At 62.7% G+C, this 49514-nt stretch carries 47 protein-coding genes (1 of these 47 running past the window's edge); 22 read left to right on the top strand and 25 right to left on the bottom strand.

Features of this window, described 5'->3' with window-relative positions:
• The 6 genes from NEZ08_RS01555 to NEZ08_RS01530 all read right to left on the bottom strand — a co-directional run.
• Positions 1–503: glycine--tRNA ligase subunit beta (locus tag NEZ08_RS01555; RefSeq protein WP_298102432.1), on the bottom strand; the 503-nt coding region annotated here is incomplete at its 3' end.
• A complete protein-coding gene (locus NEZ08_RS01550; RefSeq protein ID WP_298102429.1) occupies positions 503–1438 on the bottom strand; it encodes a glycine--tRNA ligase subunit alpha in 936 nt (311 codons plus the stop codon). The genes NEZ08_RS01555 and NEZ08_RS01550, both read right to left, overlap by 1 nt.
• A gap of 82 nt (positions 1439–1520) precedes the next feature.
• Positions 1521–1712 (bottom strand): hypothetical protein, encoded by a 192-nt coding sequence (locus NEZ08_RS01545; protein WP_298102427.1) that lies wholly within the window; start codon positions 1710–1712, stop codon positions 1521–1523.
• A 107-nt stretch (positions 1713–1819) separates the two neighbouring features.
• A complete protein-coding gene (locus tag NEZ08_RS01540; RefSeq protein ID WP_298102424.1) occupies positions 1820–2725 on the bottom strand; it encodes a S49 family peptidase in 906 nt (301 codons plus the stop codon).
• A 247-nt stretch (positions 2726–2972) separates the two neighbouring features.
• Positions 2973–3740, bottom strand: a complete 768-nt coding sequence (locus NEZ08_RS01535) for a methyltransferase (RefSeq protein WP_298102421.1) — start codon at positions 3738–3740, stop codon at positions 2973–2975.
• The gene (locus NEZ08_RS01530) at positions 3733–3960 is read right to left on the bottom strand and encodes a DUF2007 domain-containing protein (RefSeq protein WP_298102418.1); all 228 of its coding nucleotides are present in this window, start codon (positions 3958–3960) and stop codon (positions 3733–3735) included. The genes NEZ08_RS01535 and NEZ08_RS01530 overlap by 8 nt, the downstream gene beginning before the upstream one ends.
• A gap of 194 nt (positions 3961–4154) precedes the next feature.
• Here NEZ08_RS01530 and NEZ08_RS01525 point away from each other — a divergent pair, with 194 nt between their 5' ends.
• Positions 4155–5165: a polyprenyl synthetase family protein gene (locus NEZ08_RS01525; protein WP_298102415.1), complete on the top strand. Its 1011-nt coding sequence runs from the start codon at positions 4155–4157 to the stop codon at positions 5163–5165.
• Between the two features lie 30 nt (positions 5166–5195).
• Here NEZ08_RS01525 and NEZ08_RS01520 read toward each other — a convergent pair whose 3' ends face one another.
• The 3 genes from NEZ08_RS01520 to NEZ08_RS01510 form a co-directional block, all read right to left on the bottom strand.
• On the bottom strand, positions 5196–6122 hold the full coding sequence (locus tag NEZ08_RS01520) for a 4-(cytidine 5'-diphospho)-2-C-methyl-D-erythritol kinase (protein WP_298102411.1): 927 nt from the start codon (positions 6120–6122) through the stop codon (positions 5196–5198).
• A gap of 111 nt (positions 6123–6233) precedes the next feature.
• Positions 6234–8012 (bottom strand): tetratricopeptide repeat protein, encoded by a 1779-nt coding sequence (locus NEZ08_RS01515; RefSeq protein WP_298102409.1) that lies wholly within the window; start codon positions 8010–8012, stop codon positions 6234–6236.
• Positions 8013–8235: 223 nt separating this feature from the next.
• On the bottom strand, positions 8236–9897 hold the full coding sequence (locus NEZ08_RS01510) for an electron transfer flavoprotein-ubiquinone oxidoreductase (protein ID WP_298102405.1): 1662 nt from the start codon (positions 9895–9897) through the stop codon (positions 8236–8238).
• Positions 9898–10082: 185 nt separating this feature from the next.
• Between NEZ08_RS01510 and NEZ08_RS01505 the strand changes: the two genes are divergently transcribed.
• Positions 10083–10913 (top strand): uracil-DNA glycosylase, encoded by an 831-nt coding sequence (locus NEZ08_RS01505; protein ID WP_298102402.1) that lies wholly within the window; start codon positions 10083–10085, stop codon positions 10911–10913.
• Between the two features lie 6 nt (positions 10914–10919).
• Here NEZ08_RS01505 and NEZ08_RS01500 read toward each other — a convergent pair whose 3' ends face one another.
• The 3 genes from NEZ08_RS01500 to NEZ08_RS01490 all read right to left on the bottom strand — a co-directional run bounded on the left by NEZ08_RS01500 (position 10920) and on the right by NEZ08_RS01490 (position 14523).
• Positions 10920–12428 (bottom strand): glycosyltransferase family 39 protein, encoded by a 1509-nt coding sequence (locus tag NEZ08_RS01500; RefSeq protein ID WP_298102399.1) that lies wholly within the window; start codon positions 12426–12428, stop codon positions 10920–10922.
• A 74-nt stretch (positions 12429–12502) separates the two neighbouring features.
• Positions 12503–13249 (bottom strand): ribonuclease HII, encoded by a 747-nt coding sequence (locus tag NEZ08_RS01495; protein ID WP_298102397.1) that lies wholly within the window; start codon positions 13247–13249, stop codon positions 12503–12505.
• Between the two features lie 110 nt (positions 13250–13359).
• Positions 13360–14523 (bottom strand): PA0069 family radical SAM protein, encoded by a 1164-nt coding sequence (locus NEZ08_RS01490; protein WP_298102395.1) that lies wholly within the window; start codon positions 14521–14523, stop codon positions 13360–13362.
• Between the two features lie 127 nt (positions 14524–14650).
• Between NEZ08_RS01490 and NEZ08_RS01485 the strand changes: the two genes are divergently transcribed.
• Both NEZ08_RS01485 and NEZ08_RS01480 read left to right on the top strand, forming a co-directional pair.
• Entirely contained in the window at positions 14651–15220 is a 570-nt protein-coding gene (locus NEZ08_RS01485; RefSeq protein WP_298102393.1) for a glycosyl transferase, read from the top strand.
• A gap of 59 nt (positions 15221–15279) precedes the next feature.
• Entirely contained in the window at positions 15280–16203 is a 924-nt protein-coding gene (locus tag NEZ08_RS01480) for a helix-turn-helix domain-containing GNAT family N-acetyltransferase (protein ID WP_298102390.1), read from the top strand.
• A 24-nt stretch (positions 16204–16227) separates the two neighbouring features.
• Here the strand turns inward: NEZ08_RS01480 and NEZ08_RS01475 are convergent, their stop codons facing one another.
• The 3 genes from NEZ08_RS01475 to NEZ08_RS01465 all read right to left on the bottom strand — a co-directional run bounded on the left by NEZ08_RS01475 (position 16228) and on the right by NEZ08_RS01465 (position 18308).
• Positions 16228–16551 carry a PilZ domain-containing protein gene (locus NEZ08_RS01475; protein ID WP_298102388.1) on the bottom strand — a complete coding sequence of 108 codons (324 nt, stop codon included), beginning with the start codon at positions 16549–16551 and terminating at the stop codon, positions 16228–16230.
• A 138-nt stretch (positions 16552–16689) separates the two neighbouring features.
• Positions 16690–17253 carry a molybdenum cofactor biosynthesis protein B gene (gene moaB, locus NEZ08_RS01470; RefSeq protein WP_298102385.1) on the bottom strand — a complete coding sequence of 188 codons (564 nt, stop codon included), beginning with the start codon at positions 17251–17253 and terminating at the stop codon, positions 16690–16692.
• 110 nt (positions 17254–17363) lie between these two features.
• Positions 17364–18308 carry a neutral zinc metallopeptidase gene (locus tag NEZ08_RS01465; RefSeq protein WP_298102382.1) on the bottom strand — a complete coding sequence of 315 codons (945 nt, stop codon included), beginning with the start codon at positions 18306–18308 and terminating at the stop codon, positions 17364–17366.
• 393 nt (positions 18309–18701) lie between these two features.
• Between NEZ08_RS01465 and NEZ08_RS01460 the strand changes: the two genes are divergently transcribed.
• On the top strand, positions 18702–19835 hold the full coding sequence (locus tag NEZ08_RS01460) for a site-specific DNA-methyltransferase (protein ID WP_298102379.1): 1134 nt from the start codon (positions 18702–18704) through the stop codon (positions 19833–19835).
• Positions 19836–20757: 922 nt separating this feature from the next.
• On the opposite strand, the gene NEZ08_RS01455 is transcribed toward NEZ08_RS01460, so the two are convergent.
• Positions 20758–21234 carry a hypothetical protein gene (locus NEZ08_RS01455; protein WP_298102376.1) on the bottom strand — a complete coding sequence of 159 codons (477 nt, stop codon included), beginning with the start codon at positions 21232–21234 and terminating at the stop codon, positions 20758–20760.
• A gap of 346 nt (positions 21235–21580) precedes the next feature.
• Between NEZ08_RS01455 and NEZ08_RS01450 the strand changes: the two genes are divergently transcribed.
• On the top strand, positions 21581–21799 hold the full coding sequence (locus NEZ08_RS01450; protein WP_298102371.1) for a hypothetical protein: 219 nt from the start codon (positions 21581–21583) through the stop codon (positions 21797–21799).
• Positions 21800–22156: 357 nt separating this feature from the next.
• Positions 22157–22843, top strand: coding sequence for a glutathione S-transferase N-terminal domain-containing protein (locus tag NEZ08_RS01445; protein ID WP_298102369.1), 687 nt, complete (start codon positions 22157–22159; stop codon positions 22841–22843).
• Between the two features lie 119 nt (positions 22844–22962).
• Here the strand turns inward: NEZ08_RS01445 and NEZ08_RS01440 are convergent, their stop codons facing one another.
• A complete protein-coding gene (locus tag NEZ08_RS01440) occupies positions 22963–23397 on the bottom strand; it encodes a nuclear transport factor 2 family protein (protein WP_298102459.1) in 435 nt (144 codons plus the stop codon).
• Between the two features lie 98 nt (positions 23398–23495).
• On the opposite strand from NEZ08_RS01440, the gene NEZ08_RS01435 reads away from it, so the two are divergent.
• Together NEZ08_RS01435 and NEZ08_RS01430 are read left to right on the top strand one after the other, a co-directional pair.
• A complete protein-coding gene (locus NEZ08_RS01435) occupies positions 23496–24422 on the top strand; it encodes a LysR family transcriptional regulator (protein ID WP_298102365.1) in 927 nt (308 codons plus the stop codon).
• 72 nt (positions 24423–24494) lie between these two features.
• A complete protein-coding gene (locus tag NEZ08_RS01430) occupies positions 24495–25793 on the top strand; it encodes a flavin-dependent oxidoreductase (RefSeq protein ID WP_298102362.1) in 1299 nt (432 codons plus the stop codon).
• Here the strand turns inward: NEZ08_RS01430 and NEZ08_RS01425 are convergent.
• Positions 25723–26184, bottom strand: a complete 462-nt coding sequence (locus NEZ08_RS01425; protein WP_298102359.1) for a PaaI family thioesterase — start codon at positions 26182–26184, stop codon at positions 25723–25725. The genes NEZ08_RS01430 and NEZ08_RS01425 overlap by 71 nt on opposite strands.
• Positions 26185–26273: 89 nt before the next feature.
• The gene (mutY, locus tag NEZ08_RS01420; protein WP_298102357.1) at positions 26274–27377 is read right to left on the bottom strand and encodes an A/G-specific adenine glycosylase; all 1104 of its coding nucleotides are present in this window, start codon (positions 27375–27377) and stop codon (positions 26274–26276) included.
• Positions 27378–27520: 143 nt separating this feature from the next.
• On the opposite strand from mutY, the gene NEZ08_RS01415 reads away from it, so the two are divergent.
• The 8 genes from NEZ08_RS01415 to NEZ08_RS01380 all read left to right on the top strand — a co-directional run bounded on the left by NEZ08_RS01415 (position 27521) and on the right by NEZ08_RS01380 (position 37467).
• Positions 27521–28000 carry a DUF721 domain-containing protein gene (locus tag NEZ08_RS01415; protein WP_298102354.1) on the top strand — a complete coding sequence of 160 codons (480 nt, stop codon included), beginning with the start codon at positions 27521–27523 and terminating at the stop codon, positions 27998–28000.
• Positions 28001–28114: 114 nt separating this feature from the next.
• Positions 28115–28771, top strand: coding sequence for a DsbA family protein (locus tag NEZ08_RS01410; protein ID WP_298102352.1), 657 nt, complete (start codon positions 28115–28117; stop codon positions 28769–28771).
• A 242-nt stretch (positions 28772–29013) separates the two neighbouring features.
• A complete protein-coding gene (gene smc, locus NEZ08_RS01405) occupies positions 29014–32478 on the top strand; it encodes a chromosome segregation protein SMC (RefSeq protein ID WP_298102349.1) in 3465 nt (1154 codons plus the stop codon).
• 94 nt (positions 32479–32572) lie between these two features.
• Positions 32573–33544, top strand: coding sequence for a small ribosomal subunit Rsm22 family protein (locus tag NEZ08_RS01400; RefSeq protein ID WP_298102346.1), 972 nt, complete (start codon positions 32573–32575; stop codon positions 33542–33544).
• 160 nt (positions 33545–33704) lie between these two features.
• On the top strand, positions 33705–34262 hold the full coding sequence (locus tag NEZ08_RS01395; RefSeq protein WP_298102343.1) for a LemA family protein: 558 nt from the start codon (positions 33705–33707) through the stop codon (positions 34260–34262).
• Positions 34263–34459: 197 nt separating this feature from the next.
• Positions 34460–35677 carry a M48 family metallopeptidase gene (locus NEZ08_RS01390; RefSeq protein ID WP_298102340.1) on the top strand — a complete coding sequence of 406 codons (1218 nt, stop codon included), beginning with the start codon at positions 34460–34462 and terminating at the stop codon, positions 35675–35677.
• Positions 35678–35983: 306 nt separating this feature from the next.
• Entirely contained in the window at positions 35984–36739 is a 756-nt protein-coding gene (locus NEZ08_RS01385) for a hypothetical protein (RefSeq protein WP_298102337.1), read from the top strand.
• Between the two features lie 59 nt (positions 36740–36798).
• Positions 36799–37467 (top strand): hypothetical protein, encoded by a 669-nt coding sequence (locus tag NEZ08_RS01380; RefSeq protein WP_298102335.1) that lies wholly within the window; start codon positions 36799–36801, stop codon positions 37465–37467.
• Between the two features lie 142 nt (positions 37468–37609).
• Here the strand turns inward: NEZ08_RS01380 and NEZ08_RS01375 are convergent, their stop codons facing one another.
• Positions 37610–38149: an adenine phosphoribosyltransferase gene (locus NEZ08_RS01375; RefSeq protein ID WP_298102333.1), complete on the bottom strand. Its 540-nt coding sequence runs from the start codon at positions 38147–38149 to the stop codon at positions 37610–37612.
• Positions 38150–38300: 151 nt separating this feature from the next.
• Positions 38301–40457, bottom strand: coding sequence for an anthranilate synthase component I (locus NEZ08_RS01370; protein WP_298102329.1), 2157 nt, complete (start codon positions 40455–40457; stop codon positions 38301–38303).
• A gap of 313 nt (positions 40458–40770) precedes the next feature.
• Here NEZ08_RS01370 and NEZ08_RS01365 point away from each other — a divergent pair, with 313 nt between their 5' ends.
• Positions 40771–41766, top strand: a complete 996-nt coding sequence (locus tag NEZ08_RS01365; protein ID WP_298102325.1) for a VOC family protein — start codon at positions 40771–40773, stop codon at positions 41764–41766.
• A 37-nt stretch (positions 41767–41803) separates the two neighbouring features.
• Here NEZ08_RS01365 and NEZ08_RS01360 read toward each other — a convergent pair whose 3' ends face one another.
• From NEZ08_RS01360 to petA, 3 genes are all read right to left on the bottom strand, one after another.
• Entirely contained in the window at positions 41804–42478 is a 675-nt protein-coding gene (locus NEZ08_RS01360) for a dienelactone hydrolase family protein (protein ID WP_298102322.1), read from the bottom strand.
• 355 nt (positions 42479–42833) lie between these two features.
• Complete coding sequence (locus NEZ08_RS01355; RefSeq protein ID WP_298102319.1) at positions 42834–44903, bottom strand: cytochrome c1; 2070 nt, start codon at positions 44901–44903, stop codon at positions 42834–42836.
• 65 nt (positions 44904–44968) lie between these two features.
• Positions 44969–45499, bottom strand: coding sequence for a ubiquinol-cytochrome c reductase iron-sulfur subunit (petA, locus tag NEZ08_RS01350; protein WP_298102456.1), 531 nt, complete (start codon positions 45497–45499; stop codon positions 44969–44971).
• A 320-nt stretch (positions 45500–45819) separates the two neighbouring features.
• On the opposite strand from petA, the gene NEZ08_RS01345 reads away from it, so the two are divergent.
• From NEZ08_RS01345 to hemF, 4 genes are read left to right on the top strand one after another with little or no spacing between them, the layout of a single operon-like run.
• Entirely contained in the window at positions 45820–46275 is a 456-nt protein-coding gene (locus NEZ08_RS01345; RefSeq protein ID WP_298102316.1) for a tRNA (cytidine(34)-2'-O)-methyltransferase, read from the top strand.
• Between the two features lie 10 nt (positions 46276–46285).
• Complete coding sequence (gene queE / locus NEZ08_RS01340; RefSeq protein WP_298102314.1) at positions 46286–46918, top strand: 7-carboxy-7-deazaguanine synthase; 633 nt, start codon at positions 46286–46288, stop codon at positions 46916–46918.
• Between the two features lie 20 nt (positions 46919–46938).
• Positions 46939–47340, top strand: coding sequence for a 6-carboxytetrahydropterin synthase (locus NEZ08_RS01335; protein ID WP_298102311.1), 402 nt, complete (start codon positions 46939–46941; stop codon positions 47338–47340).
• On the top strand, positions 47337–48224 hold the full coding sequence (hemF, locus tag NEZ08_RS01330) for an oxygen-dependent coproporphyrinogen oxidase (RefSeq protein WP_298102308.1): 888 nt from the start codon (positions 47337–47339) through the stop codon (positions 48222–48224). Before NEZ08_RS01335 ends, hemF begins: the two co-directional genes overlap by 4 nt.
• A 90-nt stretch (positions 48225–48314) precedes the next feature.
• On the opposite strand, the gene NEZ08_RS01325 is transcribed toward hemF, so the two are convergent.
• A protein-coding gene (locus tag NEZ08_RS01325; RefSeq protein ID WP_298102306.1) for a CCA tRNA nucleotidyltransferase crosses the window boundary here: on the bottom strand, positions 48315–49514 show its 3' portion. It continues 57 nt past the right edge of the window; only the last 1200 of its 1257 coding nucleotides appear in the window; its start codon lies off the right edge, out of view; its stop codon occupies positions 48315–48317.

The following is a 49514-nucleotide window of genomic DNA, read 5'->3' as shown; positions in this document are numbered from 1 at the left end:
AGGCCGAAGGTCGCAGTGATCGCGTGCAGCGGCCGCACCCAGGACAGCGAGCCCGATCTGGCCGAACGCGCGCCCCAGCGCATCGATTTCGGCCAGGGGAAAGTGCGGATAATCACGGGCAGGATTTCGGCGAGCACCTCGATGGTAGCACGCCCAGGCTTCTCGATCAGCGCGACGTAAAAATCGCCCTTCTTCGGATCGCTCTGAATCTTCGCCTCATCCAGCGATGACAGTCCGGTGGCTTTCAAAAAGCCAGCGATCGCAGCTTCCGGCCCGCCGACGCGCGGCCCTTTGCGCTCTTCCTTCAGGTCGGCCTGCCGCGCGGGAATACCGTGCACGGTCAGAGCCAGGCGACGCGGGGTCGCAAAAGCCTTCGCGCCTTCATAGACGAGACCCTCGGCCACCAGCTTGTCGGTAACCATCCGGCGCAGATCGTCCGCCGCTTTCGCCTGCATGCGCGCGGGGATTTCTTCGGAAAACAGTTCGAGCAGGAGATCGGGCATCAGTTCGCCCTTCCCGTCTCGGTATGCACCCAGGCCTCGCCGCAGGCCTTTGCCAGTTCGCGCACCCGCAGGATATAGCTCTGCCGCTCGGTCACCGAAATCACGCCCCGCGCGTCGAGCAGATTGAAGGCGTGGCTTGCCTTGATGCACTGGTCGTAGGCCGGCAGCGCCATCAAATGCTCTTTCCGGTTGCTGTCGTTCTTCCAGCCGGCTTCGAGGTATTTCCGGCAAGCCTGTTCAGCCATCTTGAACTGCTCAAACAACATCGCCGTGTCGGCAAACTCGAAATTGTGCCGTGAATATTCCTGCTCGGCCTGAAAGAACACGTCGCGATAGCTGACCTTCGCGGCACCCTCGCGGCCGTTGAAATTGAGGTCCATGATGCTGTCGACGCCCTGCAAATAACAGGCGAGACGTTCAAGACCGTAGGTGAGCTCGCCGGACACCGGAGCGCATTCGACGCCTGCGACCTGCTGGAAGTACGTGAACTGGCTGACCTCCATGCCGTCGCACCAGCATTCCCAGCCGAGCCCCCATGCCCCGAGCGTCGGGCTCTCCCAGTCGTCCTCAACGAATCGAATATCGTGCAGATGAGAATCGATGCCGATCGCGGCCAATGATTTCAGATAAAGCTCCTGAATGTCCGGCGGCGACGGTTTGAGGATCACCTGGAACTGGTAGTAGTGCTGCAAGCGGTTGGGGTTTTCGCCGTAGCGGCCGTCCTTCGGACGCCGCGAGGGCTGCACATAGGCGGCGTTCCACGGCCTGGGACCGAGCGCGCGCAAGGTGGTTGCGGGATGAAAGGTGCCGGCGCCGACTTCCATGTCGTAAGGCTGGAGGATCACGCAACCGTAATCCGCCCAATAGCGCTGCAGCGTCAGGATCAATCCCTGGAACGAGCGTTCCGGGCGCATATGCGCAGGCAAGGCATCCATCGTCGATCAGGTCTTTCCGCGGGAAATCAAATTGCGCGGGACCGTATCGGCGGGGAGTTTGGGAATCAAGGCGATGGACGGGCTAACCCGGCCGATAGGCGCCCGTATTCGGGTCGCGCCGCAACGTCGGAATGTCCCGCGAACGGGCGACCTCTGCGGCCCGGGCCAGGCGGGCTTCCTCAAGTTCCTGATTGATCCGGATGGCGGTCCGGTACGCCCAGCGAACCACGGCCAGCCCTCCAAGAGCGCCGGCGAATGCGACAAGCGGCGGCATCGATCGATCCTCGTCCATTGGTCACGCGCCCCTTTTTGAGCATTGTCTACCAAGGCGGGCCATCCCGCAATCGGCTACGTCGGGACCAAATGGCACAGCAACCCTGTTTAAAACCCGAATTTCGCCCAAATCGCCCGGGTCTCGAGCGCTGAAATCGCTTCCTCGGGAAGGCTGGAGATGCCCTCCCATGCCGTCACCGCGCCCGGCGAGCGGCGCCCGAGCAGGCCGGACAGCATGCCGCTTGCCGGCGCGATCACGGGCATTTGCACCTTGTCGCCGTAGCGGGCACGAAGCGTCGAGCGCAGGTCGCCGATCGAATCCGCCAGCCCCAGCGACACAGACGTTTCGCCTGCCCAGTATTCGCCGGTGAACAGCACGTCGTCCGCTCCCTTCAGCCGCGCGCCCCGGCTTTGTTTCACGAGCGCGATGAAGATCTCGTGGATTTCGCGCTGAAGTGTCTTCAGCCGCGACACATCCTCGGGATTTTCGGGCAGGAACGGGTCGAGCATCGCCTTGTGGGCGCCCGCCGTGTAGAGCCGCCGCTCTATTCCGACCTTCTTGATCAACTCCTGAAAACCGAAGGAACCGCCGACGACCCCGATCGAGCCGAGAATCGACGAGGGATCGCAAAAAATCTCATCGCCCGCACAGGCGATCATGTAACCGCCGGACGCCGCGACATCCTCCACGAATACCAGAACCGGAAGCTTCTTCTCGGCGGCGAGCTGGCGGATGCGCAAGTAGATCTGCCGCGACTGCACCGGAGAACCGCCGGGCGAATTGATCACCAGCGCCACCGCCTTTGCATTCTTGACGGAGAAGGCCCGCTCCAGCGTCCGCGCCAGGCCCGCGAGCGACAGTCCCGGCCGCAACGGCGTCACCGCTCCGATCACGCCGGAGAGACGGACCACAGGCACCACGGCGCGGCCTCGACGCAGCCATGCCGGAACCCAGCCCATCAACCTTTCGATCCCGGCCGGCCACTGCCTCGCCTCGCTGAAATGTTCCGACATGCACTTACCTCAAATTAACCGTTTCTTATCACGACGCTGTCATCGAGCCGAGAGAACGATCGGCGGTTGGATCGTATCGCTGAGAAAGTCCCTCGAGCTGGCAGGATAAAGTGGAGCACGTCATGAAGATCTATTTGTTGATGACGCTGTTCGGTATCCTGTTTGCCGCGATTCATCTCACGTCGGCGCCGAAATCGGATTCGAAGCCGGTTTCGCAGTAAATTCCCGACTAACGCCTCTTCCCGATTCAGGTTATTGCCAGCGGCAGCAAGCCTTCGCCAGTCAGAATCCGCGATGCCTGCGGTGTCGGACGGCCAGCTTGGTCGTTCAGGACAAGCCCGGCGAGCAGGCGGGTTGGCGCCCGGCCGCCTTTGGTGGCACGGACAAGCACGCGGATTGCCGGCGAGGCCGCGTTGGCGTGAACCGGCAAGATCATCAGACTGCCGAAGCCACGGCCGAGCGCCGCCAGCGCTTGCGCAATTCCGTCCGCGCGCCAGATCATCACAAGATTTCCGCCCGACTTGAGAATCCGCCGGCTCGCATGAATCCACCGCTCAAGCGTCTCGGCGGCTGCGACATGCGCCATCTCACGCGCCTTGTCCGGCGAGGTGCGATGCCGGCAGGCATCGTTGAAGGGGGGATTCATCAGCACGACGTCGGCGCTGTCTGGACCAAGGCCTGCAGATGCGAAGCGCTCGGCGCTTGCGGTGACGTCAAGCACAAGCGCTTCAGCGGCAATCGCGTTGGCTGTGGCGTTGCTTCGGGCCATCTCCACGAGCGCCTCGTCGATCTCGGCGAGCACCAGTTTTATTCCAATGACACGGCTGGCGACGGCAAGGCCTGCCGCACCCACCCCTGCGCCGAAATCGACCACGCAATCACCCGGATCAGCGGGCGTGGCTGCGGCCAGCAGCATCGCATCATGCCCGGCACGATGGCCCGATTTCGGCTGGCGCAGGCGCAGCTTGCCACCGAGAAAGGCATCCTCGGTGACCTGGCATGCCGGCTCACTCATCGGCCCGCAGCTCGTGGGCAAGGCCGGCGTCGCGGAGAATTTCGCGCGCCAGGCGATTGTCGTCCTCGTGAACCAGAATCCGGCTCGGCAGGACGCCGAGCGACCCTTCGATGATGCTCATATTCTGGTCAAGCACGAGATGATGGATATTGGCGCCGTCGAGCAGCGCCCCAATTGCCGAAACCAGCACGAGGTCGTTGGTCCGAACCAATTCCCGCACCTGACTTTCTCCTTTCAATCCGCCAGCGGGACGACACGTTGTTGGCCTCGCGGCCTTGCCGCCCCCGTAGTCCGATTCTACATTCGGTTCCGGCTTGGGGCTGCGGATCGCGAACGTCAGATCCGCTCCACCCGCCGGCTTATTCTATGGTTATATCCAAGGATATGGCCGGTTGGGCAAATCTGGAGATACACGTGGCGGTTATTGTTCCTTTTGAGAGCCCCTCCGAAGCTTCGATCGAGGGGCTCGTTCAGCTGGTATCCGCCGATATGGAGCGGGTGAACGCGACCATCCTGTCGCGAACCGGCTCGGAAGTCACCATGATCCCGGAGGTAGCCAACCACCTGATCTCATCGGGCGGCAAGCGGCTTCGCCCGATGCTGACGCTGGCGATGGCGAACCTGACCGGCTATTCCGGCGACGGCCATATCAAGCTCGCGGCGTCCGTGGAGTTCATGCATACCGCAACGCTGCTGCATGACGACGTGGTCGACGAAAGCGAGATGCGGCGCGGCAAGCTGTCAGCCCGCATGCTCTGGGGCAACGAAGCAAGCGTCCTGGTCGGCGATTTTCTGCTCGGCCAGGCCTTTCGGATGATGGTCGAGGTCGGCTCGCTGCGCGCGCTTGATATTCTGTCGGCTGCGGCGGCGACCATTGCCGAGGGCGAGGTGATGCAGCTCGCCGCGGCGAAAAATACCGCCACCACGGAGGACGAATATCTTGCCGTGATCCGCGGCAAGACTGCTGAATTGTTCGCTGCGGCCTGCGAAGTCGGTCCTGTGATCGCCAACCGTCCGAAGGAAGAGCAGACCGCCTGCCGCTCGGTCGGCATGAACCTCGGCATCGCTTTCCAGCTCGTCGATGACGTGCTCGACTACGGCGGCAAATCGGCCAAGCTCGGCAAGAACGTCGGCGACGATTTCCGCGAAGGCAAGATCACGCTGCCGGTGGTGCTGGCGTTCCGCCGCGGCAACGACGTAGAGCGCGAGTTCTGGCGCAGGGCGCTCGAGCGCGGCGAGATCGGCGACGGCGATCTCGATCACGCTGTCGGACTGATGACCAAGCACCGCGCGCTCGAGGACACCATCAACCGCGCGCAACATTACGGCGCGATGGCCGTCGATGCACTGGCCCTCTTTCCATCCTCGCCGATGAAAACCGCGCTCGAGCAGGTGGTCGCATTCTGCCTGGCGCGAACGCACTGAGCCGCAGGATTCCGGGGTTCGACGGCAGCGTCAGCTCAAGCTGCCCGCGTGCACCCACCACTCCGGATGGGCGAGCCGGACCTTCTCCGCGGCAGTCTGCGCCGCAGCCGCATCGTCGAAAATGGCAAAGCACGTCGCGCCCGATCCTGACATCCGCACCAGCTTTGCCCCCCGGCATTCCCCGAGCGCCGACAACACCCCGCCGATCACCGGCTGAATGCGTTTTGCTGGTTCTTCCAGATCGTTGGTGCCGGAGCCGAATGCTTCGATCCAGTCGCCCGTCGAAGCACCGTCTTCCGGCCAGACGATGGCCTGGATCACGTCGGTGACGCCCACGAGCAATTCGCCATTGCGCAAACCGAGCGCAGCGAACACATCCTTGGTCGCCACCGCGACGCGCGGATTGACGAGCACGCTGGCAAGTTTCGGCAACTTCAGGGCAACCAGCTTCTCTCCCACACCGGTCATGACGCAGGCCCGCGAGGGGACGCAGACCGGCACGTCGGCGCCGGTCAATCCGGCGACTTCAATCAGGCGGGCATCATCGGTCGCAAGGCCGTTGGCGCGGGCGAGCAGCCGCAACGCCGCGGCTGCATCCGCCGAACCGCCGCCGATACCGGCTGCGACGGGCAATACCTTGTAGAGGGTGAAGGTGCCGCTTTTCAGGCCTTCTACGCGTTCAGCCAGGAGCCTCGCCGCCTTGAGCACGAGATTGTCGTCGACCTCGCCGCAGGCGTCCGCCAGCGGGCCCGAGGTCCTGAGCCGGAGCGGGCCTCCCGGAAGGAGCGTCAGCCGATCGGCACAATCGGCAAACGCCACTACGCTTTCCAGATCGTGATAGCCGTCGACACGGCGCCCGACCACACGAAGGGTCAGATTGACCTTGGCGCGCGCCTCTTCGACGAATTCTCCGGCGATTGAATTGGCCGCCGCATCGGTCGTTGCTCCCGAGGTCATCGCGAATGCAAATCCAATAGGCCGTAGGCAAAACGACAGAGCAAACGATGCATCAAATTTTAGCGTGGAGATGAAAGGGAATTTCGGGGCCGTCGATTCCGGCCCCGATCCTCAGCCGCCCTTGCCTTCATCTTTCTTCTTGTCGGCAGCAGCGGCCGCCGGGGACGGGTCATCAGTCAAGCCGTGCTCGATTTTGGCCTCGATCTTCGGCAATTCCTCCGGCTCCGGCTTGAGGTCGCGGGCATGGGCCCACTGGAACTTGGCCTCCAGCTTGCGGCCGACGCGCCAATAAGCATCGCCAAGGTGATCGTTGATGGTGGGATCTTCGGGCTTGAGATCGACCGCCCGCTCCAGATTCTTCACCGCCTCATCGTAGTTGCCGGTGCGGTAGTAGGCCCAGCCCAGCGAGTCCACGATATATCCGTCATCCGGACGCTGCTCGACGGCACGCTTGATCATCTTCATGGCCTCGTCGAGATTGACGCCCTGATCGATCCAGGAATAGCCGAGATAGTTGAGCACGTGCGGCTGTTCAGGCTGCAAATCGAGCGCCTTGCGCATATCGGCTTCGGCCTTGTTCCACTGCTTGTCGCGCTCCTCGCAGATGCCGCGGTAATAATAGTACACCCAGGCGTTCTTGTCGGTCTCCTTCGGAAGAAGGTCGATACCATGCGAATAGGTGCCGGCACATTCGGCAAACTTCTTGCGGCCGCGCTCGATATTGCCGAGCGCCATTACGGCCTCGATATCCTTGGGATCGTCCGCGATGACGCCCTTGAGGATCTTGATCGCTTCGTCGGTGCGGTCGGCTGCATCGAGATCGATGGCAAGCTGGATCTGGGCGTTGCGCTTGAGCGGTGAGCTTGACGGCATGCGCTCATAAACCTTGATCGCCATCTGCGGCTTCTTCACCGATTCATAGAGGTCGGCGAGCGACAGCAAGGCCATCGGATGGTTCGGGACCAGATAGAGCGCGAGTTGCAAATAAACCAGCGCGAGGTCCTCGCCGCCGCGGCGGGTCAATGTCGCACCGATCCCGTAGAGCGCCTCGGCTGCACCGGCCTGCGGCGAATCCACGATCGGCGGCAGCTTCTTGCCGGCTTCAACTTCGCGCATCTCTTGCTGGATCAAAGGATGGCGCGGCAGCTTCTTGTCGAAGGCTTCATAGACCGCCTTTGCCGCGGCCGCATCCTTGTTGCGCGATAACCAGCGGGCGTAGTCCTCGGAGACGCGCAGCATCGAATCCTCGAGCTTGTAGGCTCGCTCGAGACGGACGCCGGCGTCCTTTTCCTTGCCAGCAAGTTCGAGGATCATGCCAGAATGCAGGTCCTTGAAGATCGGGTACCACTCCGGACCGTTCAGCTTGTCGATCGCGGCGACCGCACCCTTGGTATCGCCGGCGCCGTAGGCGGCCCAGCCGGACAGCAGAGTGGCGACGAGATCGGTGATCGGCCCGCGGATCGACTGATTGATGTTGGCTTGCGCGCTGGCGTATTTCTTCAGCTTGAGATCGCGCACGCCGATGACGAGGCGCGCGACGCGGTTGGTTTTGTCGGAGGCAAGGATTCGGTCGGCCAGCTTGACGGCTTCATCGATGTCGCCGTCCGCAAGCGAGGAAATGAACGCCCGATCGAGCAGTTCATTATTTTTCGGATCGCTGCGGAGCGCCGATCGGTAGAAGGCGGCAGCCGAGGCGGCATCCCGCTCGACACTGGCGTGGCGGGCGGCAAGATAGCTGCCGGCGGTCGTCAGTGTCTTCAGGTCGTGAGCGGTAGGAAATTGAGCGGAGTTGTCGGCGGGATGCTCTGGCGTCTGCGCGGCGGCGACGCCCGGCAGTGCCAGGAAGACGAGTGCGGCAATCATCGAGCGATTGAATCGGAAAGAAAGCATCACGGTTCGCCTTGGCTCCAGAATTTGCTGGGATCGTTTGATATCGAATGCAGGCCCAATCGGCGCATCAAGCTGCGCGACAATGCCGGTTTTGACGCCTAACCGCAATGGTACGGGGATTGCAAATCAACCGGCCGGATGTCCTCACTGCCCTACCCGCCTGAAAACGCTGCCAGTATGGCGTTATCGTGGCCGACGCCGTCGCCCACTCACGCAATCGTGGTCACATTGCCTCGTAGTTGGGCCCCCCGCCGCCTTCCGGTGGAACCCAGGTAATGTTGCCGTTCGGGTCCTTGATATCACAGGTTTTGCAGTGGACGCAGTTCTGGGCATTGATCACAAAGCGGGGGCCTGATGTTTCCTCCACCCACTCGTAGACACCGGCCGGGCAATAACGGTTGGACGGACCGGCATAGACGTCATGTTCAGAGGTCTTTTGCAGGTTCATGTCGGCAACCTTCAGGTGAACCGGCTGATCCTCCTCATGGTTGGTATTGGACAGAAAGACGGACGACAGCTTATCGAAGGAGAGCTTGCCGTCCGGCTTCGGATAACCCTTCGGCCCATGCTGCTTGGCCGCATCCAGTGTGGCGCGGTCGGGCTTGGCGTGGGACTGGGTCCCGAACGGCGAACCGCCGAACAGCGTGTTGCACCACATGTCGAAGATACCCAGGCCGGCACCGAGGAAGGTGCCGAACTTCGATAATAACGGCTTGGCGTTGCGGACGGGGTAGAGATCCTTGCCGACTGCCGACGACCGCCAGGCATTTTCGTACTCGACGAGTTCGTCATTCGCCCGCCCTTCGGCGAGTGCCGCGTGGACATGTTCGGCCGCCAGCATGCCGCTGCCGATCGCATTGTGCACGCCCTTGATGCGCGGCACGTTCACAAATCCGGCCGCGCAGCCGATCAAAGCGCCGCCGGGAAAGCTCAGACGCGGCACCGACTGATAGCCGCCTTCTGTGATTGCGCGCGCGCCATAGGCCAGTCGCTTGCCGCCCTCCAGCACGGTGCGAACGGCCGGGTGCATTTTGACGCGCTGGAACTCGTCGAACGGCGATAGATACGGATCGTCATAGTTCAGGTGAACCACGAAGCCGATCGACACGAGGTCCTCGTCATAGTGATAGAAGAAGAGGCCGCCACCCGTATTGTTCTTCAGAGGCCAGCCAACCGCGTGCTGAACCAGGCCTTTCTGGTGCTTGGCGGGATCGATCTGCCAGACCTCCTTCAGTCCGATGCCGAATTTCGGCGGCTCGCTCTTGGTGTCGAGCGCGAACTTCGCAATCAACTGCTTGGTCAGACTGCCGCGGGCACCCTCGGCAAAAAGGGTGTATTTTCCACAGAGTTCCATGCCGCGGGTAAAGGAAGCCTTGTGCGAGCCGTCCTTCGCAATGCCCATATCACCGGTCGCAATGCCGCGCACAGCACCTTTGTCGTCATAGAGCACTTCGACCGCCGCAAAACCCGGATAGATTTCAACGCCGAGCGCCTCGGCCTTGCCAGCCAGCCAGCGGCAGAGCCGGCCGAGCGAGCCGATGTAGCAGTGATGGTTGTTCATCAGAGGCGGCATGATGAAATTCGGCAGCTTGATCGCGTTCGTCTCTGTGAACCAGAAGAACCGATCGTCCTTCACCTGCGTCTTCAGCGGACAATCCGCGTCCTCGCGCCAATCGGGCAAGAGCTTGTCGAGCGCGACGGGATCCATCACGGCGCCCGACAAGATATGTGCGCCGACTTCCGATCCTTTCTCGACAACAACCACCGAAAGTTCGGGATTGAGCTGCTTCAGCCGGATGGCGGCGCCAAGACCCGAAGGGCCGGCGCCGACGATCACGACGTCGAATTCCATGGATTCGCGCGGCGGCAATTCTTCGGTGCTCATGGTCAGGTCTCAGGCTTGAACTGGTCGTGACACGTTGTTTCCGATTTTTACGGGAAGAACAATATGGAAATGCCGTTTCGTTCCAAGGCGATCCGGCCTACAGTTGCGGGCGGTCATCCGCATCGATGGCAAAGCAGCGTTCGCCATGCGGAATTCGATAACCAAAGCCGTACCGGATCAACACGTTGACGCCTGAGCCTGCGCCCACCGTTTCTCAGTTGCTGGCCTTCTATCTGGAAGCCGGGGTCGACTGCGCGCTGTCAGATGAACCAGCCGACCGGCTTTCCGAAGTCGAGCGGCCGCCAGTCACTAAAGCGGCGCCTTCCGGCGATATCGGCACCGCTCGCGGCCTCGGACGGGTGCCTGCCGCTCACGTTGCGCCGCTTTCCGAGCCGGCGGTCGCACCGGATGCCGCGATTGCGACAGCTCGCGAAGCCGCGCGTACCGCCGGCTCGCTCGAAGCCCTGCGTGACTTGCTGGAGAAATTCGAGGGCTGCGCACTGAAATCCACCGCCACGCGGCTGGTGTTTGCGGACGGCAATCCAAAGGCACGGATCATGTTCGTCGGCGAGGCACCGGGCCGCGATGAGGATATCGAAGGGCTGCCGTTCGTCGGCCGTTCCGGCAAGCTTCTCGACCGGATGATCGCTTCAATCGGACTGGATCGCACAAAGGTCTACATCGCCAACGTGATTCCCTGGCGCCCGCCCGGCAACCGGACGCCGACGCCGCTGGAAACCCAGATCTGCCTGCCGTTCATCCAGCGGCAAATCGAACTGGTCGATCCGGACATTCTGGTGACGCTCGGCAATCCTTCGACACAGACGCTGCTGTCGACGCGCGAGGGCATCATGAAAACGCGCGGACGTTGGCTCAGCTACGACACCGGCACGCGCGTGATCCGCGCGATGGCGACCTTTCATCCGGCCTATCTGCTGCGCTCGCCGGCTTACAAGCGACTTTCGTGGCAGGATTTGCGGGCGATTGCCAAGGCGCTGACGCAGGCCTCGTCGTAGCTTCTCTCACGGCCCCTTCGGCCGCACGATGGCCCAACCGACCCGCAGCAATGGCTGTCGCCCGTTCACCAGCCGGTCGAAGGTCTGCGGCACTTCAGGGGCAAGACCCGGAAACAGCCTGGCGATCGCTGGCGGCGGCGTGCCATCCGTATCGGAGGCGCGCCAAACCACGACGCCGCCGGTTTGATTGAACTTGTCGAGGTTGAACCATGGCGTGCGTTCAGGCGTAGCGGCGAGAAACAGATGCGGGCGCGTCGGGCTCAAACTGATCAAGGTCGCAAGCTCCGCATCCCCGCTCACCGCCGACAGGCGCCGGTTAGTTCGCCGTTGGAAACTATCATCGAAAAATCGCCCGATTGCCGTTGCAGGCAGCGATGTCGTCACCTCGCTGGCTGTGGTCCAGGGAACGAAGAGCGTCGCTGCGATCACCCCGGCTGCCGGCGCAACAATCATGGCGGCCCAGACGGTACGCAAAATCTGTTGGCGCCGCAGATGAATGAGGTCGCCGCACGCCACCACAACTGCGAGGCCGGACATCAGGAGGACGATACCCGTCCCGCCCACGACATGATCCAGACTGAACAGGGCGGATATCAAACATCCGATCACCGCCGGAGCAAAGGCAAAGAAATAGACGAAATCGCGCGCCAGGGGATCGACGGGAGGCCGGAAAATGATCGGCGCTTCGTCCTGGCTTCGGACAAACCACGGGGAATTGAAGGCAGAGACGATCGCGATCCCCAATGAGGCCAGGAGCAGGCCGCCGAACAGTTTGGCGCCGTGCACGGCCCGGCTGCTTAAACCGGCGATCGGCGGCAAATGCGGCAGGACCAATTCATCGGCGCGGATCAGCCAGATCAGATAAGGCAGCGCCAGAACGATAATCACCGAAAACGCAAAGAGCGCATCGAACGACATCAGGATTCGTCGGCCGCGCGCCGTTGTCAGCGCAAATACCATCACGAGCGCGATTAGCACGATGGCGGCCGAGGTCGTGAGCAGCAGGAGACCGGCGTCGAGCGACCAGGCAAACCAGGCATTACGCCGGTTCTGGCCGATCAACTGCCAGGAATGCAGCAGAAGCAGCGCCCACAACGGACGCGCCAACACTAGCGGGCCAAATTCGAGGCCGGGCGCGCTGAACGCCAGCACCGTTAGCGTCAGAAGAACCGCAAGCACCGCCTGCTGCCCGCCTACGGCGGCGCGCGCCAACAGATAAAGTGTCCAGAACGTTACGATAGAGCAGAGTTGCGCCAGCAGATAGACGCCGAACATGTGATTGCCGGCGGCGCGAAAGGCGATGTCGGCGACCCAAAATGCCAGCGGCGGACCAAGATCGGTTCCAACCCGATATTCGCGACCAAGCGCGAGCACCGTAGCGAGATCGCCGGGCGGGCTGCGATACAGGATGAGTGACACCGTGAGCCACAGGACGGCCTGCAGCGCGACCACAAGCCCCACGACCAGCCTCGGCCGGGCACGGATCAATTCGATAACCAGGGAAGTGAAGCGCATATGACCGCCGGCGTCGCCTCTAACTTCGGCTCAGAGCACGGTCTTAGAGGGTGCCACGCGCAGAGGCAACCGGGTCATTCCGCGGCAGAAATCAGCGGAGCCGTTTCTGCTGCGGGCTCGAACAAATCGGCGTCGCGCTTGACGGTCCATGGCTGGTGTTTCTCGCGGGCAGCGACTACGGGAGCAAAGAAACTGCGGTGATGGGCCGACGGGCCAAGCCGATCGAGCGCTTCCAGATGTTCCGGCACGCTATAGCCCTTGTGCGACTCAAACCCGTATCCCGGGCATTCCTCGGCCAGCGCACACATCAGGCGGTCGCGTGTCACCTTGGCAATGATGGAGGCGGCAGCGACCGAAACCACGATACCATCGCCGCCGATTACGGCTTCACAGTCGCACGCCGTGTCAAGACGATCGCGGCCATCGACAAAGACGTGTTTCGGTGTTTCCGGCAAGCCCTCGACCGCACGCTTGAGCGCCCAGAGAGAAGCTCGCAGAACATTGTCTCGGTCGATTCGCGCCGGCGAGGCGAAGGCGACTGAAAATGACGCGGTCGCACAGATTTCTTCGAATAGTTCCTCGCGGCGCTCCGCGGTCAGCCGCTTGGAATCGTCGATTCCCTTTGGAACCCGCTTTGGGTCGAGCACGACGGCGGCCGCGACGACCGGACCTGCCAGCGGTCCCCGCCCGGCCTCATCACAACCTGCAACCGGCCAGACGCCGCGCTTGATTAGCGCCCGCTCGCGCCGAAAGCTCGGCGGCGTGACCGCTATCACACCTTTTGGCAGATTGATTTTCCTTCCGGACTTTTCCCGAATCATGCCAGGATCGTGCGCAAGCCTCGCACGTCGTGCAATGGGGAACTTTGGCGCGGCTTGTCCCTTTCACCGCTCTTAACAGCGGCTGGGGACCAATCGCTCGGCAAAATTCGTCAGAACAGGCTGAGCTGCTGTCCGCTTCGCTTCGGGCGCACAAAATGATCGGTCGTAAGCCTGGAACGTCGTTTGTTGAGTCCCAGCTTCTCGCAGGCAATTTCGAACCTGCGTCCGATCATCCAGGCCATCGGGCCGGTGCCCTTCATCCGCGTTCCCCACTGCGAGTCGTAGTCGCGACCGCCGCGCATGTCGCGGATCAGGGTAAAGACGTGACGATAGCGATCCGGATAGTTCGCCATCAGCCATTCGCGGAAGAGATCGCGCACTTCGAGAGGCAGGCGCAGCAAGACGTAGCTCGCTTCCTTCGCGCCGGCATGGGCCGCTGCATCCAGAATGCGTTCGATTTCGCTGTCGTTCAGCGCCGGAATGACCGGGGCAACCATCACCGTGGCCGGAATACCGGCTTCTGACAATCGCCGCAGCGCCTCCAGCCGCCGCGGCGGCGTCGATGCGCGCGGCTCCATCGTGCGCGCGAGCCGCGCATCCAGCGTCGTCACGGAGATTGCGACCTTGGCAAGATTGCGCTTGGCCATCCTCGAGAGGATGTCGATATCACGGACGACCAGCGCCGACTTTGTGACGATACCGACCGGGTGCGAGGCGCGCTCGAGCACTTCAAGAATGCCGCGCATGATCTTGTGATCGCGCTCGACCGGCTGATACGGATCGGTGTTGGTTCCGATTGCGATCATCCGCGGCTCGTAATTCTCGGCCGCGAGTTCCTTTTCCAGAAGCTGAGGCGCATCCGACTTGGCCAGCAGCTTCGATTCGAAATCGAGTCCTGGCGACATGCCGAGATAGGCATGCGTCGGCCGCGCAAAGCAGTACACGCAGCCATGCTCGCATCCCCGATAGGGATTGATGGAGCGATCGAAGCCGATATCAGGGGAGTCGTTGCGGGCGATCACTTTGCGCGAGGTATCGAGCGACACCGAAGTCTTGAATGGCGGTAATTCCTCGAGACTCTGCCACCCATCGTCGAATGCGATCCGCGCTTCTGCCTCGTAGCGGCCGCTCACATTGGATTGCGTGCCGCGGCCGCGCCGTCGTTCGCGATCGATGGCAACTGCAAGCTCCGGGAAGTCGGGGGGCGCACCCGCCGGTTTGGAGGGCGCCTTGACCGGCGGGTGCTTGAGCGCATGTGAGGATGCTCTGCTCATGGTTCGAACATTAGCATCAATACAGAACAAATCAAGAACAGACTTGCGACGATCCACATGACACGCCGCACCGGGACGGGGTGATTTGAATATGACAAGGTGATAATCGTCCCGAGGTTTTGAGATCATGTTGAGCGTTATCATCCCGACCGAGGGCGCCGAGCACCCGGTTGTTGCCACGCTGGCCCCGCTGGTCCCAGGCGCCGCCACCGGCGTCATCCGCGAAGTCCTATTGGTCGATCGCGCCGACAATGGCGTCATCGAACGGGTCGCTGATGTCGCCGGATGCCGATTTTTACGGTTCGATGGGTCGTGCTCGGCGGCGCTGGCGGCTGGTGCCGGGCAGGCGCGCTCGCCGTGGCTGATGTTCCTGCATGCGGGAGCGGTGCTCGATCACGGTTGGATAGACGAAACCGTACAGTTCATTCAGCGTATTTCCGAGTCGGACCATCCCCGAGCCGGCGTATTCCGCTACGCGCGCTCCCCCTATTCGGATCGCACGTGGCGCGAGGACGTGAGGTCGATCTGGCGACTGATCGCAGGTCCATTCGCCGATCAGGGCCTGTTGATTGCGCGAGACCATTATGAGCGCCTTGGCGGCCATGCGCCAAATGTCCGCCACGCGGAAGCGCAGTTGCTTCGCCGGCTCGGCCGATCCTCCCTCACCTTGCTCCGCAGCCGCATCGTCATCACCTGATGCGATATACTTGCCAAAGTCAATTAATTAGTTGACAATAGCAATTATAAAGGTGCCCGATGCCCTCAAACGACGAAGCCCGCATTTCGGCGGTTCGCGCGTTCAACCGCTTTTATACTCGCCAACTCGGCCTGCTCGGCCAACGCTTGCTCGAGAGCCCGTTCTCACTGAGCGAGGCGCGGGTGCTGTACGAACTGTCGCGCCGCGACAGCGTCGCCGCGAAGGAGATTGGCGCCGAACTCGATCTCGACCCAGGTTATCTCAGCCGCATCGTTCAGAAATTCGCCGATGAGGGCCTGATCAGCCGCAAGCCGTTACCGGAGGACCGGCGACAGCAGCAGCTCAAGCTGACCGCCAAAGGCCGTCAGGCATTCGCGCGGCTCGACCGCAGCTCGCAGGAGGAAGTCGCCAGAACATTGCGTCGGATGTCGGAAGGCGAACAGCGGCGTCTCACCGCCGCCATGGCGACGGTCGAGAGCCTGCTCGGCTCGCCCTGCCCGCGCGCATCTGCGACGTTGCGCGAACCGCGGCCAGGCGACATGGGCTGGGTCGTGCAGAGCCATGGCGAGCGCTACGCCGGCGAATATGGCTTCGATTCTTCGTTTGAGGCGCTGGTTGCCGAGATCGCCGCTCAATTTCTCAGGTCTTTCGATGCATCGCGCGAGCGATGCTGGATCGCCGAACGTGATGGCGCGCCGGTTGGCTCGGTGTTTCTGGTTAGGCACGATGACGAGGTCGCCAAACTTCGTCTGCTCCTGGTGGAGCCGGCCGGACGCGGTCTGGGGTTGGGAAAACGGTTGGTCGGAGAATGCATCGGCTTTGCGCGCGCCTGCGGCTATCGCAAGATCACGCTATGGACGCAAAGCATTCTGACGGAGGCCAGAAAGATCTACCAGGACGCGGGCTTCGTGCTGGTGGCGAGCGAGCCGCACCGCAGTTTCGGCCAAAACCTGATCGGTGAGACCTGGGAGATGAGGCTTTAGCAGCCTGCAATACGTTGCCCGCCATCAGGAGGGCTGGAGGGATGCCATCGTCGGGTCGCTGGCCGGCTCTGCGGCGATTGGAAGGAATTTGATGCCGTAAGTCTTGCCACGGCGCCAGACCACCTCGCACAGCTCGCGCTTGTGATGGCCCTTCACCAGTGTCAGTTCGAATCGGTCTCTCACATCCATCGCGTCATCGGTCGAGATCCGCGCGCCGCCCGAGGACAGGTCCAAAACCTGGCACTCGTACTCGGTCGCGCCATGGTCAGCCGAGATCCAGGCGAGCCGCTTGTGCAACTGCCGTCGCGGCTCGCGCTGTACCCTGCTCCTCGGGTCCACAACACCCATCAAGATCACCGGCCGCTGTACAACCTTTTAGCCCCGGCAAGCGGCGAGGCCTGCGCCAGTTTCACATGTTTCTTGCAAGGTACCGTTAGAACGTTGGTTTGGAATTTAGACGTTTTCGACCGACCCTTTGCACACTCCCTAAACCGAGGCGCCCTTCGCCTTGGGCCGGCGCAGATGTTCGTCCAGCCGCGGCATGATCTCGACGAAATTGCACGGCCGCGTGCGATAATCGAGCTGGGCGGCCAGAATCCCGTCCCAGCCATCGCGGCAGGCGCCCGGCGAACCCGGCAGGCAGAAGATGAAGGTTGCGCCGGCGACGCCCGCCGTCGCGCGGCTCTGGATCGTCGATGTGCCGATCTTGGCGTGACTGAGCATATGGAAGGCAATGGAGAAGCCGTCCATCCGCTTCTCGAACAACGGCTCGATCGCCTCCGGCGTCACATCGCGCCCGGTGAACCCGGTACCGCCGGTGGTGATGACGGCGTCGACGGCGGGATCGGCGATCCAGCGCTTGACGATGACGCGGATCGCCTCGACGTCGTCGACGATGATTTCACGCGCGGCGAGATGATGGCCCGCCGCGACAATCCGCTCCGCCAGCGTGGCGCCGGATTTATCGTCGGCGAGCGTCCGCGTGTCCGAGATCGTGAGCACCGCGATGTTGAGCGGCACGAATTGTTTGGTTTCATCAGTCGAAGCCATGACTACCTCCGTCGTCATGGCCGGCCTGACCCGGCCATCCACGTCTTGTCTTTTGAACGAAATCACAAAGACGTGGATGCCCGGCACGAGGCCGGGCATGACGGATAAACTTACAAGTTGGCAGCACTGAACGTATCACAGGCTTTCAAGGTTCCCTGCTGATAGCCCGTCATGAACCACCGCTTGCGCTGCGCCGCCGAGCCATGGGTAAAGGAATCCGGCACCACGCGCCCGGTCGTTTCCCGTTGCAACGTGTCGTCGCCGATGGCGGATGCGGTCGCCAGTGCACCATCAATGTCGCCCGGCTCGATGAAGCCCGGCCGCTTCTTCGCTTCATGGTTGACCCAGAGACCGGACAGGCAGTCCGCCTGCAACTCGACCCTCACCTGAAGGGCGTTGGCCTCGGCCTTGCTGCCCGCAGCATGCTGTCGGGCGGTCACCTTGGGGAGAATCCCCAGCAGGTTCTGCACGTGATGTCCGGCTTCATGCGCGATGATATAGGCCGCGGTGAATTTACACGCCGATCCCTGACAGCCGTGGAATCGGGTTTCGACCTGGCGGAAGAAACCTGTGTCGAGGAAGATCTGCCGATCCGGCGGACAGTAGAATGGCCCCATCGCCGACTGCGCCATGCCGCAGCGCCCGCCGTTGGTCTGATTGCGGAACAGGACGATGCGCGGCCCGGTATAGGTCTGGCCTGCGGCCCGGAAAATCTCGCTCCAGCGGTCGTCGATCTCGCCGAGAATGCCGGCGATCATGCTGCCCATCGGGTCGGTCGGCGCGCCGCGCTTGACGTTTCCGGAGCGACGATCGGTCTGATAGGTCGGAATCTGGCCGTGGCCTCCACCATTCAGAATCTCCGCGCCGCCGATCAGGACCCGCGGATCGATGCCGAGGGCGTAGCTAATGAGGCCGAGCACGATGATGGTGCCGATGCCGAGCCCGCCGCCGCCGATCGGCAACCCGAAACCCCCGCCGCTCCCGCCAAATCCGCCGCCGCTCTCGTCGCGACGGTCCTCGATGTCGTCGCTGCGGCGGAAATCATCATAACGCATGGCCTGGCTTCCTCGTTGCGTTCTGCTGTTGCCTTTTGCGGCAGCCCTCTCGCCGCACACGGGTGAAGACGGCAGAATTTTCTTTGTCTCGTCTCATAACCCGCCAGGCAAAAATTGCCTAGCGAAGGTGGTTTGAAACAGGCCGCAAACTTCTCGCCTTACATAGGCAGCAAACGCCAATTCTCAATTCCCCTTGCAATTCCGCAGCTATCGCCGACCCAGCGATTTCGAACCTCAAAAATTACTCAACTCACGAAAGCGAATTAATCGAGGTCGCCGGCGTGAAAGAATTGCCGGTTAAGTCGATTTTTACTTTGCCCGGTCAAAGTGGCGTCAGTCGGTTGTTAGGTCCCGCGTCGCCGACAGCGTCGCCTGAGTCAGAGTATTTGAGTCATGGTTGTGTCGCGTCGCGGGGCGTCTGCAAGGGCGCCCCGCACTAAATTTGAGTCCTTTGTCGATAGCCGCATCATCATTGGCGATTGCGTCGCCGAGATGTCAAAACTCCCGGCCGGCTCCGTCGATCTCGTCTTCGCCGATCCGCCCTACAATCTTCAGCTCAAGGGCGAACTCAAGCGCCCGGACGAATCCCATGTCGATGCCGTCAACGACGACTGGGACAAGTTCTCTTCGTTCGCCGCCTATGACGACTTCACCCGCGCATGGCTGCTTGCCTGCCGGCGTCTGATGAAGCCGTCGGCGACGATCTGGGTCATCGGCTCGTATCACAACATCTTCCGCGTCGGTGCGATCATGCAGGACCTCGGTTTCTGGGTCCTCAACGACATCGTCTGGCGCAAGTCGAACCCAATGCCGAATTTCCGCGGGCGCCGCTTCACCAATGCGCACGAGACCATGATCTGGGCGGCACGCGACGAGAAAGCCAAGGGCTATACGTTCAACTACGAGGCCTTGAAGGCTGCCAACGAGGACGTGCAGGCGCGCTCCGACTGGCTGATTCCGCTTTGCACCGGGGAGGAGCGCCTCAAGGACAACAACGGCAAGAAGGTGCATCCGACGCAGAAGCCGGAGGGTCTGCTGGCGCGCGTGCTGCTGTCGTCGTCCAGGCCCGGCGATCTCGTGATCGATCCGTTCAACGGCACCGGCACGACGGGCGCGGTGGCAAAACGCCTCGGCCGGCGCTACGTCGGTTTCGAGCGCGACAGAACCTATGCGGCCGCGGCCGAAGCGCGCATCGCCGCCATCGAACCACTGCCGGAAGCAACGCTCGCGCCCTTCCTGACCGCGCGCGAGGCGCCTCGCGTCGCGTTCTCCGAACTGATTGAACGCGGCATGATCTCGCCGGGCACGAAACTCGTGGACGCCAAGAAACGGCATGGCGCGCTGGTTCGCGCCGACGGCGCCATCATGCTGGGCGACAAGGTCGGCTCGATCCACCGCATGGGCGCGGTCGCCCAGGGCGCGGAAGCTTGCAACGGCTGGACGTTCTGGCATGTCGAGACGAAACAGGGCCTCAAGCTGATCGACGAGCTGCGCGCCGAAATCCGCAGCCAGATGGCGGCGGGCTAGAGACGCTCCACTTTCCAAACAACCGAGTGTCCGGCCTTATGGTTCGAGACGCGCGGCGATCCGCCGCGCCCCTCACCACGAAGTTTTTTAATACTTGCACTGACCTCATCCCGAGGAGCGCGCTTGCGCGCCTCTCGAAGGATGGGCTGCATCACTCGCACCTTCGCGGCCCCGCGGCGGCAATTCGCCCGAGCTTTGCCAACAGGTTGTCCCTCCGGAATCAGAGGGCGCAGGGAATGCCGGGTGTCAGGCGCACCCGCAGCCTCGTGCGCAAAGATAGAAAGCACACGAGTTAGTCACCACAGGTTCGCCGCAACGATCCGGCATTCCCTGCGCGATGGTTTTACGGTTTCCTTCGTGCTCTTCCTGGTGATCGGGCTTTTTTGTCACCATCCCCGGGGCAGAATGCCAAAGCATTCTTGCCGGGTTGACGCCAGCGTCGAGGCGCCAGAACCACACGACTTCGCCGTCCGCAGCATGCGCGCTCGTCTTGCGCGCTGTCGCGTCCACCGCGTCCCGCACTCAACGTTCGTGACGATCGCGAAGCGCCCCTCTTGATCAAGCACGGGACGCGCGAAGAGGAACCACTGATTTGCCCGACGGCGCAAGAGCAATATTTTCGCGCGAAAACTGAAAGCCCCGATCGGATGGATTCGCGTTTGTGGCGCAGCCCACAAGATGACGAGGCGGCCCGGCCGCCTGACGGTGCCAAATTCGCTTCTGCGTCAGCAGCACAACGGACGTGATTGCATGCGCTTTTGGCTCGCCCGGCAATGGCGAGCGGCGGGGCCGTCTTGCCGCCAGCACGGCGGCATCGGTTATTCGGCGCCGCGAACGCGCATCACCAGATTGGGACGCCGGCTGATCGGAGGCTTTCCAACTCAACAGCGAGCCCGTCTGACACTGCCGCCGGCTAATGCGCTCACTTTGCCACCGGTGCTGCCGCGTCAATGCGATAGCTCGCGTGGCATGCGACGCAGGCCGAAAGCTGCGTGCCCAGGCTTCCGAGCAGTTGCTCGTGGCTGACCCCCGAATCTGCTTCGGTCGCGATTTCATCGAAGCGCTTGTGCACGCCGAGCCCGAGCTGCTTGAACGCGAGCGGCAGCTTGGCCATGAGCGCCGGATTTACGTCCGCCGCCGCCGCCATGCCGCTCGCTCGCGCCGCCTGCGCGACTTGCTTCAGGTCCCCGGCTTTTACCCCGTCGACCATAGCTTGCACCGTAGCGAGCATGCCGCGCATTTCGGTGAGCACGAGATTGCGTTCGCCCGGCGCCAGCAGAATCGCCGTGCGCCCGTCGGGGGCCACCCGTGTCTGACCGCGAACGAAGAAAAATCCAGCGACGGCAATCGTAACCAGCCAAAGGGTGATGGCGATAACGGAAAGCATACGAGTACTCATGGGTCAGTTCTCCGCGATCCGCATAGGTGATGTTGAAAGCTGCGGCCGGGATTTGCGCTGGAGCAAAGATCTGACGAGGATTGATGCCGCGGAACGCGCTAAAATGCTGCTCCTGTGATGCTGTCAACGTAGGTTCGGCGCGACGAGGCCTCCTTGAGCCCCACAACGGACACCGGGACTTTGCAACAAGCGATCCGAGGCCAACCCCTATCAATGCCCCCAGCTGGCCTGATACGATGGCTCGCCGGCTACCGATTTACTGGTGTCTTGAGCGGTCGGCGGTCGCGCGGCAGCCCGCCATCCACCGGGTGCCGCCCCATGGCTCCATCTGCAGGAGGGCCCTCGAATGAAGAAGATATTCGCTGCCTTCATTGTGGTCGCAACGATCGCTGGCGCGCTCGCCGCGGCACCAGCGAGCGCGAAGCGTGGCGTTGCCGCAAGCGTGCCGGACACAGTCGACTATCCAGGTCCCGGCCCTTACGATTTCGGCAGTTGCGAATGGGTGACGGAGCGTTTCTGGGACGGCCATGGCTGGCGGGTTCGCCGGGTGCGGGCGTGCTTCTGATCCGCGATTACGGGAGATTGAGCGGCTCGTCGCAGCCATCGACGTCGAGCGGAGGCAGTCAAATTGAAGCGGCCGCGAGGCGCACGACCGAAGATGACCGCGCGACGAACGATCCATACTGCCGCGCAGGAGTCCGGTTGCGGTCCGCCCGCCATTTGGCACGCGGCCGAAATTTGACGTAATCGGCGCACCACGGCCTCTGGCAAGCTGATAACGCCCGGGTTCAACTCCCTTATTATTGGGCCACCTCCGCGCGCCCCTCACAAACTCGTCGCTTGCCCTGTCCCGCAGAATTTGTGCAGTCTCCGCCGCCAACGCGCCGCGCCCCGCTTCGCGGCGACAACAAGGGAGATCTGAATGCTCAAATTCTATTTCAACGGCGCGCCGAACCCGAACAAGGTCGCGCTGTTTCTGGAAGAGACCGGCCTGCCCTGCGAACTCATTCCGGTCGACACCCGCAAGGGCGAACAGTTCAAACCGGAATTCCTGAAAGTCAATCCGAATGGCAAGGTGCCGGCGATCGACGATGACGGCATTTTCGTTTTCGACAGTAACGCGATCCTGCTCTACCTGGGCGAAAAGACCGGCAAGTTCATGCCCGCCAACACGCCGCAAAACCACGCGCAACTCTATTCATGGCTGATGTTCATTGCGACCGGACTGGGCCCCTATTCAGGTCAGGCGGTGCATTTCAAGCACGCCGCGCCCAAGGACCTGGAATACGCGCATAACCGCTACCAGTATGAAGCGCATCGCCACTACAAGATTCTCGACGACCATCTTGCCAGAAGCAAGTACATGGTCGGCAACACCTACACGATCGTCGATATGGCGTTCTGGGGCTGGGCGCGGATGGCGCCGTACGTGCTCGGCGACGATGTTTTCGCCAAATATCCCAACGTGAAGCGACTGCATGATGAAATCTCGGCGCGACCGGCCGCCGCGCGGGCCATTGCCTTGAAGGACAAATTCACCTTCAAGACCGAGATGGACGAAGCGGCCCGCCATATCATGTTCGGCCACCTCAAGACCAAGGTGGCTTAACGCTGTCATTCCGGGACACGCGCCCAAGCGCATGGCCCCGGAATCTTGCGCGACAAACTACGGCTTCCGGGACCGCCCGCTTCGCGAGCGCCCCGGAATGACGCCGTGCAGATCCGCGCTTAGCTCGCGACAGCCTGTTCCGGAAACCTGCCCAACGCGCGTTCGGTCAGCACGGAATCGCAATATTCCCTGATCTCCCTGATCTTGCCGTCCTCAAGGCGAAACACAAGGCAATAGTCGTTGTCGTAGCGCACGCCTTCGCGCGTGACGTTGTCGCCTTTGGCTTCCACCACGACGTAGTCGCCATCGGCAATAAAACGATGCGCAATCGTCCTGGTCCGTTCGGCCAGACGGGCGCGAACATGGCCGTGCAGATCGTTGAGGATCGATTGCTTGCCGGTGAAGGTACGCGCCCACGAATATTGACCGGTCACGGTCCAGGTCGCATCGTCGGCTAGGCTTGCGACAAACAGCGCGCGGTCGCGTGCAGCCGGATCGGGATTGCTTGCGGCGACGAAAATCTCTTCGATCAGTTTCCTGTTGCTGGCGGTGATGTTCATGACGGCCTTTCTCGTCGGTGAGCGGTCCCCAACATGTCGCAACGATCGTATTATTCTTCCAATCGATAGTTATGATGATGTATATTCGTCTTATGAATTTTAATTCGCTTGACCTCAATTTGCTGGTCGCGCTCGACGCGCTGCTCAAGGAAGCCAGCGTCAGCCGCGCCGCGATGCGGATCGGCCTGTCGCAGCCCGCGGCAAGCCATGCGCTGCAACGCCTGCGCAATTTGATAGGCGATCCGCTGCTGGTCCGCACCGGCGCGCGGATGGAGTTGACGCCGCGGGCTTTGGCTTTACGGGCCCCCCTTGCGCAGGCGCTCGATCAGGTCCGCGGCCTGTTCACGCCGGATGAGTTCGATGCCAGCCGCAGCGAACGCCATTTCCGTCTGATGATGCCGGACCTCGCCGTTGAGCTCTTGATGCCGCCCTTGATGGAAAAAGTGACGAAACAGGCGCCAGGCGTCACCATCGACGTGGTGCCTTGGCGAGGACCGGCGATCTTCCACGCGGAGTTTGCCCGCAGCATCGATCTCGTGATCTCGATCGGCGATGCTTTCACGGGCTTTCACCGCCAGCGGCTCTATACCGACAGCGATGCGCTCGCGGTTCGTCGCCATCACCCGGCCGCCGCCAAATTGAGAAGGCGCGAGGCGTTCCTCGCTGCCCGACATGTCGCGGTTGTGATCCGCGGCCAGAACGAAGACCTGATCGACACATGGTTGCGCGAGAAAGGCGTCGAGCGGCGGATCGCGCTGACGGTGCCCGGCTATATCGAGGCGCTGCATGTCGCTGCCCGCACCGACCTCGTGGCGTTCCTGCCGCGCCGCCTGATCGCGGCGCTCGAAAAGCAGCTGTCGCTGCAGACGGTGACTCCGCCGTTCGATCCCGGCACCGACGAGCAGCACATGTTCTATCCGACTCGTGCCCAGTTCGATCCCGGCTCAATCTGGCTGCGGAAACTGGTGCTGGAGACAGGCCGCGGGCTCGACGCACGCAAACAGCGCGCGACGCCATAAATCCGGCGCCCTCTGTCTTCGCTGTTGCCCAAGGCAGGAACGCCGTGCGATGACGCTTGCGGGGAGATCATCATGACAGTTCTCATCTCGGGTGGCGGAATCGGCGGACTGACACTGGCACTCAGCCTGCACCAGATCGGCGTTCCCGCCAAAGTTTTCGAAAGCGTTTCCGAATTGAAGCCGCTCGGCGTCGGCATCAACGTGCTGCCGCACGCCGTTCGCGAATTGATCGAGCTGGACTTGTACGACCGGCTCGATGCTGCGGGCGTGGCGACCAAGGAACTGGCCTATTTCTCCAAGCGCGGCCGGCCGATCTGGAGCGAGCCGCGCGGTCTCGAGGCAGGTTACAAATGGCCGCAATTCTCGATCCATCGCGGCACCCTGCAACAGATCCTGCTCGATGCGGCAATCGAGCGCCTCGGCCCGGAAAATATCCTCACGAGCCATCACTTGCGCGACTGGACCGAGACGCCTGACGGCATTCGCGCCAGCTTCATCGACAAGGCGACCGGACAGCCCGCAGGCGACCACGGAGGCGACGTTCTGATCGCTGCTGACGGCATTCACTCGGCGGCGCGGGAAAAGCTTTATCCAAATGAAGGGCCGCCGATCTGGAACGGGCGCATCCTCTGGCGCGGTGTGACGGCAGCGAAGCCGTTTCTCTCCGGCCGCACCATGATCATGGCCGGCCACGAAATGCTGAAGTTCGTCTGCTATCCGATTTCAAAGCAGCCGGACCGTAACGGCAAGTTCCAGATCAACTGGATTGCCGAACGGCATATGCCGCCGAGCTACCAGTGGCGGCGGGAGGACTATAACCGGACCGCAAAGCTGGAGGAGTTTCTGCCGTGGTTTGCGGACTGGACATTCGACTGGCTTGATGTCCCCGGCCTGATCAAGAACTGCTCGCATGCCTTCGAGTATCCGCTGGTCGACCGAGATCCAATTCCGCAATGGACATTCGGCCGCGTCACGCTGATGGGCGATGCGGCGCACCCGATGTATCCGATCGGCTCCAATGGCGCCTCGCAAGCCATCCTGGATGCGCGGGTGCTCACCCGGGAAATTCAGGCGCATGGCGCGAGCCACGCCGCGCTCGCGGCCTACGAAGCCGAACGCCGCCCCGCGACATCAGAGCTTGTCCTGCTCAATCGCCGCAACGGCCCCGAACAGGTGATGCAGCTGGTTGAGGAGCGCGCGCCCGACGGCTTCAATGAGGTCACCGACGTGCTGTCGCGGCAGGAGCTCGAAGAGATTGCGGCCAACTACAAGCGCGTCGCAGGCTTTCAGGTCGAAGCGCTCAACGCCAAGCCGCCGATCGTGCCGCGGACAAAGGCATCTCCCGAGCGAGCGCCCGCGTCGCCTCGATGAGACGCGCGGTGGTGCTGGCGGTTGCGAGCACCGTGCCGTTATCGGCAATCAGCTTGCCTTCCATGAAGGCCACGCTTTTGCCGATCTGGATGACCTGCGCCTCCGCCGTCAGCGGGCCCGGCTTTGCGGGAGCGATGAAGTTCACGGTCAGGCTGATGGTGGTGGTGTAGAAACGGCCTTCGCTCGTCACGAACACCGCCGGTCCCATGCTGTCGTCCAGCATGGCCGAGAGGATGCCGCCCTGGATGAAGCCGGCCGGATTGCAGAACTCTTGCCGTCCATCGAAGCCGACCTTGATCCAGCCTTCCCAAGGCCGGGCATCGAGCAGCCGCCAGCCAAGCAATTTGGCGGATGGCGGGACGGGGAAATCGTCGAGTACAGTCTTGATCATGGCAAGCCTCCATCGGCAGCAGCTTGACCCAAGCCTGCTGACACCGTGGTGTCAGCACCGGGCGCTGAACCTGAGTTGGGGAGCGTGATCTAGCCGTTGCCGAGACCGTGCGCGATTACCTTGCGCATCACATTCGGCAGTGCCTCGCCGTCAAGCGTGGCGATCGGCACCCAGCGCATGCCCTTTGGCGCGCGGGCGCGCGCCGGTACCTGGGCCGTATACACCACAAGCTCCAGGGGAAAGTGCGTGAAGACGTGGGTCACCACGCCCAGCCTGCGATTCCAGCGCGTGACGCAGCCAAGCTGCGGCGCCTGTTCCAGCGCGGTCTCGTCATCTTGCGCCGCGCGCCAATCCGAGCCCGGCACTTCGGTCATGCCACCGAGCAATCCTTTTTCCGGGCGGCTGCGCACCAGGAGTTCGTCGCCGCGCGTGACCACAAAGGCCGCCCCCCGGCGCAGCTTGCCGGTTTTCTTCGGCGCCTTGCGCGGAAACGTCTCCTGATCGCCGCGCAGGCGCGCCGCACACGATTCGTCGAGCGGACAGAGGCTGCAGGCCGGCTTCTTCGGCGTGCAGATCGAGGCGCCGAGATCCATCAGCGCCTGCGCACTGTCGCCGGCGCGAGTGTCGCCGAGCAAGGTTTCGGCGAACTGCCGGACCAGCGGTTTCGCCTGCGGCAACGGCTCCTCGATCGCAAACAGCCGCGACACCACGCGCTCGATATTGCCGTCGACCGGCATGGTCCGGCGATCGAAGGCAATCGCGGCAATTGCCGCCGCCGTGTAGGGGCCGATCCCCGGCAGAGCGCGCAAACCTTCCTCGGTATCGGGGAACACGCCGCCATGATCACGTAAGACCGCCACAGCGCAGGCATGCAGGTTGCGCGCCCGCGAGTAATAGCCAAGGCCCGCCCACATGCGCAGGACGTCGTCGAGCGAGGCCCGCCCGAGCGCGGTGACATGGGGCCAGCGCGCCAGGAACTTCTGAAAATAGGGGCCGACGGCCTTGACGGTGGTCTGCTGCAACATGATTTCCGACAGCCAGACCGCATACGGATCAGGCGTTTCGCCCGCCGGCGCTCGCCACGGCAGTACCCGCCGATGGCGATCGTACCAGGCGAGCAGCAGCGCCGGCCGCATGACGACCGGTTCCGTCTCGGTGCGAGGGATTTTCTTTGCAGCTCGGGCCGGACTCATGCACAAACCTTAGCGCAACTCTCCCCACGTCATGCCCGCGCTTGTCGCGAACATCCACGTCTTTCTTGATGCGGTGAGCGAAAGCCCGGCCATAACGCCGGCGCACTTCCGCCAATGCCGGGCGAAATGATAAGGAGAGACGCATGGCAAAACCCGCCCCGTCCAGCGCAAAGCCGCTCTCCGTCCTGCTCAGCGATGTCTTTTCCGATGCCTACGCCAGGCAGGGTTTTGCGGCGCGCGAACTGGTTACGCGCTGGACCGAAATCATCGGCCCCGACCTGTCGGCCCATTGCGAACCGCTGAAGATGCAGTGGCCGCGGCCGGTGGAAGGCCAGCCGCAGGAAGCGGCCACGCTGGTGCTGCGCGTGGAGGGTCCGATGGCACTCGAAATCCAGCACGCCTCCGACGTGATCCTCGAGCGAGTGAACCGCTTTTTCGGCTGGAGCGCGGTCGGCCGGCTGGCGCTGCGGCAAGGGCCGCTGTCGCGAAGGCCCCGCCCGCGCCTGCCGCCCGCACCGGATGCGGGAGAGGTCGAGCGAATTGCCAGGACTCTGTCATCGGTGGATGACGACGAATTGCGCGCGGCGCTGGCGCGGCTGGGGGCCTCAATCAAGCGAAATTGAGCCTAATGTCCAATCTGGCGGCCAAGGCGCGCCATTGCCACATTGCCGGTTTCAAGCTAGCGAAGCGTCATTTAGTGGCTTTGAGTGCCAAATGCGCCAATTCGGGAGCCGATCTTGATCATCACGCGTCGTGCCTTTACCGCCGCCCTGTCGCTGACCGGACTTGCCGCTCTCGCAGGATTGTCGCCCTTTCACCTGATTTCCGAGGCACTGGCCGAGGGTGTGGCCGACGTCAACAAGCCGCAATCCCTGCCCGACATGGCGCTCGGACCGAAGGACGCGCCGGTAACCATCGTCGAATACGCCTCGATGACCTGCCCGCACTGCGCGGCGTTCAACGATAACGTGTTTCCCAAGATCAAGTCCGCCTATATCGACACGAACAAGATCCGCTACGTGTTCCGCGAATTCCCGCTCGACATCAAGGCGGCGGCAGGCTCGATGCTGTCGCGCTGCATCGCGAAGGACGATCCGGCCAAGTACTTCGCGGTCACCGATCTCCTGTTCAAGCAACAGGCCGACTGGGTGATGAAGAACACCACCGAGACGCTGACCCGGATCGGCAAGCAGGCAGGCTTAAGCCAGCATCAGGTCGAGTCCTGCCTGAAGGACCAGTCGCTGCTGGACAAAATCGTCGCCGACCAGAAATACGCCTCGGAAGTGCTCAAAGTGGATTCCACGCCGACCTTCTTCATCAACGGCGAGAAGATCAAGGGCGAGACCTCGTTTGAGGAATTCGACAAGCGGATCAAGGCGCTGCTCAAGAGCTAAGCGGTTAAACGTGAACTGGAACCGTCCCCATTCCGGAATAGATTCCGGGACAAATCGCGCCTCATTCTGCGCCTAAATCTCTTGGGAAAAGCCGGCCGGGCCGGTTGCCCTTGGGCATTGGCCTCGCCATTGTCCCTCCATCCAGAGGCGCTGCAAGCGACTCACGCCCCACACCGACATTGCCTTCTATGGTATTGTCCCGGCAGGGAGATTCGCGTCCTGCCAACAGAGAATCTGTGCCTATGAAACTGACCCGCCTTCGCCTCCACGGTTTCAAGTCGTTCGTTGAACCAACCGACTTCGTGATCGAACCTGGCCTGACCGGCGTCGTCGGTCCGAACGGCTGCGGCAAATCCAATCTGGTGGAAGCGCTGCGCTGGGCGATGGGCGAGACTTCCCACAAGTCGCTGCGCGCCGCCGACATGGACGCGGTGATCTTCGCTGGCTCAGGCAACCGGCCGGCGCGCAACCACGCCGAAGTCGTGATGACGATCGACAATTCGGAGCGCACTGCGCCCGCGGCCGTCAATGACAGCCAGTTTCTAGAGATTTCCCGCCGTATCGAGCGCGAGGCCGGATCGGTTTATCGCATCAACGGCCGCGACGTGCGCGCCCGCGACGTGCAGCTGTTGTTTGCGGACGCCGCGACGGGTGCGCGCTCGCCGGCGCTCGTCCACCAGGGCAAGATCGGCGAGATCATTCAAGCCAAGCCTGAGCAGCGCCGCCGGATCCTCGAAGATGCTGCCGGCGTGGCCGGCCTGCATGCCCGCCGTCACGAAGCCGAACTGCGGCTGAAGGCGGCCGAAACCAACCTCACCCGCGTCGAGGACGTGATCGGGCAGTTGTCGGGGCAGATCGACGGCCTGAAGAAGCAGGCCCGTCAGGCCATCCGCTACCGCGAAGTTGCCGCCAAGGTGCGCAAGGCCGAAGCCCTGCTGTATCATCTGCGCTGGGTCGAGGCCCAGGCCGGGGTCGCCGAGACCGCCGAGGTGCACGACCTCTCGGTTCGCGAGATGGCCGAGCGCACCCGCGAGCAAGCGGAGGCGGCGCGCATCCAGGCGATCCGCGCATCCGAACTGCCGGCGTTGCGCGAGGCCGAGGCCAGGGCCGCAGCCGGGCTGCAACGCCTGACCAACGCCCGCGAGACGCTGGATCGCGAGGAGGCCCGCGCGCAGGAGCGCGTCACCGAACTCGACCGCCGGCTGACCCAGTTCGCAGCCGATATGGCCCGCGAGCAGCAGCAAATCACCGATGCCGACGCGGCGTTGCTGCGGCTCGCGACCGAAGACGCCGAGTTGAAGGAAGAAATCAAGTTCCGCGTCGAGAAGCGGAGCGGCGTCGACGAACGCGTGACGGAAGCGGAAACCACCCTTGCGGCAGCCGAGCGTCTGTTCACGGAACTGACCACGGCGCTTGCCGATCTTTCCGCCAAGCGCAACCAGCTTGAAGGCAACGTCCGCACCCATCGCGACCGGCTGGCGCGGCTCGACCAGGACCTCGCCAATGTCGAGCGCGACGAGCAGAAGCTCGCCGAAGAAACCGGCGGGCTCGGCGACATCGCCATGCTCGCGGCGGCGGTGGAAGAGAGCCAGGAGAACCGGGCCAGCACCGAAATCGCGGCGCAAACGGCTGAAGCCGCGCACGCCACAGCGCGGGCGAAGCTCGAGGCATCGCGCACGCCGCTCAACGAAGCCGACAAGCGCGTGCAGCGCCTCGAAACCGAGGCGAGGACCATTTCAAAACTGGTCAACAGCGAGACCAAAAATCTGTGGCCGCCGATCATCGACGGCATCACGGTGGCCAAAGGCTACGAAAAGGCGATCGGCGCCGTCCTCGGCGATGACCTCGATGCGCCGGTCGATCCTTCCGCGCCGATGCGCTGGACGCAGGCCGGGTCGAGCGAAGGCGATCCGACCCTGCCCGAGGGTGCGGAAGCGCTCGCAAATCACGTTCAGGCGCCGATCGAACTGAAGCGGCGTCTCGCCCAAATCGGCGTCGTGGCGCGCGAGCGCGGCGCTGAACTGATCTCGCAGCTCAAAACCGGCCAGCGGCTGGTGTCGCTGGAGGGCGATGTCTGGCGCTGGGACGGTTTTGTCGCAGCAGCGCATGCGCCGACCGGTGCGGCGCGGCGGCTTGCCGAGCGCGCGCGCCTTGTCGACATCGAAAACGAGCTGGAACAGGCGCGCATTGATGCGAGCGCCAAGCGGCAGGCGCTCGAGACCGCCGAAGCCGAGTTGAAGGCAGCGGCATCAGCGGAAGCCTCCGCGCGTGACGCCTGGCGCGCCGCGCAGCGCGAAGCGGACGCGGCGCGCGAACGTCATGCCGCGGCCGAGCGCGAGATCAACCGTCACACCGCGCGCAAGTCCGCTTTGACCGAAGCCCGCAGCCGCATCGATGCCGACCGCAGCGAGGCCCAGGCCGCGCATGAGAGCGCAACCGCGGCGCTTGCCGATCTGCCGTCGAGCGAGCCCACCGAGGCAAGGCTGACCGAGGTCAAAACCGGCATCGACGGCTGTCGCCGGGTGGCGGCCCAGGTGCGCGCCGAGGCGCAGGCATTGGCGCGTGAAGCCGAACTTGCCGACCGCCGGCTTCAGGCGATCACGGCCGAACGCAATGAATGGCAAAGCCGCAAGACCAGCGCTTCATCGCAGGTCGAGACGGTCGAGTCGCGCATCAACGAGGTCAAGACTGAGCGGGCCGAGCTTGAGAATGCACCGGCGGTCTTTGCCGAAAAGCGCCGGGCGTTGATCGGCGAGATCGAGGCGGCCGAGAACGCGCGCCGCGAGGCCGCAGATGCGCTGGCAGCGGCGGAGACCGCCATGGCCGAGACGGACCGCGACGCCAAGGCCTCGCTTGAAGCGCTCTCAAGCGCCCGCGAAGCCTGCGCCCGCGCCGAAGAACGGATGGACAGCGCCAGGCGCCGTCTGGCCGATATCGAACGTGAAATCCACGACATGCTCGAGGTCGAGCCGCAGGCGGTCGCCGGCCTTGCCGAGATCGAGGCGGGCGCCGAATTGCCGCCGCTCGCCGAGATCGAGGAAAATCTCGAAAAGCTGCGGCGCGACCGCGAGCGGCTTGGCGCGGTCAACCTGCGCGCCGAGGAAGAGCTGCGCGAGGTCGAAACCCAGCATACGGCGCTGACCACCGAGCGCGACGACCTGGTCGAAGCGATCAAGCGGCTGCGCCAGGGAATCCAGAGCCTCAACCGCGAAGCGCGCGAACGGCTGCTCGCCTCTTTCGAGACGGTCAACAACCATTTCAAACGCCTGTTCGTCGAACTGTTCGGCGGCGGTGAGGCGGCGTTGCACCTGATCGAGAGTGAGGATCCGCTGGAGGCGGGCCTTGAGATCATCGCCAAGCCGCCCGGCAAGAAGCCGCAGACGCTGTCGCTGCTCTCGGGCGGCGAGCAGGCGCTGACGGCGCTGGCGCTAATTTTCGCGGTGTTCCTCACTAACCCCTCGCCGATCTGCGTGCTCGACGAGGTCGACGCGCCGCTCGACGACCACAATGTCGAACGTTTCTGCAACCTGTTGCATGAAATGACATCGACCACCGAAACCCGCTTCATCATCATCACGCACAATCCGATCACGATGGCGCGGATGAACCGCCTGTTCGGCGTCACCATGGCGGAACGCGGCGTCTCGCAGCTCGTCTCCGTCGCGCTGGATGAGGCGGTAGCGATCCTCGATCAGAACGTGGCGTAGCATTGCGAGAAACGATGGCAAGGGAGCAATCCAGCAGCCGTTGAAAAGGCTGGATCGCCCGCTCGGTTCGCAATGACGCAGGGAAGTCAGCCAGATGACGCCTCCCTCTTTGCCCGCGGCTCTGCGAGCCGCACTCGACGCGAAGCTCGAGGGCCTGTCGCGCCGCGATGCGGCTAGCCGCTTGGCCTTGATCTCGAAGACCTACCGGGACGGCGGTGGCTCCATCACGATCAAATCCGAGGTCGATGCGCTCGCCTACGCGCTGGTGCGGATGCCCGCGACCTATGCCGCGGTGACGGCCTGCCTGAACGCGCTTGTCGAGGTCAGGCCGGACTTCTCCCCGCATCGACTGCTCGATGTCGGCGCGGGTCCGGGCACGGCAAGCTGGGCTGCCGCAGAGGCATTTTCTTCCCTCCGGGACTTCACGCTGCTCGACGTCAACGCCGCATTGCAGACGCTGGCGCTGGATCTTGCCCGCTTGTATCCGCGCCTCGCCGCCATGACCTGCCGCCGCGACATCAGCGCGCTGGACGAGGCGGAGCCGGCTGATCTCGTTATCGCGAGCTACATGATCGGCGAACTTGGCGAAGCCGAAAGGCACGGCATCGCCGAACGGCTGTGGTCCAGGACGCGCGATACGTTGTTGGTTGTCGAACCCGGCACGCCGGCCGGCTACGAGCGGATCATCTCGCTACGCGCGCAACTGGTCGCATCCGGTGCTCACGTCGTTGCGCCCTGCCCGCACGATCATCCATGCCCGCTTTCTGCACCCGACTGGTGCCATTTCGCCCAGAGGCTCCCGCGGCTCCGCGCCCATATCCAGCTCAAAGGCGCCGAGCTGCCCTTCGAGGACGAAAAGTTCAGCTACGTCGTGCTGACGCGCGAACCGGTGCCCCAACGCTTTGCCCGCGTGCTGGCACCGCCGTCGACCGGCAAGGTCGAGGTTTCCGCCAAGCTCTGCACGACTGGCGGCATCCAGGCCGCGAAAGTGCCGCGCCGCGACAAGGCGGCCTATGCGACCGCCCGACGCTGGCGCTGGGGTGATGCGGTCTCCAATCAACGTTAACGTCTTTGTTGCTCCTGGCATTGAAAGCAGCCGGCCTTGCAGCCGACCGAACCCATACCCACCTCGTGGCGGCGATTCGGGCCGCACGGTCGTTTATGCGTGACTTTTCCGAGTCATGCTAAAGTGGCCGGCACCCGTTTTCCATCAGGAGCCTATTTCCATGACCGGCTGGATCGTTCTCGGCATCATTGTCGTCCTCGTCCTGTTTGCCTTCGCTGCCTATAACCGGCTGGTCGCGCTCAGCCAGCGCGTCAATCAGGCGTTTGCCGACATCGACGTGCAGCTCAAGCAACGCCATGACCTGATCCCGAACCTCGTCGAAACCGTAAAAGGCTATGCGGCGCACGAGCGCGGCACGCTCGACGACGTTATCAAGGCTCGTAACTCGGCGATGTCCGCGCAGGGACCGGCGCAGGTATCGGCCGCGGAAAACCAGTTGAGCGGCGCGCTGGGCCGCCTGATCGCGCTCTCGGAGGCCTACCCGGACTTGAAGGCCAATGCCAACTTCCAGCAGCTCGCAGGTGAGCTCGCCGACCTCGAAAACAAGATCGCGGCAAGCCGGCGTTTCTTCAACAATGCGGTCCAGGAATACAACACCGGCATCCAGCAGATGCCGGCCGCGCTGTTCGCCGGCATGTTCGGTTTTACCCGCAAGGACTTCTTCGATCTCGGCACCAGCCGCACCGAAGTTGAAGCCGCGCCGCAGGTGAAGTTCTGATCACGCCGCAGGGGGACTGGTGCTCCGATTCTGAAGTTCGCAAGCTATCGCGGCGACCTCTGATGCGCACTTCGGAATCAAGGGAGCACCAGCAAACACAGGTTTCCGGTGCGGCCTTGAACTTGACGTTCCCATAATGAGCGTGCCGCAATACTGATGGGAACTTCAAATTCGCCACACTGGCGGAGTCCCGCATTATGGCCGCTTACGGTCTCTACACGCATATCGCGGCGAACAAGACCCGTTCGATACTGCTGCTCGGCGGCCTGTTCGTCCTGGTCTATGTCATGGTCTATGCCGGCGCGCTGATTGCCGAAGTCCTGACCTATGGCAGCGGGGCACCCGCTGACTATTATCTCACGGCCGCTGCGCACGATCTGATCAAGGCTTTTCCCTTTGCCACCGGCGGCACATTGCTCTGGATTGCCATCGCCTACTTCTTCCATCAGTCGATCGTCGATGCCGTCACCGGCGGCGAGGACGTCACACGGCAGCAGCAACCGCGGCTCTACAATCTCCTGGAGAACCTCTGCATTTCGCGCGGCCTCCCGATGCCGAAGCTGAAGATTGTCGAAAGCGAAGCGCTGAACGCCTATGCGACCGGGCTCAACCGCCGCCAATATGCCGTCACCATCACCACGGGCCTTCTGAATGCGCTGAACGATCAGGAGATCGAAGCCGTGCTGGGTCACGAGCTCACTCACATCCGCAACGGCGATGTGCAGATGATGGTGATCGCGGTCATCATCGCCGGTGCGGTTGGCTTTTTCGCCGAGCTGTTTTTCCGCAGCTTCACCAATTTTGGCTATTACGGCGGCCTTGGCGGCTATCGGCGCGGTTCATGGTCGTCATCGGAAGGGTCCTCCTCGAACGATAACCGTCGCAGCTCCGGCGGTGGCGCTGTCCTCGTCATCATCATCGCGGTCGCCCTGATCGCGCTGGCCTGGCTGTTGTCGCAGATGGTGCGGCTGGCGCTGTCGCGCTCGCGCGAGTATCTCGCCGACGCCGGTTCGGTCGAACTGACCAAGAATCCCGATGCCATGATCTCGGCGTTGCGCAAGATCGAGAACCGCGGCGAGTTGCCGGGCGCAACCTCGGCAATCATGGAATTGTGCCTCGACAACCCGCGCGAGGGCTTTTCCGACCTGTTTGCCACCCACCCGTCGGTGGAGGCGCGCGTGCAGGCGCTGGTGAAATTCGCTGGCGGCCGCGATCCGGGGCCGCTGGCTCTGCCGTCGGACCAAGCGGTCAGTCCGGACGATCGGGAGCCCGGCGAAAATGACCAAGGCGTGCCGAAAGGCCCTTGGAGCGACGTCACGGACCCTGCGGACACCACGCATGGCCCACCCCCGGAGCCCTCAGGTCCTTGGGGCAGCCCGGACGAGCCGCCGCCCGGGCCGTGGGGGCGCCACTAATGCGCGATGAGATTCGGAATCGGAACTCGATGTTGGAAAAAAGCCGCGAGCGGCCACTTTCAGGCCGCCTTCTACCGCTAACGACCCCCCTGATTGGGGCCGGCCGACTTCTAATGAATTGAATTCTCCCTTGTTTCTGCCATCTTCCCACCCAAAGCAGATTGGGGGCTTCGATCGAGTCTGGGGCGCCCGGTCGTTTGGGGATTTTTCGGGACATGATACGAGTTGCCCACGGCGTTTCCGGAACCAGTTTCTGGTCCGGACGGAAAACATCATGTTCCCAACAGGGATGGCACAGGTAGGTTCATGGCGAAGCCGGCAGTGATCGTGGTAGGCGCTGACAAGGGCGGGGTCGGCAAGACGACCGTCTCGCGCACCCTTTTGGATTATTTCAGCGCCAACAATATCTTGACGCGCGCGTTCGACACCGAATCGCCGCGCGGCACGCTGAAGCGCTTTCATCCCGACATCACCGAGATCGTCGACATGACGGCGACCGCCGACCAGATGAAGATCTTCGATACGCTCAACACGGTTTCCCCCTCCGTCACCGTGATCGACGTTCGCGCCGGTCTCTTGTCACCCGCACTCGCCTCGTTGCGCGACATCGGCTTCCTCGACGCCGCCAAGTCCGGCCAGATTACCTTTGCCGTATTCCACATTCTCGGACCCTCCATCGCCTCCCTCGACGAAATCGCCGAAACCTCGAACTTCATGGCAGGGGCAAGATATTTCCTGGTGAAGAACTTCATCAACGACACCCAGTTCTTCCAGTGGGACCAGGCGACCTACAATTCGTATTTCCACCGCATCAAGGACGCGACCGACCTCACCATTCCCAAGCTGAACGAAATGGCCTACGAGCAGGTCGAGGTTGCCTCCGTTCCGTTCCTGAAATTCGTGGCCAACAAGGGCATCAGCGACGAGGCGGCCAACTATTCCTTCGTGTTGCGCGGCTATGTCCGGCACTGGCTTGCCAATGTCTGGAGCGAGTTCGACCGCATCAAGCTCACCGACATCGTCGGCTCCAACAAACCTGCGGCGCGCAGCGGCGAAAAATAATTGCGCCACGCACCCGATTGGGCTGGAATAGGAGCTGGTATCGCTAAATATAGCGCGTGATGCGCCAGACACCCGTCTACATCATCTGCTCGCCCCGCCCGTTGGTCGGCAAGACGCTGGTGGCGCGCCTGCTGAGCGAATTTCTGTTGTTGAAGAACGGCACGGTCGCCGCTTTCGACGTCAATCTGAAAGAGCCGTCGCTTCTGGATTTTCTGCCGAAGGTCACGGAAACCGCCGAAATCGACGACACTTTCGGCAAGATGTCGCTGATGGACCGCCTGATCATCCCCGATGGCATTGCCAAGGTGATCGATCTCGGTTTTCACGCCTTCGATGAATTTTTCCAGATGACCGAGGAAATCGGCTTCGTAAAGGAAGCGGCACGGCGCGGCGTCGCCCCGATCGTTCTGTTCGTCGGCGACATCGATCGGGTCTCGGCACGAAGCTATCCGAACCTGCAGCGCCAGATTCCGCCCGGCTCGCTCGTCACGATCGAAAACGAATATGTCGTGCGCGGCGAACTGCCTGCGGCCTTCGCCGAAGGCAAAATTCTTCACATTGCCGCGCTGCCGAATTTCCTGAAGACCTATGTCGACCGGCTGTCATTCTCGTTCACCGACTATTTGCGGCAGGAGAAGGACTCTTCCACTGAACTGCATCAGTGGATTCGCCATAACTATCTCCGCTTCCGAGAACTCGAGCTCAGCATGATTTTACAGGGATCGTGAGATTCGACGTCGTCCTCGCCGCCGCCTCTGTCTCTGGCACTCGCTGCGGAGAGCCTTTCAGCAGTCAGTCTTCAACACGAGCAAATCCCGGTGGGTATGGGTCGCGGCGTGCGCCGGGACGACAACGGTAGCTGCGGCGAGCTCAATGCCCCTCGAACGTCATCAGCGTTCGCACCGGCAGGTCCATCGCGCGGAGCTTCGCAGCGCCGCCAAGATCCGGCAGATCGATGATGAAACAGGCCGCGACCACGTTGGCGCCGATCTGGCGCAAGAGCTTGACCGCACCTTCAGCCGTGCCGCCGGTTGCGATCAGGTCGTCGACCAGGATCACGCGTTCTCCGGGATGAATGGCGTCCACGTGCATCTCCATCTCGTCGACGCCATATTCGAGCGAGTAAGCGATACGAACGGTGGTGTGCGGCAGCTTGCCTCGCTTGCGGATCGGCACGAAGCCTGCCGAAACCTGATGCGCCAATGCTCCGCCAAGGATGAAGCCGCGAGCCTCGATCCCGGCGATCTTGTCGATCTTCGATCCCGCCCAGGGCTGCACCAGTTCATCCACCGCACGGCGGAAGGCCCGCGCATCCCCCAACAGCGTCGTGATGTCGCGGAACATGATTCCGGGCTTCGGATAATCCGGAATACTGCGGACCGTGGCCTTCAGATCGTATTCGAAGCTCATCGCTACCTCTCAAAAACCGTTCGTCATCCTCAATTCGTTGTCGCACACGCTGCGTTTCCTTTGCATGATCTCCTCGCCAACGCCGTCTGCGCTTGTCGCGAGGGAAGATCGGCTTTCATCCCTGCCTGCGCGCGGACAGGGTTTTTCCGGATCATGCATTCAACCGGAACGCATTCTCCACGATCCGCAATCCGACCTCGCCGCCGAGCGACATCAGCGATTCCGGATGAAATTGCACGCCGGCAACCGGCAGCGTCTTGTGCTCGATCGCCATGGCGACGCCGTCCTCCGTGCTAGCCGTTACCTCTAGCACATCAGGCATGCCGTCGCGCTCGACATAAAGAGAGTGATACCGGCCGATCACGATTTCGTTGGGCAGATTCCGCATCAGCCGGCCGCCCCGCACCTGCACCCGCGACGGCCGTCCGTGCGCCGGCTGCCGCAACTGTCCCAATCGGCCGCCGAAATATTCTCCGATCGCCTGCACGCCGAGACAAACGCCGAAGATCGGCAGCTTCTTGCCGAGCGCCGCATCGATCGTCGCGGCGATGCCGAAATTCTCCGGCCGTCCGGGGCCCGGTGACAGCACCAGCAGGTCGTAGTTGCCGCTGTCCAGCATTTTCTGCGCATGAACATATCTCACGACGGTGACGCCGGCACCGACCTGGCGAAAGTAATCCGCCAGCATGTGCACGAAGCTGTCGTCGTGGTCGATCAACAGGACCCGCTTGCCCGAACCGGTGGCGTCAGGCGCAAACGTCGAGAGGCGTTTTGGCGGATCGCCGCGCAGCGCCTGAAACAGCGCCGCCGCCTTGACCTGGCACTCGCGATCTTCCGCAGCGGGATCGGAATCAAACAGACATGTAGCCCCGACGCGCACCTCGGCGATACCGTCTTTCATGCGGATGGTTCGGATCGTGAGCCCGGTGTTGATGCCGCCGTCGAAATTGACGACGCCGATCGCGCCGGCATACCAGCGCCGCGGCGAGCGTTCGTGGTCTTCGACAAATTGCATCGCCCATAACTTCGGCGCTCCCGTCACCGTCACCGCCCAGGCGTGGGTCAGGAACGCGTCGAGCGAATCGAAGCCCGGCCGCAGCATGCCTTCGACGTGATCGACGGTGTGAAACAGTTTGGAATAGGTTTCGATCTGACGCCGCGCCAGAACCTTGATCGTGCCCGGCACGCAGATCCGCGCCTTGTCGTTGCGATCGACGTCGGTGCACATGTTGAGTTCGAATTCGTCTTTCTGCGAATTCAACAACTGCCTGATCTGTTCGGCATCGCCGATCGCGTCGACACCGCGCGCGATCGTTCCGGAAATCGGGCAGGTCTCGATCCGCCGGCCGTCGGAACGGACAAACATTTCCGGCGATGCGGAGACCAGAAACTCGCCGTCGCCAAGGTTCATCAGCGCGCCGTAAGGGGACGGATTGATCCGGCACAGCCGCTGGAACACTTCCGCCGGCGAACGGTCGCAGGGCTCGCCGAACAGTTGCCCGGGCACCGCCTCGAACAAGTCCCCCCGTGCGAAAGCCGCGCGCGCGGTTTCCACCGTCGCCTGGTACTCACCCGCCGCATGGTCCGAGAATGCCTGCCGCGGCGTCTTCACATAGACGCTTTCGGAAGTCTCTCGTAACCGGCCGTTTGACGATTGGCCGTTCCAGGCAAAGTCATAGCTCAGGATGACGCCGCGCGCTGTGGCGCGGTCATAGGCGAGCAGCCGGTCGGGCACGAACAACACGATGTCGCGCTGGTCGGCCTCGCGCTTGCGCTTTTGCACCAGATCCTCGATCTGGAACACGAGATCGTAGGCAAAGGCGCCGAACAGGCCGAGCAGCGAGTCCTCGTTCGAGCCGAACGCCGCGACAAGCTCGCGCACCAGAGACATCACGGTTGCGCGGCGCGTGCGCTGATCTTCGTCGACCGGCGCCTCGCCGCGCAGGATGTGACCGGCCAGACGGCTGGCGCTGCGCTCGGTGATGACAATGCAGGGATCGCGAAGCACCTCGCCCAGGAATGCGATCAGGACTTCACCGCGCACGTTCAGCGCGGAAAGCGAGAAGTCCAAGCCGGTTGTCTGCAGTTGAAGCGGCGGATCCGCAAAGCCGAGATCGAAGCTTTCGTAGCGCCCCGGCACCGTCGTACCCGAGGACAGCACCACGCCGCGGCGGCGGTCGAGCAACTCGATCAAGTCGTCCAGCCTGCTCGCGCCTCCGGAAAAATGCTCGACCGAACGAGCGACCAGCAGGCCGCCACGGGTGCGGTATTCACTGTGGTCCGGCAGGGAGAACACGGTCCTGTTCATGTGATCCTCTTACGAGACTTGCCGAGGGAACGCCACACAGGACAAAAGAAGGCCGCCTGCGATGGCGGCCCCTGGACGATAAAAGTTAACGATAAATCGCACCGGCCACCTCTTTAAGAGGTGCGCCACCAGAGACGACAGGCATGGACAGCGGTGCTCATGGGGCGTGTAATCACCATGGCCTGACCGTAAGGTCAAGATCGAACCTCGCCTCGGCGAGCCCCGGGGAGAGCGCCACGTTGGTCGCCCGGCCGCTCGCAAAGGTGAAAAAACCGGCATAGGCTTGCCGACCAGCAAGAAAATGGAGGCCGCCGTGTCATTGCAAGCACTGGGATACGTCGGATTCGGCTCAACCGCGCTGGACGACTGGCGGCAGTTCGGCACGTCGCTGGTTGGCTGGCAGGCGATTGAATGCGGCAACTCCATGCTTGCGTTCCGGATGGACGACCGCAAGCAGCGCGTTGTGATCGATCATGCGATGGGAGACGGTGCGCGCTTCTTCGGTTGGGAAGTCGAGAACGCGGCAGCGCTCGACGCGCTCGCCGCAAAACTCGAAGCAGCCGAGGTGCAAGTCTTTGCCGAACCGCAGGCGCTCGCCGATGCACGGCGCGTGCGCGAGATGATCTCCTTTCTCGATCCCGCCGGCAACCGCCTCGAGGCCTTCCATGGCGCGGAAGTCGACGATAGGCCGTTCTCACCGGGCCGCTCGATCTCGGGGTTCCGCACCGGCGCGCTGGGGCTCGGACATATCGTGCTGACGGTCGAACGGATCGCCGAGGTGATGCCCTTCTATGTCAACCTGCTTGGCTTCCGCCTCTCCGACTTTATCGAGCAGCCGTTCCGTGCCTATTTCTTCCACGTCAATCCTCGCCATCATTCGCTCGCTTTGATCGAGACCGGCAAGAACGGCGTGCACCATCTGATGGTTGAATTGTTTTCGCTCGACGATGTCGGCCAGGCTTACGACATTGCGCTGGCCGAGGAGCGGGTGAACGTCACGCTGGGACGCCACACCAACGATTTCATGACCTCGTTCTATGCTCGAACGCCCTCGTCATTCATGGTCGAGTGTGGCTGGGGCGGCCGCGAGGTCGATCCCGCCACCTGGCAGCCCGTCGAAATGCACCACGGTCCAAGCCTGTGGGGCCATGAGCGTGTGTGGCTTTCCGAGCATGACCGCGAGCGGGCGCGTGACATGCGAATGCGCGCCGCGGCGGACGGCCTGCGCGTGCCGGTCCAGGTCATGGCCGGCAATTACCATCTGATGTCGGGCACCTGCCCGTGGTGGGACGGAATACGCGAGGCATAGCCCCGTCGTCCCGGCGTTCGCCGGGACGACATCAGGCTCAGCCCAAGTGCTTGTGGAAGAACTCGGTCGCCCTGCCCCAGGCGAGCTCCGCCGCCTTGCGATCATGCACCGACATGCGCTGCTCGTTGACGAAGGCGTGGTCGGCGTCATAGCGGAACAGCTCGAGCGATTTGCCGGCTTCTTTCATCGCCTTTTCGAAGCTGTCTACCACCTGCGGCGTGCACCAGTCGTCCTTGCTGGCGAAGTGCGCCTGCAAGGGAATCTTCACGTCCGCAGGCTTGGCAGCGGCTTCCGGCGGGATGCCATAGAACACCACGCCTGCGGTCAGTTCCGGAATCTTGGTGGCGCCGATAATCGTCACCGCGCCGCCGAGGCAAAAGCCGGTCAGGCCGACCTTGGCGCCGTTGCGGGCCAGATATTGCGCCGCGCCGCGCACCGTCTGGGTCGTCGCGTCCATGAAATCGAGCGAGTTCATCTCTTTACCCGCGGCATCCGTGTCGTGATACGGCACCACCTTGCCGTTGTAGAGATCGGGCGCCAGCGCATCGAAGCCGGCCCGCGCGAAGCGATCGCACAGGCCCTTGATCTGATCCTGCAGCCCCCACCACTCCTGGATGACGACGACCCCGGGCGCGTTCCCTTTCGCGGCATTGGCGAGATAGCCGTGGGCCTCTTTGCCGTCAGGACGTTTGAAAGCGATGCTGGTGCCCATGTTTCCTCCTGTCGATTTGCCAAGGGTTTTGCCAAATTGTCGGTTCGTCGCATTGTGTCCGCAGGACATGCCGGACGCAATCATCCAGGCTGCCCTCGCCGTCGTCCGAAAGGGACCGGCGCTAAAAAGACCGTGATGGCAACAAGAAAGCCGCTAGCGCCGCCTGTTTGGAGTGCCTGCGCGGCAAGCGGCGAATCCAGTCACAAACTTCAAAATAGAAAGCGGCACCAGAAATCAATAATTCGCCAGAGCTCCCTTGATTCCGAAGTTCGCCTCAGAGGCTGCAGCAATTGCTTGCGAACTTCGGAATCGGAGTTCCAGGACGGGCTTTTTTCAAATCGTTCGAGCCGGCGACTCAGTGGGCGTTGGCCCAGACCTTCCGTTTGGTGAAGTACATCAGGAAGGCGAAGATGATCAGGAACACGAAGACCTGCAAACCGAGTCGCTTGCGCGCCTCCATGTGAGGCTCGGCCGCCCACATCAGGAAGGTTGCGACGTCATGGGCGTATTGCTGGACGGTCGCGGGCGAACCATCATCGAAGGTGACCTGGCCGTCAGACAGCGGCTTCGGCATCTTGATGGCGTGACCCGGGAAGTACTTGTTGTAATACGAACCCTCCGGAATGCTCACCCCCGGCGGCGGCTTGTCCTCGAAACCGGTCAGGAGGGCGACGATGTAATTCGGACCCTGCTCCTGGAACTGGGTAAAGAAGTCGAAAATGAACCAGGGGAAGCCGCGTTCATAGGAGCGCGCCTTCGCGATCAGCGACAGATCCGGCGGCAAGCCACCGCCATTCGCAGCACGCGCAGCCTGGTCGTTCGGAAACGGCGAAGGGAAGTAGTCGGCCGGCCGGCCCGGCCGCTCGAACATGTCGCCGGAATCGTTCGGACCATCCTTGATTTTGTATTCCGCAGCCAGTGCCTTGACCTGTGCCTCCGAATAGCCGGGACCGCCGGGATCGGCGAGGTTACGAAAGGCAATGTAGGACAGGCTGTGACAGTTCGAGCAGACTTCCTTGTAGACCTTCAAGCCCCGCTGCAGTGAGCCGCGGTCGTATTTGCCGAACGGGCCGGCAAAAGACCATTTCTGGGACGGCGGCGTGTTGTCCTCGGCGGCGCGCGCATTCTGAACGCTGGCGGCAACCAGGCCGCCTGCGAGCACGAGCGCAATCACCGTCGAAACCATCGGCGCGGCCTTGCTGCCGGTCTTGGCAAGCACGTCATCGGCGATCGAATTGGGGACCGGCCGCGGCGTCTCGATCCGCGAGAGCAACGGGAGCACGATGAGGAAGTAGGCGAAATAGCAGACGGTGAGGATACGTCCGGCAATGACGTAGATACCTTCCGGCGGCTGTGAGCCGAGATAGCCGAGCAGGACGCAGACCACGACGAAGATCCAGAAGAACTGCTTGGCGAGCGGCCGATACTTCGACGAACGTGTCTTGGCGGTATCGAGCCAGGGCAGGAAGGCCAGCACGATGATCGCCGAGAACATCGCAACCACGCCCGCGAGCTTGTTCGGGATCGAGCGCAGGATCGCATAGAACGGCAGGTAGTACCATTCGGGCACGATATGCGCCGGCGTCACGCCCGGATTGGCAGGGATGTAATTGTCGGCATCGCCGAGATAGTTCGGCATGTAGAAGATGAACCAGGCGAAGAAGATCAGGAAGCACGAGACGCCGAACATGTCCTTGATGGTGGCGTAAGGCGTGAACGGCACTGTGTCCTTTTCCGTCTTCGGCTCGACGCCGGCCGGATTGTTCTGACCCGCGACATGCAGCGCCCAGACGTGCAGCACCACGACGCCGGCAATCAGGAACGGCAGCAGGTAGTGCAGCGAGAAGAACCGGTTCAGCGTCGGATTGCCGACGGAGTAGCCGCCCCACAGCAGGGTCACGATGCTGTCGCCGACGTAGGGAATGGCGGAGAACAGGTTGGTAATGACGGTCGCGCCCCAGAAGCTCATCTGGCCCCACGGCAGCACGTAACCCATGAAGCCGGTCGCCATCATCAACAGGTAGATGATGACGCCGAGGATCCACAGCACCTCGCGCGGCTCCTTGTATGACCCGTAGTACAGGCCGCGAAACATGTGGATGTAGACTGCGAAGAAGAACATCGAGGCGCCGGCCGCATGCATGTTGCGGAGCAGCCAGCCGTAGTTGACGTCGCGAACGATGAGTTCGACCGACCGGAAGGCAAGATCGGCGTTCGGCGTGTAGTGCATCGCCAGGATCACGCCGGTCAGGATCTGCAGGCCCAGCATCATCGACAGGATGGCGCCGAAGGTCCACCAGTAGTTGAGGTTGCGCGGCGTCGGATACGCCACGAACGAAGAATGCATGAGACCGAAAATCGGAAGACGCCGCTCAATCCACTTGAGCACGGGATTGGTGGGTTGGAAGTCGGATGGTCCGCTCATGTTGCGATCCTGAGGAATAAGGCCATGCAACAGCTAACGGTCCCGGGAAAAGCTCCCCGAGCCGGTTAGCCGATCTGAATTTTGGTGTCGCTGACGAACTGGTAGGGCGGCACTGCCAGGTTGAGAGGCGCTGGCCCCTGGCGAATACGGCCCGAGGAGTCGTACTGCGAACCGTGGCAGGGGCAGAAGAAGCCGTCGTAGTTGCCTTCATGGGCGATCGGAATACAGCCGAGATGGGTGCAGATGCCGATCACGACCAGCCAGTTGTCGTGGCCTTCCTTGACGCGGGATTGATCCGTCTGCGGATCACGGAGGCTATCGACCGCAACGCTGCGCGCCTCCTCGATCTGCTTCTTGGTGCGATTCATGATGTAAATCGGCTTGCCCCGCCAGAACACCTTGATGTCCTGCCCTTGGGCGATCGGCGTCAGGTCGACTTCGATCGGCGCGCCGGCCGCAATCGTCGCCGCGTCCGGGTTCATCTGGGAGACCAAGGGCCAAAGCGTGGCCACCCCACCTACGGCGGCAAAAGCCCCCGTCGCTACGAAGAGGAAATCACGGCGTGTCGGATGCTCCGCCGAAGACGCTGTCGTCACGATTCCTAACCCTTTCATCAGCTGCTGCCGGCAGAACCGCCCCGGTGAGCCCGGGCGGCTGCCGGCGCCCGCGACCCCCGCGGCGGCAGAAAGACCGCCCCTTTTCCGACCCCTATCGGCAAACCAGCAGTCCAGAATCGTTCTATTGGCACCCTTGCCGGAATAGCGCAAGCCCGCTATCGGCTAGGCGGCGTGCAATGCACTAATTACGTACGCTGCGGCGCCTTCTCAGATATTTTGCCGGCGCTTTGCTGGCGCCCGCCCCGAAGAGCGTCCTCGTGAAATGGCTAGCCAGCCCTCGTCAGGCGCAGTGGATTCGAATGCAGATCGCGCTCTACCAGCCCGATATCCCGCAGAACACCGGCACCATCTTGAGGCTCTGTGCCTGCATGGACGTCGCTGCCCATATCATTGAGCCGGCTGGATTTGCCGTCTCTGACCGGGGTTTTCGCCGGGCCGGGATGGACTATCTCGACCAGGTCAACTGGATGCGCCACGATTCCTGGGCAAGATTTGAGGATTGGCGCCGAGAAACCCGTCACCGGCTGCTCCTGTTCACGACCAAGGGCGCCACGCCATATCTTGATTTTCGCTATCTGCCGTCGGACATCTTGTTGTTGGGACGGGAAACCGCCGGCGTCCCGGAGACGGTTTCCGAAGCCGCCGATGCGCGGCTTGTGATCCCGATCAGAGTGGGGCTGCGCTCGCTCAATGTCGCGATGGCAGCGGCGATGGCGCTCGGCGAAGCGCTGCGGCAGACCCGTTCCGTGACTTAAGGAGAATTTAGTGAGTTACGCCGTCAAGGAGATATTCCTGACGCTCCAGGGCGAAGGCGCCCATGCCGGGCGCACGGCCGTATTTTGCCGTTTTTCCGGCTGCAATCTCTGGAGCGGACGCGAAGAGGATCGAGCGCGCGCGATTTGTCGGTTTTGCGACACTGATTTTGTCGGTACGGACGGCACCTTGGGAAACCGCTACGCGACGGCGGAAGGGCTAGCCGAAACGATTGCTCGGCAATGGACGGGAGACGACTGCGACCGCTACGTGGTACTGACCGGGGGCGAGCCGCTGCTGCAGGTCGACGCCCCACTGATCGCCGCCCTCCATGCGCGCGGGTTTACGATCGCCGTCGAGACCAACGGCACGATCGAGGCGCCCGAGGGGCTGGACTGGATTTGTGTCAGCCCGAAAGCCGGCGCAGAACTCGTGCTGCGCGCCGGCCATGAATTGAAACTGGTCTATCCGCAGGCAGGCGCGGAGCCGGAAAATTTCGCCGGCCTTGCCTTCGAGCGCTTCTCGCTTCAGCCGATGGATGGTCCGGACGTCGTCGAGAATGCCGCGCGAGCGGTTGAATATTGCCTGCGCCATCCGCAATGGCGGCTGAGCGTGCAGACACACAAGAGCCTCGGGATCAGATAGGAGCTTCGATTTCTTAAGCCATGTGGGAATTGACAAAATCGTTCAGGTTCGAGGCGGCGCATGCACTCTCCGGCACCACGTACGGAAAGCGATCGGAGGAAATTCACGGCCATTCGTTCCGTGCCGAGGTGACGATCCGGGGCAGGCCCGATGCTGCGACCGGCATGGTGCTCGACCTCGGGATCCTGGACGGCTGCATTGGCGAGGTCCGCAAGGCGCTGGACCACAAGCTCCTCAATAATGTCGAGGGTCTTGGCGTGCCTACGCTGGAAAGCCTGTCGCGGTTCATCTGGGATCGGGTCCAGCATGCCGGCCGCGTCACCAAGGTCAGCGTCTACCGCGACAGTTGCAACGAAAGCTGCAGCTATTTCGGTCCGATCGCAGATATCGACTGCCACTCTCACCGACCGGGCGAGCGATGAACGCATCAGAAATCGAGGCGCGCAAGGCACAGGCGAAGGCCTGGTTCGAATCGTTGCGCGACGACATCTGCGCCGCGCTCGAGCAACTGGAAGACGACGCGCCGCCAGTGCCTTATGCGGGCCACGCCGGCCGCTTCGTCCGGACGCCCTGGCAACGAACAGACCATACCGGCAAGCCCGGTGGCGGCGGCGTCATGGGGATGATGCACGGAAGGCTGTTCGAAAAAGTGGGGGTGCATTGTTCGACGGTTCATGGCGAGTTTGCACCCGAGTTTCGCGCGCAAATTCCGGGGACCGCCGACAACCCCGCGTTCTGGGCGTCGGGCATTTCGCTGATCGCGCATCCGCGCAGCCCGCACGTCCCGGCGGTGCATATGAACACGCGTTTCATCGTCACGACGCGAGCGTGGTTCGGCGGCGGCGCAGATCTGACGCCGGTTCTGGACCGAAGGCGCAGCCAGGAAGACGCGGATTCGGTCGCTTTTCATGCGGCCATGAAATCCGCCTGCGATGCGCATGCGCACCTGGCACCTTACGACAAATACAAGAAATGGTGCGACGACTATTTCTATCTGCCCCATCGCAACGAGCCCCGCGGCATCGGCGGCATCTTTTACGACCATCACGATTCCGGCGACTGGGATGCCGACTTCGCGTTCACGCAGGATGTCGGCCGCGCTTTTCTGAAGATCTATCCCGAGTTGGTCCGGCGCAATTTCGCTAGCCCGTGGAACGAGGCCGATCGCGAAGAACAATTGATCCGGCGCGGCCGCTACGTCGAATTCAACCTGCTTTACGACAAGGGCACGATCTTCGGTCTGAGGACCGGCGGAAACGTGGATTCCATCCTGTCATCGATGCCGCCGGAAGTGAAATGGCCTTGAAACGCATTGGTCATCCCGGAGCGATGCGAAGCATCGGGCGCGTTGGATCGGTAAAATTCGGCAAAGCCGGAGATTAAGGATTCACGGCAGTTACGATTTGGGTTCACGGGTCAGGCGTGCCACCGCCTGATCGGCGATGGCATCGAGTGAAGGTCGCTCGAGCGGGAATTCCGCGGCAAGCCACGCATCCTCGGCCAGCGCCAGAGCGCGCCCGAGTTCAGGTCCCTCGGCGATGCCGCGAGCCAGAAAATCCGCTGCCTTGAGCGGAAATTTCGGCGCGGCCCAACGCGCCGGGAGGGTTGCGAGTTCACGCCACGACGCATCGTCGCTGCGCTCACCCGAGCGCGCCCACGCCAAAATCAACCGGTCGCGATAGCGTTCCTCGCCAAGGCGATAAAGCCGGCGTCGCGCCCGCGCTTCATCCATTCCCCCAAGGCGCCACCAGCGATGGCCCATGGAATCCAGCGTCTTGGTTTCCGCATTGCTCAAGCGCAGGCGCGACGCCACGCGTCTGGCATCCTCGGTGACGGCAACGGCAAGCGCGCCCAACCTGCGGATCGGATCGGGCGCGAGCCCCAGCGCCTGCTCGATCGAAAGGACGGCCGCGAACGGACCGGTGTAGGCGACGCCACCGAAGATCGGCAGCAACAGGCCGCCCTCCACCATGGCCTGCACGCTGCCGACCGCACCGTCGGCAACCATCAGTTTGAGGATTTCAGCGCGGATCCGTTCCGCCGAAAGATTCGTCAACCCCGCCCGCCCGCCGATGCAGGCAAGATAGCCGGCACGGTCGGGGTCGCCAGCGCCGTAGGCGGCGTGGATGCGGAAGAAGCGGAGAATCCGCAGGTAATCCTCGGCAATCCGCATCGAAGGCTCGCCGATGAACCGCACGCGCCGCGCCGCAATGTCTTCGAGACCGCCGACGTAATCGTGAACACATCCCTCCGCATCCACCGACAAGCCGTTGATGGTGAAATCGCGCCGCTCCGCATCACGCTCCCAGTCGCGGCCGAACGCCACCTTTGCCTTGCGTCCGAAGGTCTCGGTGTCCTCGCGCAGCGTCGTCACCTCGAAGGGTTTTGCATCGACGACGAGCGTCACGGTCCCGTGCTCGACGCCCGTCGGCACGCACTTGATGCCTGCCGCCCTGGCGCGGCGGCTCACCTCCTCGGGCAAGGCAGTGGTTGCGATGTCAACCTCGTCAATCGGAAGTCGGAGCAGCGCGTTGCGCACTGCGCCACCGACCACGCGCGCTTCCTCGCCATCGGCATTGAGCAGTTTGAGCACGCG

The sequence above is a fragment of the Bradyrhizobium sp. genome, assembly GCF_027451485.1.
GTDB lineage: Bacteria > Pseudomonadota > Alphaproteobacteria > Rhizobiales > Xanthobacteraceae > Bradyrhizobium.
The sequence above is the reverse complement of the archived record's forward strand: the minus strand, read 5'-3'. Positions and strand labels throughout refer to the sequence as shown.

Bases quoted from the DNA above. Each gene is read 5' to 3' on its own strand.
- NEZ08_RS01500 (WP_298102399.1), bottom strand. From the start codon at position 12,428: ATGCGCTTCACTTCCCTGGTTATCGAATTGATCCGTGCCCGGCCGAGG.
- NEZ08_RS01495 (WP_298102397.1), bottom strand. From the start codon at position 13,249: ATGATTCGGGAAAAGTCCGGAAGGAAAATCAATCTGCCAAAAGGTGTG.
- NEZ08_RS01355 (WP_298102319.1), bottom strand. From the start codon at position 44,903: ATGAGCGGACCATCCGACTTCCAACCCACCAATCCCGTGCTCAAGTGG.
- NEZ08_RS01380 (WP_298102335.1), top strand. From the start codon at position 36,799: ATGCGCCAGACACCCGTCTACATCATCTGCTCGCCCCGCCCGTTGGTC.
- hemF (WP_298102308.1), top strand. From the start codon at position 47,337: ATGAACGCATCAGAAATCGAGGCGCGCAAGGCACAGGCGAAGGCCTGG.
- NEZ08_RS01335 (WP_298102311.1), top strand. From the start codon at position 46,939: ATGTGGGAATTGACAAAATCGTTCAGGTTCGAGGCGGCGCATGCACTC.
- NEZ08_RS01370 (WP_298102329.1), bottom strand. From the start codon at position 40,457: ATGAACAGGACCGTGTTCTCCCTGCCGGACCACAGTGAATACCGCACC.
- NEZ08_RS01435 (WP_298102365.1), top strand. From the start codon at position 23,496: ATGAATTTTAATTCGCTTGACCTCAATTTGCTGGTCGCGCTCGACGCG.
- NEZ08_RS01455 (WP_298102376.1), bottom strand. From the start codon at position 21,234: ATGAGTACTCGTATGCTTTCCGTTATCGCCATCACCCTTTGGCTGGTT.
- NEZ08_RS01400 (WP_298102346.1), top strand. From the start codon at position 32,573: ATGACGCCTCCCTCTTTGCCCGCGGCTCTGCGAGCCGCACTCGACGCG.
- NEZ08_RS01430 (WP_298102362.1), top strand. From the start codon at position 24,495: ATGACAGTTCTCATCTCGGGTGGCGGAATCGGCGGACTGACACTGGCA.
- mutY (WP_298102357.1), bottom strand. From the start codon at position 27,377: ATGAGTCCGGCCCGAGCTGCAAAGAAAATCCCTCGCACCGAGACGGAA.
- NEZ08_RS01375 (WP_298102333.1), bottom strand. From the start codon at position 38,149: ATGAGCTTCGAATACGATCTGAAGGCCACGGTCCGCAGTATTCCGGAT.
- NEZ08_RS01360 (WP_298102322.1), bottom strand. From the start codon at position 42,478: ATGGGCACCAGCATCGCTTTCAAACGTCCTGACGGCAAAGAGGCCCAC.
- NEZ08_RS01550 (WP_298102429.1), bottom strand. From the start codon at position 1,438: ATGGATGCCTTGCCTGCGCATATGCGCCCGGAACGCTCGTTCCAGGGA.
- NEZ08_RS01415 (WP_298102354.1), top strand. From the start codon at position 27,521: ATGGCAAAACCCGCCCCGTCCAGCGCAAAGCCGCTCTCCGTCCTGCTC.
- NEZ08_RS01390 (WP_298102340.1), top strand. From the start codon at position 34,460: ATGGCCGCTTACGGTCTCTACACGCATATCGCGGCGAACAAGACCCGT.
- NEZ08_RS01490 (WP_298102395.1), bottom strand. From the start codon at position 14,523: ATGAGCAGAGCATCCTCACATGCGCTCAAGCACCCGCCGGTCAAGGCG.
- NEZ08_RS01535 (WP_298102421.1), bottom strand. From the start codon at position 3,740: ATGAGTGAGCCGGCATGCCAGGTCACCGAGGATGCCTTTCTCGGTGGC.
- NEZ08_RS01475 (WP_298102388.1), bottom strand. From the start codon at position 16,551: ATGGGTGTTGTGGACCCGAGGAGCAGGGTACAGCGCGAGCCGCGACGG.
- NEZ08_RS01540 (WP_298102424.1), bottom strand. From the start codon at position 2,725: ATGTCGGAACATTTCAGCGAGGCGAGGCAGTGGCCGGCCGGGATCGAA.
- NEZ08_RS01450 (WP_298102371.1), top strand. From the start codon at position 21,581: ATGAAGAAGATATTCGCTGCCTTCATTGTGGTCGCAACGATCGCTGGC.
- NEZ08_RS01385 (WP_298102337.1), top strand. From the start codon at position 35,984: ATGGCGAAGCCGGCAGTGATCGTGGTAGGCGCTGACAAGGGCGGGGTC.
- NEZ08_RS01510 (WP_298102405.1), bottom strand. From the start codon at position 9,897: ATGAGCACCGAAGAATTGCCGCCGCGCGAATCCATGGAATTCGACGTC.
- NEZ08_RS01520 (WP_298102411.1), bottom strand. From the start codon at position 6,122: ATGACCTCGGGAGCAACGACCGATGCGGCGGCCAATTCAATCGCCGGA.
- NEZ08_RS01460 (WP_298102379.1), top strand. From the start codon at position 18,702: ATGGTTGTGTCGCGTCGCGGGGCGTCTGCAAGGGCGCCCCGCACTAAA.
- NEZ08_RS01545 (WP_298102427.1), bottom strand. From the start codon at position 1,712: ATGCCGCCGCTTGTCGCATTCGCCGGCGCTCTTGGAGGGCTGGCCGTG.
- smc (WP_298102349.1), top strand. From the start codon at position 29,014: ATGAAACTGACCCGCCTTCGCCTCCACGGTTTCAAGTCGTTCGTTGAA.
- NEZ08_RS01515 (WP_298102409.1), bottom strand. From the start codon at position 8,012: ATGCTTTCTTTCCGATTCAATCGCTCGATGATTGCCGCACTCGTCTTC.
- NEZ08_RS01395 (WP_298102343.1), top strand. From the start codon at position 33,705: ATGACCGGCTGGATCGTTCTCGGCATCATTGTCGTCCTCGTCCTGTTT.
- NEZ08_RS01480 (WP_298102390.1), top strand. From the start codon at position 15,280: ATGCCCTCAAACGACGAAGCCCGCATTTCGGCGGTTCGCGCGTTCAAC.
- NEZ08_RS01345 (WP_298102316.1), top strand. From the start codon at position 45,820: ATGCAGATCGCGCTCTACCAGCCCGATATCCCGCAGAACACCGGCACC.
- NEZ08_RS01465 (WP_298102382.1), bottom strand. From the start codon at position 18,308: ATGCGTTATGATGATTTCCGCCGCAGCGACGACATCGAGGACCGTCGC.
- NEZ08_RS01445 (WP_298102369.1), top strand. From the start codon at position 22,157: ATGCTCAAATTCTATTTCAACGGCGCGCCGAACCCGAACAAGGTCGCG.
- NEZ08_RS01425 (WP_298102359.1), bottom strand. From the start codon at position 26,184: ATGATCAAGACTGTACTCGACGATTTCCCCGTCCCGCCATCCGCCAAA.
- moaB (WP_298102385.1), bottom strand. From the start codon at position 17,253: ATGGCTTCGACTGATGAAACCAAACAATTCGTGCCGCTCAACATCGCG.
- NEZ08_RS01485 (WP_298102393.1), top strand. From the start codon at position 14,651: ATGTTGAGCGTTATCATCCCGACCGAGGGCGCCGAGCACCCGGTTGTT.